Raw genomic sequence first — 56,413 nt, 5'->3', positions numbered from 1 at the left:
CGATCGACCAGCGAGCAATCAGGCGCTCCTGAACTGGGGCGGGCTCCCTGCCCCAATCGGCACTTCCTGTGCCTGATCAGCGGGAGCGCCGCCCTGTGTTCCTCCCAGTTTACCGGCACCCCACGCCGGTGATTGAGGACCAACAGGGCGGGCGGTCCGTTCTGTCTCACGCATCGGGAGGTGCAGCATGTCCAAATTATCCAGCGTCACCATCGATCTGTCCGTACCCAACATTGAATCGCTCCGTGAAGAGCCAGAGCATTTGGAATCGTCGCGGGGGCTGAGTCGGTATCTGATCGCGGATGCGGACCAGGGTGAACACTTCGGCGCTACCGAATGGTTCTGTGATGACTGTGGCGCGTTGGTGGAAGACGAGCATGAAGGCTGTCTAGTCTGCGCTTAGTCGCGGGGGCTTCGGCCCCTTTTTTGGCAGCAGTCGCTGATCGCCCATCGCACGAAGACGGCGCCGGATGATCCCGTCATCAGGCGCCGCGCCTGTTCCAGACAGGCGTTGCCATGACTGAAGATTTGGGTGCCGAGTCGTCGCTGGGCTCCCTGCCCGTTTCGGCACCTCCTGTGCCTGGTTAGTTGGCCCACCTCCCCGCGTGTCTCCAAAGACTAACAGGCAGCGTGCCGGTTCAAGGGTGCCTCCCCAACCACCTGGCTGCTAAAGCCAAGTGCCGTTCGTTAACTCCTCCGTCCCATCAAACCCAGCGCGATGCCAGCGTCCTCAGGCAGCCAGGCGGCCGGGTCCCCTCCCTTGAGCCGACCCGCTACACCTGTTCGGGGTGAGACACACACGGGGCGGGTGGGCCGTCCTGGTGCATCGGAGGGTTGGTCATGTCTGGTCAATACGTCGTTTGGCTTTGCTTGTTCGTTCGTGGCGCGGGGGATGAGCGGTGGGTGTTCGTGACTGATCCGGTTATCGATCAACTCATCACGGCGCTGGGGTATTAGGCGCCGCTGCCCAGGGATGGGCTTCGTATCTCGTCTTCAACCGCTACGCCCGTATAGTCGGATCAGCAGCACGCCAGCCGAGATGACACGGCAGACGCCACAGCGCGCGAATAGCTCCCTGCGGCTGATCAGGCCACCATGAGCATACAAGTGCCGATGAAGAGCGGCAGCGCGCGAATAGCGCGCAGCCGCAGAAGAGACCATGATTAAACCGAGCGCTAGCGCTCTGGTTCGATAACGCATCACATGCGGCTGGAGCGCTATCGAGGGCGAGTTGTGCTGGCTGTTTTGCATCAAGAGATGACTACGGGTTGCTAGCTAGTTGCTGGTTGGCTCGCCCTTCTGTTCGCTGCGACGTCAGCGCTTGATCGCGCGCCATCGCTAGGCCGAAGACCGACCGACCTCGACGCCCACGCTGCTGCTGTTCTGCCGACACTTGCTGCACTGTCGCCGCTCGACGCCCGTCCTGCTGCTCCTGCTGCTGCTGTGTCTCTGACGCTGGCTCACTGTCCTGCTCCTGCTGCTCTGCTGTCTCAGTCTCAGACGCCAACACGCGCATGCTTTCCGCTACAGATCTATGGTTGACGAGGGCAACGTTGCGGCACGCTCGACGCCAGCCAACTCGCGATAGCGCCAGTCGCCCGATGCTGTCGCACTCGGGATTCACGCTCGTCCTGTTCCTGAGACACTGTGCCATCCTGGCAATCGGCGTGCTTCCGGCACGCATGAGGCCGTAGAAGAAAGAGCCCATCCCTGGAGGCTCCGCCCCGTCCATCGCTGACGCTCGGCGGCGCTCCGCTGACCTCGGCTCCTGCCTCGCAGGCTCCCTGCCGAAGATCGCCCGGCATCCTTGCCCGGCTCGATCGCGACTCCTTGCCGGATGCCAAAAGCCTGACGGCTTCTGGCATCCGGCATCGCGCGCGACTCTGGCGAACTTGCCCTCCATGGCGAAACGCACGGCCGCAGCCGCACCTCACTCACTCGCTCCGCCTTCGTTCCGCAAGCTCCACTCTCGGCTCCGGTCGCTCGTTCGGCGACGTCTGCCGCCTTAGCACGCCCGTTCCCGACGGGCAGGCTCCCTGCCGAAGAGCCGCCGGCTCCCTGCCAGCGGGCAGCTGCGCTGGACCGTCGCGGCGTGCTCCCGGCACGCGGCGCCGGGCTCGGCTACTGCCTCGCTGTTGTGGGCCGCTGCCCCAGCGGCCACCGCACAATTGGATGGCGGCGCCTGCAACGCCCTGCCCAACGTTTTCTGGCACTGGTGCGCGGCGCGCCTCGGGCACGGGGTCGGCACCTGCGCGCGGGCGACCAGAGTCCGCCCGCCGCCAAGCGGCTGATCGGCTTGGAGTTGTCAGTCACGCATCCCGGGTCCGAGCGGCCCATCGCACCGAACCCGTACCCCAGCGTTCCGCTGTCGGCTCCTCCCGCGTGCGGACGCACCAACATCCTTCCTCGTGATCCTGTGCCCGTCATGGCCTCGTCGCATGCGCGCACAGCAACCTCTGTGGGCTGGCAGCAAGCCAGCATCCGTTCAGCGAAAACTGAAAAGGATTCAAAATTCAAAACTGTGACCTTGTTATCTGTATATTGTCTACACATGGTAGATACTTTATATCTACACCCTATGGAGTCCGAACATGGCAGCAGATCGCGCCTACCGTCGGGTCAACCTCAATGCCCGGCTGCTCGTCAGGCTCGCGCTCGAGAAGGGCTACAGCTACGCGCAGATCGGGGAACTGACCGGCGTCAGCGAGGGGTCTGTCAAGCGCTGGCACGCGACCGGGCGCGCGGATGCAGACAGGATCAAGGAGCTGGAGGCGTTGATCGGTCCCGTCCGACTGTCGCCCGAAGCGCTCACGGATCAGCTGATTCGCATCTACCGCGAGCGCAGACGGCGCTATCGCCTCGGTCGGGCGCAGCTGAAATCGCTCGCGGGGCGCCGAACGCTCAAGGCAGCGTTCATCGAACAGCTGAGCGAGCTCATGCTGGACAGGGGGTACTACCTGTTGGACGGCTGCCTCGAGCAGGAGGAGGACTTCATCGTCATCAGCCTGCGCCAGCTCAACAAGCTGGTCCCGTACCGGCTGGGACCGCAGGACATCGACGGCTACCTACCACCGATCTCCGAGGCCATTGAGGACAACGAAGAGGGTCTGTGAAGGGGTTTTGCCGCACAGGCTGTGCCGGCTGCGCGGCGGGCACAGCAACTGCGCGGACGAGAACTCGGCCACCTGATACGCACTGCAACGACGTCAACTGAGGACATGTGAAGGATGCCCAATTACCTTTATCCCGGAAGCGCCGACTCCTGGGTCGGCAACCACCCAGCCATCAAACAGCTCCCTAAGGCGATCAAGACTGCTCTGACTCCAAAGCTCGCGCGGTGGTCAAGGCAGCAATCCGAGAATGCCCGCCCGATCGGCACCCTGCCAGAAGGCGCCCCAGACTGGGCCGCTGAGTGCCTGGCCAGCGGTCAGACTGTTGATCACTTCATCGCCTCGCCGACGACGCGGGAGATCGTGCAACGCATCGGCGGCTTTCTCGATATGCTGATTGCGGTGCGGGATGACGGAGCCGATCCACAGCTGAGCCTTCTCATCAACAGGCTCCTTCGCCGCATTGGCAGTGGCCAGGCCGGCGTCCCAGAAGTGCTCGAGAAAGAGCGCGAGTGGATGGCGCAGCCAGCCTATCGCGAAGTGCTCCGTGATCTCGGATACCTTACCGATGAGGAGCTACCGGCGACGGAGAACGGTCAGTGGCGCGAACTCCTCGACCTCAATCAGGCGCAACGGGTTGGCAAGGTGCTCGACAACTGTCTCGCCAACGGGTACTACGACGAGGACCTCCAGGACCGCGAACAGAGCAACGTACGCTTGTTCACTCTGCAGGCTTACGACAACGGCAAGCCTCTCGCTGTGGCCGCGTTCCGTCACGGCCAGCTCGAGGACTTCGAAGCAGCTGGCGCGGACCCGGACGTCCGGCAGCGGAGGGCTCGCAAAGCTTACAAAGGCGATTTGATCGACCTGCTCAAGGCGCTGGACTACGCCGTCAGTCCCGACGATGGCGAGCTGGTTGTGCGCACTGGCATTTGCGGGCGCGACGATCTGGACAGGTTCCAGTCCGCGGAGGCTTTCGGGGTGCGCGTCTGGTCCGATAGGGCCGACACGCTGATCGTGTACCCACCAGGGTGTGGCCATGTGATCCCGATCGACATCGCCCAAGGCGCCGACAGCCGCTATGTGCTCCCGCGTGACGAGGCGACCGAGGTCGACGTCGGCGCTTCTGAAGGCTGCTCGCTGCGTCGCCAGATCGACCTCGCACTGCTCGACCAAACGCAGTTTGACCTGCTTTGCCGAGCGCTCAGTGTGCTGGTGCGCCGGGGCAAGCTCGATCTTGAGCTCTGGCGCTTTCATGAGTTCAGCACCGGCGGTGCTTATTGGGCCACGCGCCGGCAGCATGCGATCAAGACCATGATCGGCCATTTGCTCGCCTACAAAGGCTGTGTCTGGTGGGTGCCTGACCAAGGACGCCGGCTGGCTTATGTCATCTACGACCGCGCCCTCGAGAAGGGGTATGACCCGCTGCTGCGCGAGCACATTGCCGGGCTGGTGGCGGCTCGCTACACGCAGCCGATTCGGTTCTGGAACGCGCTCATCAAGCTGCGCGTGCCGTATCCGGACATGCGCCGCAACGCAATCGGCGCGCCCGTGCTCGAGCCAACCATCTACCGGCGCAAGCGCATCGATGCGAGCGAGGGCTGGTCGCTGCGCCGGCGTTGCACTAAACGCGGCTACGAGGTCCGCTCACGGCCCGTCGACGACCATCAGCGGATGGTCAATACGACCGAGCAGTGGGTCTGCTGGCATCCACAGCACGGTCCGGTAACGGGGCTGCTCGTGCGCCACGTCGGCCCGCGCAAGCGTCGCTTCGACCTCCAGGCGCCAGGGCAGGACCCGCAGGCGCTGGCGCTACTCATGCAAACCCTGAGGGAGGCCGGCCTGGACAACGCCTTCTCGTCACTACACAGCGACCACGACCTCTCGGTGCTGGATCGACCCATCGAGAAACAGCTCCTGCGCGACGATGCTCAGCCTGTTCGTCCCACCACCGCGATCCGGGGAACCGGTCTCTCGTTCCGGCGCAACGGGCCGCGGGTGCTGGTCTTCGACGCCGATGAGCGGCTCGTCCTGGCGCTGAGCACCGATAAGGAGCGCCGGCTGCGCCGGGCCCAGATGCTCAGTGAGCCAGACCGTCTGCGCACTGAGTTTCCGGCACTGATGGCCCATCTGGGCGTGGAACTCACCGATGCCTTGCAGCCGATCGCGCGCCAACTCGGCTATCGCGTCACCGACGGCGTGCTCGAGGTTCTCCCGCCACTGCCCGAATTCGATGATCCGCCGGTTAAGCTGACCGGTAATGAGGATCGGGTCGACATCGACTACACCCAGGCACTGAACGGTTTCGACGCTGATGACATCGACCACCCGAAGGTTCGAATCAGCCTGCAGCGCAGCGGCGCCTTGATCCTCCTCGGCGCCATCGAGCCGGACCGCGATGATGACGACGTTCGGCAGGTCCGCGATGCGCTCTGTCAGGCGGCCAATTATCTCGGCGCGCCCCTCACGGCGGAGATCGGCCGTGGCTTCGGCCTGCAGCGCCTGCCGAACGGTCACTACCGGCTCGACGATACCGATCCGCCACCGCCCGGTTGGTCGCTCATCGGCGACGGCGACCAGGTTTGGTGGCAGCTTGCTGACGACCTCGGCCGGCCGGCAGCCTGGTACCGCGACGGTGCCATCGGCTTTGAACCCGCGCACCTTGAGCGCCTGCTCAAGGCGGGCAACGCCATCCGCGCGTTCCTCGCCTGGCAGGACACGAGATCGGCCGATCGCACCATGGCCGCTTGACGCGTCGACAGAGCTCAGAACGGCCGAATCGGCGTCCTTCATCAACCGGATCAGGTGTCAGCCTATGCACATCAACCGCCAACGCCGGACCTTGCTGCGAGCTTTCGGGTTTGGCCTGACAGCACCTTTGTGGCCGACCGGATTGGCGTTCGCCGATCAACCGGCTGCGCCTGGACCACTTGTTGTCCAAGCACCGCCAGAGACGGCTGTCGCGCCGGGCGCCGCCGCGAACAGCCTGCGGATGTTCCGCCTCAATCCGGCTGAGCACCGTGTCACCCTGGGCCCCGACCTCGAGCCGTTCTGTCTCGCGTTCGGGCCACGCGCTCAGCGGACGCTGCAGATGCTCTGGACGTCGTCCCTGTTCGGCTGCACCCAGCCCAGCGAGATCACCGATGAGACCGTGACAGGCGTCACCGCAACCCCCGGATGCTGCGATTGGCTGGCGCTGATCATCGATGCACAGTCGCCCGGCGCGCTCGCCGCTGCCAGTGCAGCGGCCCGGGATCTGGCTGACCGCGACATCTATCTGCGCTTTGCGCTGATCCTTGAAGACCAAGGGCCGCCCGATCCGACGCAGCTAACGACACTCAGCGACACCCTGGACGGCGTGGTGCTTCTGGAGCACGCCCCGGCGCACGCGGCACCCGCGGAGGTCAGCGCGGCGCTCGTGCTGGAGCACTTCCTGCTGCCACCGGGCCTGGTCGGTATCGATATCTCGGATGTCCGCCACATGCTCCGCCAAGGCTTCGGGATGCACCGCGCGCTGAGCGCGCCCTGCACAGCCAGCGCCACCACGGAAACGTTGCAGGGTTTGGTCGCCGGCGAGCCGATCGCGCAGGCACAGGTTGCGATGGCCTGGGCTGCCGCCGGGTTCGACTATCGGCTCGAGGAGTACTCGGCGATGTACGATGCGCTCGAGGCCCTGGCGCCTCGCGCCTATCGCCTCGCGGGGATGGGGATCTCCGAGGAGATGGACACACAGGCACGCAACCTGCTGGTCTTGTGGGGCTGAGCGCCGCTTAGTTCAGCTCGCGACCTATCATGTATCGCGGAAGTGGCATCCTGTTTGTCGAAGGCATCTCTGCTCCGGACTGCCGTCTATTCCTTGTGTGCAGGAAACGTTCGAAAATCTGGAGCATTCCGGGCGGCGGCTGGAGTTCGCGCGATGCTTCGGCTTGGGATACAGCCGTGCGCGAGACGGACGAAGAACTTGGGATCACCGCGAACGAGCAACGTATCGCGTTCAGCCAGTGCTATCCGTTCGGTATCGCCGGGTTTGATTGGAAGACCTTCGTCGTCGTGCAGAACGATTTCGACGATGGTACGCGCGGCAGGGATTATCACCGCGAATTCTGCGGGTCGCAGTGGTTCCCGTTGAACCGACTGCCCGTTAGAACGCATCTCCTGTTGTATCCCATCCTCGTGCGGTTGCAAGTGGCGCGGCTGACCCGTCGACTGCGCTCGCCTGGCCGACGCTAATGGCTTCCAGCGTTTGAAGCCAGCGATACTCGGTGACATCTCCATCCTTCATGTACTGCAGCCGCGCAATCCTCCCTTGGCAATCCCGCTCCCGTCAGCGCGGCTCCCGGGCAGAAGAACGCCCGTCATCCATGCCCGGCTCGCTTGAGCGGGTTTGCCCTCCATGGCGAAGACGCTCGGCCGCAGCCGCACCTCACTCGCTCCCTCCGCACCCGTTTTTGCAACCCCGTTTCATGGGGTTGCAAAAACTCCCGCTCCGGTCGCTCGCTCGGCGCGTCCGCCGCCTTGGCCTCCCGCTCCCGGCGGGCAGCTCCTGCCGAAGAAGCGCCGACATCCGTGTCAGCGCTGGCCTGCCGGCGACCGGCGCGGCGTGCTCCCGGCAAGCGGCACCGGGCTTCGCTCCTGTTTCGCCGTGGTGGGCCGCTGACCCCAGCGGCCATCGCAGAGTTGATGGTGTTGCCGGCACGCGCATCGTGTACCGCTTGCTCGCGCCGGCGTCGCGCCCGGTTCCGTCCCGGCTCCGGCAGCGGCGCCGGGTCCAGCACTTCGCTCATGTCGTTATTGCCTGAGAGGCCGCGTCGCGGGATGAGAGGAGGGCGCCAGACAACCCCGCTCGCGCCGGACGCTCGGCCCAGCGTGCGTGTTGGCCCAACCCGCACGCTGGTCCGGCGCCGGCACTTCGCTGGTTTGGCCGTTGACTGAAAGGCAGTAGAAGCCGCTCCTCACCCACCCGCCGCTCGGCGCGCGAATAGCGCGCCCAGCTCTGGGCGGGATCGTCGCGGCTGGCTCGGCTTAGAAGCCACAGCGCGCGCTGTCCCAGCGCGCTCTGTGGCTGATCAAAGCGTTGGGTTGCTGAAAGGCCGCAGAAGATCGGCCGTGCTTCGCACCGCCGAACGAGGTCATTGAGGCTCAGCTCACCACATAAGGCTTGGTCTTCGCCGCCTCGAACGCCTGAGCGGCATTCACCAGCACCGGCTTGATCCAGCCCAGGCGTTGCTTACGGCGCTTCTCGCCATAGAGAATCGTACGGAAATGCCCTCGGCGCCAGTGTGCCTTGACGCTGCGCTGAGCCTCGCCCGTGCTGTCGTGGTTCTGAGGCTCTGCCGGGGCTGGGAAGCTCGCTGGTCCGATCACGATTCGGTCGTAGGCAGCTGCCAGCTTGCGCTGCAGCCGCGCCTGCTTCTTGTATCCGAGTCCTTTGCGCTTGCGCGCAAGCTCGCTGCGTGCGTTGACCTTGACTTGCTCTGCATCGCCCAGGTGGAGATACAGCAGCGCTTTGGCCAGCAGTTCCACCACCGGACGCAGCATCGCCACATCATCGGCCCTGACCGGTGCCATGCCGAGGTTCGCGTAGGCTGCCGGGTTGTTGTACCAGGCCATGTGCCGCTCGAGCACTGTCTGCAGGCACTCGTCCTCGTACTGGATCAGCAGCAACGTATCGCGCGAGGCATCATCGAGCACCCCAGACTTGCCGATCGGTGAGCCGGTGATCACGATCTCCACCGCGCGCACTGGCTGACTCGGATCGAGACCGAGCGCGCGGTTGCGTGCCGGGTTGTGAAAGACCTCATGTCCGGCAGGCAGCTCGTAGCTGCCGAGATAGGCGCCTTCGCACTCATGCAGCCCGCTGAGCTGATTGCTGACCCGAAGCGCGTTGGGGCGGCTGAATTCGATGTAGACCAGCGTCGAGGGGGGACGAAAATAGCGGCAGGGCAAGCCAACCACGAGATCCGTTTGCGCGAGCATCGTCTGCAGCGGCGTGCTTAGTTGCAGGATCGGATCACCCTGCGCGCGCAGCCGTGTGCGCGCTACGGTAAGCATGAAGCTGCCCATGTTCTCGCCGCCAAGCAGACCGAAATGGGTCTGCCCGACCGCGAACATGCGGGGCACGTTGTTGATGATCCACTCGGTAGAGGCGTGCGCATCACCCAGGTAGGGCTCGAGCCCAGCCAGCACGCCTAAGTGCTCGAACATCTGCCGATCCACCTGCTCGCCGTTGACCGCGGCCTCCATGCGTACCGGATGCGGTAGCGTCCAGATCTTGGGATCGTCGTTCAAATCCATCGACAGACTCCGTGCGGTCGTTAGTCCGCTGCTTCCTCAGTCAGGGTCACCAGCATGGTCTCGAGCGTCGCCCAGCACTCCTCAATCGCGCGCTGCTGGACCGCTTCAAAGACGTTCAGTTTGATCAGCTGATGCAGCTTGACGACATCGAGATGTGTTTCAACCCCGGGCGCTCCGAACTGTTGCTCCATCAGGCGCAGATTGGCGCTGACCATGGCCGGGGTGTTGGCCTCGATCCAGGTTGCGATGTCGTGCTCGACCGAGAGCTCGACCTCGACGCCACGGCCGTCCAGGTAGTCGATTACACTGGCGTTGAACAGATCCATGCGCAGCTGATCAAGGAGGTTGTCCGGGTGCAGCGTCTCATCGGCCAGGTAGTTTGGCGCAAACTCCTCGAGAAATACCTTCGCCCTCACCATGATCTGATCGACGTCAGCCCACACCACGAGGCCGATGACGTTTTGTAGGCGCTCCTGATTGCTTGTGGCCACCGCCGCACTTAGCGCTTTGGTCCACGGTGGTTCGGCGGTTGTGTGCGGAGTCGGCATCGTCGTTCCCTCCCAGGTTCACGTATGCTCTGCGAGGCCAGGTTGATCCGGTCTCGCTTGATGTGGTCGTGCTCCCCAAGCGGGTAGCCAGCACGGCAGTATAAAGACTTGGCGTCTCTGGCTTCGGCGCTATCGCTGGTCCCGTTTTCGAGCACACCGCTGATGCGGGTCTTGGGGGTCGTCGTTCAGTGCCATGGCAGTCAATGGTCGTCTGAGCCGTAGGCCCAGCCTGATGTGAAACCCTGATTGGTCGCCAGCGTCACCAGTGGCTCGACGGTGCGTGCATAGGCGTTGAAGAGCTCGCCATAGTTCAACAGCGTCTCGGTCGAGGGTAGATGCAGATCGGCGATGTAATCCTCGGTGAAGCGGTCGAACTCGCGGGGGCTGAAGATACGCCGGGCGATCTGTAGGCCGTCATACTGTAAGTCCACCAGGTCGCGCAGGTGGTCTCCGCTTGGGATGTGGTTGGACTTGGAGGCGTTCACCGCTGGTGGCGCCGGGATCAGGTTCCAGAGTTGATCATGGACCACGAACGACCAGGGCAGATAGTGATCGAGTGCGAAGTGTTTCGGACTCAGGGGCTCACCGGTGTAGATGCAGGTCAGCGGCTTGTCGCCGGCGGCGTTTAGGATTTCACGCCAGTAGCGGCTTTGCTTGTTCACCGATTCGCGCTTGCTCGGCGGGAACAGCTTGTTGGGCAGGCCTGGTGTGTTTGGGTTGCGCCGCTGCATATACGCCAGCCAATGCCAGCAGGCCCAGCCGTGGATGATCCCCTGATGCTGCTCCAGGTAGCGGACCCAATCCGGATGCCAGTGGATGGCTGTGCATTCCTTCCAATTGTCGCTGTCGTAGTGGTACAGCGGACGGACGGTCTGGAAATGGCTATTCACGATCGCCGGCATGGCGCGCTCGAAGGTCATCCAGGCGCCTTTGTCGATGTCGCGCAGTTGCGGCTCGAGAAATGGGATCTGCAGCCGGTAGGGGACGAAGTCCATGAGCCGCAGGGCAGATTTCAGATCGCTGTTCGCAATCGCCCGACGCAGCGCCGACTGTTCGCGGGTGGATAGACTCTCAGAGGCCGTGAAGTCGAGCCCGAGGGCATCGAGCTTCTGCGTGATGGTGTCCTGGGCGCCGAACGAGAGCTTGAAGAAGGTATGCGCGAACCAGACCGCGCTCAGCATCTCGATGGTGATCTCGGTGTAAGGGTAGGGGCGCTCAGGGTCGAACTGATGACGCTTGAGCAGTTCCAGCAGAGCGAGGAAGAAGACGAACTTGTAGGAGTTGGTGGTGTTGCGGAACAGGCCGGTCAATGCGGCGATGTTCAACCCATCCTGCTCAGGGAATGGTGCGGGATCATGCTCCAGCATTGCGATCAGTCTAGGACGCCGCTGCGGCCATCACATCCGCCAGGGCCACCTCGATGTCGGCCCAAGTCTTCTCCAGGATGCGCTGCTGAATTGCCTCGTAGATATCGAGATCGATCAGCTGGTGCAGCTTGACCTGATCCCGATGCGTCCCGACCCCCGGCTGCCCGAGCGCCTGCTCCATCTGGCTCAGGTTGGCGCTGACCAGCGCCGGCGCGTTGGCCTCGATCCAAGTAGCGATGTCGTGCTCGACCGACAACTCGATCGCGACATCCTGGCCCTCCAGGTAGGCGAGTACGCTGGCACCGAACACATCCATCCGCAAGTGCGCCTCGAGCCTATCCCGGTCCAGATCCTCGTCAGCGAAGTAGCTCGGCGCAAACTGTTCGATAAAGCGCTTGGCCCGCACACTGATCCGCTCGCAGTCTTGCAACACCAGGTGGCCGAAGACGTTGCCAACATGTTGCACATCGTCCGTCGCCACCGCGTCGCACAGTGCTTCGGTCCAGTCGGCTGCTTGGCTGTTCTGCTTGTGTGGCATCGTCGTTGTCTCCGGATCGATTATGCTCTGTGGAGTCGGCCGTTGCCGCTGTCGCGAACCTGGCCGCGCACCCCTAAGCGCGCGTCCAACGCGTCAGTATAAAAGAGTCGGCGTTTGGCTTGCGGTCAATCGCCTAACCCGTTTCCCAGAGGCCTACAGGTGACCGCCACGCCCTTCTGCTCCGATCCCACCATCGCGCACTACGACACCGAGGCCGCGGCGTTCTTCGCCACCACGGTCGATGTTGATATGTCGCCGCTCTATGCGCCGTTCCTGGACAAGTTGGCGCCAGGTGCAACCATCCTCGATGCCGGTTGCGGCTCCGGGCGTGATGCGCTCGCGTTCCGCGAACGAGGTTTTGCGGTTACGGCGATGGAGCCATCGCCGGTGTTGGCTCGCATGGCCGCGGTTCACTGCGGTTTGCCCGTTGTCATCCGACGCTTCCAGGACCTCGACTGGCACGCCCGCTTCGACGGCATCTGGGCCTGCGCGAGTCTGCTGCATGTGCCGCTGGCCGAATTGCCGGGTGTTTTCCACCGTTTAGCGCAGGCGCTGCGCCCAGACGGCGTGCTCTACGTCTCGTTCAAGTACGGCCGCGGCGAGCGCGAGCATGGCGGGCGTCGGTTCACCGATCTTGATGGGGTGGGCCTGGCCGATCTGCTCGGACTTATGCCACGGCTGGAAATCCTCAAGACTTGGGTGACGGCCGATTGTCGGCAGGGACGATCCGATGAGTGGTGGCTGAATAGTTTGATCAAACACCAGAGCGTCGCAATGCGGCCCAGACGCTCTGCAAGCTGAGGTTTCCAAGGAAACGGCTTGATGCTGCCATGCCGCTCACAGCGTCAGTGCCGGCCCACAGAACACCCCGCCCAACGTCGCTTCCTGATGCCAACGGATGTATTTCAACTTGAACCTAGTCTGCACCCGCAGCCGATCTACGCTATCTGCGAGACGCCCAGCACCTGTGTAGACCCAGTAGCGACTGTTCCCGGTGTGCGGCCTGATCTTCAGCGGTCTCGCTCGGCACTATCACGAGATCACCACTCACGCCGCGCTGGCCAACGAGCATGCTTGGCTATCTGAGATCACACACAGTTCGTTCGACAAAGGGTGATCGAGGTCATTTTTCTGTTGTTCAAGCAGGATAAATCGCCCGTTGATGTTTATTCCTGCTAGTCATAATCGCTAAAATTGGGCAAGGCGCTTCACGCGCTCAGGGTAGTGGATTTGGAGAATGGTAGGGGAATGCCAACAACCGTGGACGTATCGTCATCGCTGATCGGTGGGTACCGGTCGAATTTCTTCATAGCACCAACAACGACACCCGTTCTGCGTCAGCAGTCTGTAACGGGGTGTTTGCGTGCGCGTGTGTTTCTTGCAGGGAGTCCAAGCGGACTAGGCAGTATCTGTCTAGCACACCTGACCCAGATTCTGCCTAATCAACTGTAACGCTCAATCATAGGAAACACACAAAATGATGAAAAGAGAAACAATCCGAAGAACTGCGATCGTACTGACGGTTTTCTTTGTTAGTGCTTGCGCTACTCCACCAGATAAGATATCCGCAAGTTATGTTTCTCCTATGCAATATACCGACTATAGCTGCGATCAAATCAAACAAGAACTGCTGCGGGTAAATCGGCGCGTCGTTTAAGTTACAGGTGCTCAGCAAAAACACGCGGATAATGATGCCGTTGCAATGGGTGTCGGCCTTGTACTGTTTTGGCCAGCACTGTTTTTCCTCGCGGGTGGCGACAAAAAAGACGAGTTGGCCAGGTTAAAAGGCGAATATGATGCTTTGGAACAAGCAGCAATACAAAAGGACTGCATGATCGCGAGCGAATTACGCGATGCTAGACAGCAACGCCAATCGGCGGCAAAGAAGAAAGAACAGCAGACACGGGAACAACAGAACAGTGGATTTAAGCCTTAAGGGAACGCGTTAATTTTAGCCTAACACGCAGTGTTTCACCGGATGCTGCAATTAGTTGCGCCGGTGAGCTTGGCGTTAGGCCTAACTCATCGCCAGATGTACATGTAACGAAAAGGGGAAAAAGATGAAAATTGGAGCAATTGCGGTTCTTATCGCTGCAATTACGATAGCAACATCAGCTCAAGCTAACTCATGCAAGCTACATTATATTTTAAAGAGTGGCGCGAGTGGTGCTCAAGGTGGTTACAGTTCATATTCAGCGTGCATGAAAGCTGGCAACGGATCTGCATCATTTGCTGATAAGATTAAATCGTTTTATTGTGAGTGTACGAACTAATGCCTAAAGATAGGCGTGCGAGGCACGTCCCACGGGGCTGATCGCACTTGAGCCCAATCCATAGGCCGAAGGAAAGAGCCATCTGATATCTCACCCTTCCTTATATATTGGAGGTTTGCTATGTGTGGTGACGGCATTTGCATAGTTATTGACTTTCTAGCTCAAATAGCTTTGGCGGTCGTAGTTTTCTTACTCATACGGAAAGTTGGTTTTAATAGCGCTGCTGCAAAGTGGGCGTACATTATTCCAATGGCCTGGATAGCTGATTTTGCTATCTCAATGATGGAATTTGACAAAGGCGGATTGTTCAGTGGGCCTGAAAGTTTGGGTCTACCATTTGATATCATCGGGCTCCTTGCACCATTCAGCGCTGCAATTGTGCTTCTGGTATTCCTGAAAAGTGATTGGCCCTTGCTGCGCGCTAAGGAGGACGAAGCGAGGTTGCGTAGTCCCCGCTAGGCGTAGGCGTGTACCCGCAGTGGCGAAGGCGCAAAGACCCGAAGCCGCGCAGGGGTATGCAAATTGCATCCCACATGCCGTCAAGCCATTCGCCGTAGGGCTTGTGCGCAGCTCTAACGCGCCCTTTTGCGCTGTTCGAGACGTAGCAGTGTTAATTTGGAGGATCTACCGTGTTTTTTCGGCTCTCTATTAAAATTGGTTTGCTAGTTTTGGCCTGTGTCTCAGCCGGTGTAATATGGCAGCAAGCACAATTATCCGTTTTGGCGATTAGCCGTATCAATCCGGTTCCTGAAGTTGAGGTCTTAGTCTCTGAAGAGCGATATGCAGAGGCAGCCGATTACCTCGAGTTTTTCCTCAACTATGATTATGTTCGCAATGATCCTGCAGCTCAGGCACTATATTCGGAAATTGAAGAGATACGTAACAGTATTTCCTATCAGGCGAGCAAGCTTGGTGAAGGGTTAATAGCAGGCACCAGTGATGAAGGTATCGGAAAAGCAGCTGGCGTAATTACTGACTTTTTTGTCATTGGTGACATTAGAGATCTTACAGCACAAGGCGTCAATTGGGTCAAAGGTGAGGATGTCGATGAGGTCGTTGCCGCGCTCGCTGCCATCGGTGTCGTTGCTACAGCTGCACAGGTTGCCAGTGCAGCGGCGACTGTCGGGAGTGCTGGAGCAGCCGCTCCGGCTGCTGCAGGAAGCACAGCTGTTAAGGGTGGTGTGACTATTCTTAAATCTGCTAAGAAACTCGGGAAACTTCCTCCTTGGCTTGGCAAGACCCTTGTCAATAGCGCAAAGACTGTTAAAAAGACAAAAAGCTTGGATTCTGTTGCAGACCTTTTTAGTGATGTTTATCGGCTCGCTCGAACACCCGGCGGCTTAAATCTTCTGAGTAAAACCACTGATGCTGCTTCATTACGGCGCATGGCAAAGGCTGCCGAAGCTTTTGGTGACTCTACGGCCACCTTATATCGTATCGGTGGCAAGACTTTTGTAACGGCTGCCAGTCGGGCAGGTCAACTTGGAACCGATAGCATCAAACTAGCTTCAACTTATGGCGCAAAAGGGCTGCGCACGCTAGACAAGATTGGGCCGACAAGATTTATTAAGTATTCTGCCCGTGCATCAAAGATTGCGTATAAGGGTGATTTTTTCGACTTAATGGCTCGCTTCTTAGCCATGGTGCCCAAGTGGATACTCTATCTTCTGTGCAGTCTTGGCGTCATTGTTTGGGTTCCTTGGCGATGGTTTAAGAAATGGAGCCTTCCGTTTATTCAGAGTAAACAAACTGTAGCCGGTTAAAATCAGGGAAAAACTGCGACAAGCATGTTAATTTTTCCTAACACGGTGCTCTAGCAGAGCCAGTTTTTCTACCGCTTGACCGGCTCTGCTGAGAACGGAGTTAGGCTTCGGACGTGACCGCAGAAAGCACTCGCATGACCACAGAACCCGCATACTTCCAGATTGCGTTCTACATCATTAGCCCATTTCTTACGTTCCTTGCAGTGGCGATCGCGTATTTGGCGATCTACAGACAATCGAAGCCAAATATTGTTATCCACTATGAACCTAGCGACGATGCTGGCTCAATAATCGATTTGGTAATTCATAATTACGGTGGCGGGACGGCGAAAGATGTCCAGTTCTCCAAAGCCATACCAATCGGATGCTTTGGAATTGACCAAGCACGCCCTGTTGAGAATTCTAACTTCTTGAAGGTGAAGATACCAATTTTGGCACCGGGAAAGACTTTAAGGTACATGGGCGGTCAGTATAGCGGCCTGCTCGTTCATATCGGGGACGGGTATCCCGTTACGGCCACCTACAATTACCGAACGCCTCTGCGGATTAAGAAGAAAGGTAAGGACACATCTATCCTCGATATTCACTACATGGCGGGGATGCACTCGAGTAATAGTGCGGCCTACGACCTAGCGGATGCAATGAAAGGGCGAAATAATACGGTTTTCATTAAAACCAATAAGGCACTTGAAGTGATTAGTAAACAATTAACGCGGATTGCCGCTGTCTTGGAATCTTCCAGAGAATCGTCGTCTGAAAACACCTAACGAGCGCATTCAGCCGATCCAAAAAAACGCGCGTCTAGCTCGCAACAAAATTCAAGTCCGGTGAAAGCGCGCTTTTGGGTCGGATAATTTGCGCCGCTACTGGCAGAACAATCACTCGCACCTAAAACCCGCCCATCCCACAACAACCCCAACCAAACCACCCAAAATCATCTCTCTTTGTCGGTGCCGGGCAGCTACTCAGTCCCCCGGTCAGCACCCCCACCAACTCCCCGATATCAGCCCGAAAAGCCACTCGCGCGCTGCTGACACCGCCAATCTCGTGAGCGCATCGGCCGGTTTAAGGCCATCGCCCGGCTGGCGGCATGATCCAACCAGCGTTTGCCACTCACAGGCGGCATCATCGCCTCACTAAACCCGCCACCACCGGATCACCAACATGAAACACCGATTCACCCAACGCCTGGCAACGCTGCTACAGAACGACACGAACATCGGCATCATCCTCTGCCTGCTCGCCCCGCCGTTGATGCTGATCGATGTCTACGGCGGCGGTTTTGTGCTGTTCCTCGGTGTGGTCCTGATCATCATGGTGCGGTTGGACGGCGGTCTGCGGCCTGCTGATCAGCGACCGGTCAACGCACTGCGGACGTCTAAAGATCGCTAGTCGCTTGCTGATAGGTGCTTCAGGTGGCAGCAATAGCCGGGCCGCCGGCCAAGGTCGTGCCAACGGCGCTCGTCGAGCTGCCGTTGCCACATTGCTGGAGCTGAAACGCCCCGCGCGTGGCATCATAGGGCGCTGTTAAGTCGAGGTATCGCATGACCTTCTTGGACGGCAGTTTGCTTTGGCTAGCCGGTGGCTTGATCAACTATGCGATCAAGCTGATCAAGTATTGGCGTGATTGGTGCGAGGAGCACAATCGTGTCTTTTTTGTGGCCGTGTTGATCAGCGCATTGATCTTCGGGCCAGTGGGCCTGCTCATCACGCTGATTCGCTCACGCGGTAATCCGTTCAAACAGATCTAACACAAGGCGTTGTGATACTACGCCCGCGCTCGACGGCGCAGCTGCATTGCTTGCTCCCCGCCTGTCACTCCCGTGCTTGCCGCTCCCAGCGGCAGCAAGGCGCGCGCCGTCGCTCAGCCGCAACCTGACCGACAGCCATCGCACCCGCCACACTCGCGCCGCGCCCTCCACGGCGCTATGCTCTCCGGTATCTGGACCCTGCAAGGACGCGCTATGGACATACCGCATCGTCGACATTCCCTCGCCACCTGGCGTTATCTCGGTCGCGTCGCCTTCCGCGTCAGCCCCGGCCAGCGCTGCCTGCCACCACCCGACGATCCCGCCGCGCGAGAGGCCTGGTGCGACGGTTTCCGGCTCGCATGGTGTGATTGGTACGCCCGGCTTCCACCCACCGAGCTCGATGACGCGCTGCTCGAGTTCGCCCTGTCCCGTGCTCTGCAGGGCAACGACCTCAGCGGCGATACGGGAGAAAAGACACCCGCTGTCGAGCGTCCAGTATGGCACTCGCATTAAGCCTCTGGCGGGACGCCAACCTGCTGCCGCGCCCGGGGTTCACGCTCGTCTTGTTCCTGAGACGCTGGGCCATCCTAGCCATCGGCGCGCTCCCGGCGCGCACGAGGCCGCAGCAGAAAGCACTCCGTTCAGCCCCCAGCCGCTACTCAGGCGAGATTCAGTCGTCGCATCCACGCAGATTCCGCATCACCTTACCCACGAACAAATCGATACCCGCATCGTCGGCAAAGACGAACGGACCTTGCAGTTCGCCGTGCTGAACCAGCAGATCGCTACGCCCTGATAGACGTTCAAGGAAGGCTTGAAGGTCTGCGGCATTGCGGGCGTGGTTGCTCTCCGACGTCGCCGGCGTGACGAACTCTTGGACGAGCATGATCGCGCGGGTGAGCTGGCGCCGCTGCGCCTCTGCGAGGGCTCCGGCGCAGGCAGTGAGGAGTTGGTAGCGCAAGTCGCGGGCCTTGGGCTGGCCGGCAAGGCGAGGTTTCAGCAGCAAGGCGGCCAAGCCCTCGACCCTGGCGATCCCCTTTGACCTTGGGTTGTCGATCCGCCGCTCGAGGGCCGCTGCGAACGTCTCGCCGATGGTCTCGCCGTAGGGCTCATCCGCCTTCGCCTCGATGGCGAGCAGGTATGTGCCGAACGCATCGGTTGCGATGACTAACAGGTCAGTATTTCGGGGCTCGCCCGCGAACGCATCGAAGCGCAGCCTCGCCTCCGGCTCTGCGTCCCAGTCCAGCACGCTGCCAAAGCTTGGGTGCCGGTGCAGCACTTCATGCACCTCCTGCGGCATCGCATACCCGTCAGGTTCCAGCCAGGCCCGCGCGGTCTCTTTGGCGCTGCGTCCATCGACCCAGTGGTGATGGGACTTTGGTGGCGCGTACCGCTCCCAGTCTTGGAGGGTTTCGATGGCTCTTCCGGCTTTTGCGATGGGCATCTCGCGGCGTCTCTCCTGTCTGCGGCTGTCGACGTCCTGAGCATAGTCTTGTAGTGACATTCCGTCTCGACCTGCACTCCCGATCCCTGATCCGCTGTGCAGATTCGCTTTTAGGGAAGGGTAATGAGGCCTCGCGCGGCTGCGGTCACGGGGCAGCGGTCCATATGTTTCCCGACAGACAGCGTCTTTGCTGGCGTTTGACCAAGTGGCGGCTGGTGACACGACTGTTGGGTCTACCCCTTGTGATCAAGAATCGAAGGTCGGGGCAGTGGGAGCGGCGTGACGGCGAAGACTCGGAGGTTCGGGGCGGGGGACGCTTGCAGAGTGGTCTGTCGACTAGCTGGAGCAAAAGGGGACTCTGAGATCGGCATGGCCACATGCGGGTTATCCACGGCGTCTGTGGATAACCGCCCTCCCCTGCTCGAAAAACGGCTGTTCCGGTAACGCCGTTGTTAGATTGCACCGTTTCTGAGCAGCACCGATGCGCGGTGACCTGGGACTCCCCACCAAAGCGGTCTCCTGGCAGGAGACCGACACAAGCAAGCAGACTCGACGTTCCTAGTGATAGGTCTGTTGCTGAGCGCCAAGCAATACCTGAGAGGGTACGCAGCGCTGGGGTGGTACCCGCCAAGAGGGACGCCACGACCCCTGCAGGGATCTGGTCAACGCCCTGCAAGCCCTCCTGCTCGAGAGCCGCACGCTGCGGGTCCGGCAACGCCGCCCACCGGCTCCGGGTCGGGTCGGGGCGAGTTGACGTAAGCCCCCTTAGGCGCACTTGCCCTGAGGTCAGTGGTTCGTTGTTTGGTTCCGAGGGATGCTGAGGTCCTCGCGGTTGACCGCAAGCGCGAATGTGTCAATCTTGTCGGCGAGCTCGAGGCCTCCCTCATCATTGTCGCTCGCGATGATCAGGCGCGCCGAAGCGCTCTGCCCGACCTTCTCGATCGCGCGCCCGATGAGACTATGCTGGTTCGCGTTCAGGCTTCCAGCTGTGCTGGCATAGCGGGCGTTCTGATCAGGATGTCAGGCGGCAGAGGAGAGCGCATCGATGCCGCTCTCGGCGATCACCAGCGCCGTGTCGGTCTTGTGGACAGTCGCGAACCACAACCCTTTGTCACGCCCTTCGAGAAGTCGGTGAAGTTGCGGTTCTTCAGCTCATAGCGGCAGGGACTTTCTTGGTCCGCATGCGGAAAGACCGCGTTCGCGCGGGCGTCGATCTTCAGTTTTCCTGCAAAGCGTGGACGCTGTAGCAGCGTTCGGGGACCCCCTCCCCTCCTGCAAGTACCGGTGATCGCTCAAGGTCCGCATTCGAGCGGGGTCGATCACCGATAGGGAACAGCATGATTCAGCGCCTGTCGCTGGGTTGGCGTGCCCAAGCCAGGACCAAGAAGCCGGTCGTCGTGCTAAGGCACCCAACTGAAGCCTCTTCTAGATCAGGGTGCGTTGGCGTGATGGCTTCTCCGTGCCGACGCGTGGGTGCACCAACCGAACCCTGCCGCGCCCTCCATGGTCTGTCCGACCTTGATCGCATTCTCTCCGGCAACGTCGCCGATCTTTACGTGGTGCGGCAATATCTGGATGCTCAGTGCGGGATAATCCGCCCTACCCTATCCATCGCCTGGGTCCAGGTTGCTAGGCCGCATCCGGTCCTGGGGTTATACGCAAGCTGCACTTACATTGCGTATAACGGAACAAGCCGCACTGCGATCTGCTGTGGACCTCAGTCGGAGCCTCTAACTAATCTGGGCGGTTCTGCGTTAGTCTCGAGACACTCAGGACGAGACCAAATCGAGATGCCTGAGATCAAGCTATCCCCCGCAGAAATGGAACTCGCGGAGGCCTTGGCTGAAGCCCTTCGTCAGCATACTCACGAGGTCGCCCGCGCGGTCCTCGACGACGGTGAGTGCGATTTGGCGCGGCTTGCCCCTGATTTGCTCGGCACCGTGGCGGTCGCTGCCAACCCCCTAGCCAGCAGTCGTCGGCGTTGTCCTCAGGTATGCAAAACGCCTTCGATCGGAACAACTAGAACAGGTTGGTGATCGCGTGAAGCAGCACCGACAAGCGCTTGTCGACGTCTTTCGGGGATTTGAGGTCGAGAACGCCAAGCTGACCTCACGCGGGTTCGTTGATGATGCGAACCAGTAATAGCGAGAACGATCAGGTCCACACATCGCCACAACCATGGCGCTCAAGGAGCTTGAGGTCGCGCTTCGCGCGGAAAGTGCCGAGCCGACTGCGCCAAGTGTGTTCCCAGGAGCTGCGGGGATGAACCGGGGTCCGCTTGCGTAACCCTGTCGTGATGTCAGGATCGCCGTGCCCAATCTTGGCACCTTTGAAGGACTTGCAACGACCTATGTGTCGTTGATCTGCCGAGCAGATGCCCATTATTGGCACTTTTGGCGCTAAGACATTGCAAAAGCCAGAGATTACTCTGTGATCTGAACCGACCGCACCAGGATAATCAACAAGATAGCGCTGTCATGTGCCAAAATTGGGCGACTGCCGTCTAAACGAGTACCTGTCGGGCAAGTAGGGGCTGGCTCTCATCTTTCTAAAAAGCGTTAAAATAGATATGAAACGACAGCTTGTGTGCTTTTGTGGCAACTGCCACAGTTTGGCACCTTTCAGCCCCGCAATCGAATGGCTCACGCTGTAAGCTGCTTTGTCGCAGACGAGCTGGAGTCACCCGACCGACGCTGGCAACGAACTCAGCGTATTTACAGCACAGCGACAGGGTACTCGACGAAGCAATTGCGGATAGTTGGCACACTGGCGCTCATGAGTTTGATGATCGACGCTGAGAGTTTAGGCGCCGCATGGAGAGTGCTCAGTACACCTTAACGCTCTTGGCTGAATTCAAGTCACCGGCAGCCACTGGCGGTAAGGCGAGCGCCGAAGGTGGTCCGGTTTTCGACGCTAGGCCCCCGGAAGAGACCGAACCGCCTGGACTCAGCCCGCGAAAGCCTATGGAGGCCACCGTCAGACCCTGTCCTGGCAGCATGCCAGCGCACTGGTCGCTGGAGCAGGAACCCCCGCGACAAGCCAACGGCTAGGGGAGTGGGCGAGGTCGTCTAAGCCTCGAAGTACTCATCGATCGCTTTGCGCATGGCTCCGTGAATCTCTTCTTTCGTTGCACCTGACGAGCGTGGCACTTCGAACGTCATACCCTTGGTGGTGCGCTTGATCTTGACCGCTGTTTTTCCCGTTGACTTAGCGCATACAGTTTCTAGCACCTGGGTTCGGTCCCCTCCTCTTCTCTTTTCCTTAAGAGCTGCCAAGAGCAAGGCCGAAGTTTGTGCACCGTCAGTCGGAACATTCTTGCTCTTACTCTGCCTGGCCTGAACAATCGAGCGCGCGCACGCTAGCACTCGTTCGGCCGCCGCTTGCTTCGTACTCTCTTTGCTTGAGAAGTAGGGGGCTAGCTGACGCCAATGGTGTGTTCGGATATCCAGGATTGTCGGATACGATTGAACGATGACCTCTGGCATCTCTGTCAAAGCGAGCAGCCGGGAAAGATTCGATCGGTCCATCTGTATTGCCTCGGCCATCCGTGAGGTATTTTTTTCATACAGCGTCTCAAACGCCCAGCGGTATTCGCGGGCGCGCTCAAAATCCGAGATGTCCTTTTGACCCCGATTCTCCGCATCTGACAGTTCAAACGCTGCTGCGCTATCGAGATCATCTCGCACCAGGACCAGGAAGTAGTACGGCTCTCCCTGAGCATTGACCTCCCCTTGTTTGTTAAACCATGAGACCGTCCAGTGGCGCCGCGCCCCAGAGATAATCTCAAAATCGTAGGTGCGCCCGTCCCGGCCTTGTCGCTCATCACCTTGGAGGCTACGCACAATGGCCGGTCGCTGCTGCTTGCCCAATGAGCGGAAGCCGCTGATGAGATCAGCGCACCGTTGCTCGGTCAGCAAGTCGTACGCGCGATTATGGTGGACCCACGGTCGGCATCGCGCCGGATCAACCCAAGCAAGGCGTTGAAGGGTGTTTTTTAGAATTTTTCCATCTCGCTCACCAGGCGCACGCGGATTTCGAATACCAGCGAGATTCGCAGATAAGGGTCCAGCCGTGGCTGCCGTCTCATTTTCCGCAGCAACTTCTTGCTGATCGACTTGATTGAGACGAGCTGTCACGCCGGAAAATAAACTCTTATTTTTCGCCATAGTGTTCCCCCGACTAAGTGCGCTACATCAACCCCTCCTTGCGGAGGCTTTCGTGGTGGCTAGACCAAGTGCGGCGCACCAAGATTTCAAGCTCACGGTTTAATCCGTCCAGATAGGTGATACAGCGGCGATGCACGTCCCGCGATGTCAGCGGCCCCGGCTGCTCGTAGACTGTTTCGAAGCGCGCCGATGCATTGTCAATCTCGGCTGAATCTTTGATGGGAGTCGCTAGCAGGTAGTGGCCAAAGACGTGTCGCATCATCTCGACGATCGATGCTTGAGTCGACTTGCGTTCATCGTACTTTGACAGCGCGACTTTAAGAAACTTATACGAGGGATTGACGCCGTAACGGCGAAGGCTGGCGAGAGTATCAATCACCATGGCGAAGAAATGACTGGTCGACGCAAAGTCGATGTTCGCCGGAGGGACCGGGATGACTAGCGCATTGGCCGCCACGAGGGCGCTGATCGAGACGAGTCCAAGGGCTGGTGGCGGATCAAGCACGATGAGGTCATAGGCATCAGCGACGCCGTCCAGACCAGCTCGCAGACTGCCGAGCAACTCGACATTTCCTGAAACCTGTGCAGCGAGTTCATACTCGGCACCGTAGAAATGCAATGCGCTAGGAATCAAATCGATTCCTGGCCAGTGGGTCTCTCTGATGGCGTAATCGAGCGTGTGTTGTTCGCCGAGAAGATACGCGGCTAGCGTGTCCCCTTCTTTGATCTGTAAGTCCGGGTTGAAGCCAAATACGGTCGTTGTGCTCGCTTGGCTGTCCAAATCAACGACCAAGACGCGATAACCATGGATAGCAAAATACTGCGCCGTGTGGCAGGCGAACGAGGACTTTCCGACCCCGCCTTTAAAGTTGGAAAAGCTGATAATGACCGGGTCATCGCTTGTCGCTCGCCATGGACGTGTACCAAAGGCATCACGCATCCTGTTGATGTCTTCCAACGCGTAGCCGCGCCGGCGTCCGCTCTCTGAACGCTCTGCTTGTGGCAATTTGCCCTCTTTCTCCGCTAGCCGGATAGTTGCTTGGCTGCGTCCAACCAGACTAGCCGCTTCGGAGATCGACCAAGTCTTACGCAGAGTTTTGATCCCTTCGGGCGCGAAAACGTCATCACGTAGAGCTGAGAGTACGTCTTCTGAACGCTGGCGAAGAAACTCGAGGGGATCAGCGTCGTTGGCGTCAGTTGTATCCTGGTCTGTCACGGACCGTTACCCAAGGCGTTTTCGATAATTTGCGAGTATAGGTGAGTTTTTCGCTTACTGGTAGTCAGTAGTTGTTTTTTTAAAAAAACTACTATTACTACTAGAGGCGACATAGCGCCTTTAAAAACAGTAAGTTAGTGGCGTTAGGCGCCAAGTTTTGGCATTAGGTGCGAAGTTTGGGCGGGAGAAGTTCCAAGAATGGGCGCCCAAACTTGGCGCTTCCTGACTTGTAAACCGCCCAAAATGAGCACTTTCCGCCATTCTTTGGCACTTTTCAGAGTCATATTTCTGTAGAGCGGCAGAGAACGTCATATAGTATTCTGATAAATAAAGAAATTTCCCCTGCTGATTGTCACGAACTCCCCTTGCGCAAACTTGGCACTTTTCAGAATCCAACAGTGCAATGCACGCTAACTGGTCTTCCTAGTCGCCGTTTTCGTCGCAATTGTGCGCCTTCCCTCGACTGAGCGCGTTGTTCCTACTGGTGGACAGGCGTTTTGTTAACAACGGGTTTTGTACGGGGGGCGGTGAAAAGAGCATCCCACTGAGCGCATAAAGGAAGGGATTCGTCACCTGTAGCTAGACAAACGATGCTACTCCTGTCAGCGCGATAACCCTTACTCAACCTGGTCTGCTGTGTCCTACACGTTAGTACGAAAAGTGCCAAGTTTGGGCGCAAGGTTTTGGCTAGCTAATCCACCCGTGGGCATGGCAGCAGTCAGCGGGCTAATGTAGCGGGAGGAACACCGGCCCTCTCTAAAATTGCTCTGAACCCAGTTGGCAACACCGACCCTGATAGCAAGCATCTTGAGCCAAGCCCCTTGTTCGCCGAGGAAAGGCGCATGGTGGAGCAACCAAGCCTTGCTTGAAGGAACTCGTCATGGCGATGAACCACAATCAGTTTAAACTGTGGTGATCGTTGCCGAGGTTCACTGAGCAGTTTGGCACCGAGGCGCTCTGTGAGGCTGAGCTCGAACGGCTGCGCTGGCCCGAGGGATTTCGTTGCCCCAAGTGCGACCATCCGCAGGCCTACATCCTCCATGTCGGCGCCCACAAGACCTTTCAGTGCCGGGCCTGTCGGACACAGAACTCGCTGACTGCCGGCACCCTGTTTCAGAGCACCCACTTGGCGCTGACGGTCTGGTTTCTGGCGATCTACCTGATCAGCCAGGCCAAGACCGGGCTGTCCGCGCTGGCCCTGAAGCGACTGCTGGGCGTGAGCTATCCGACGGCTTGGCTGATCCAGCACAAGCTGATGCAGTCCATGACTGAGCGCGACAGCGCTTATACGCTCAGTGGTGACGTCCAAGTCGATGATGTGTATCTCGGCGGCGAACTGGCCGGCGGCAAGTCCGGACGGGGCTCGGAGAACAAGGTCCCCTTCGTCGCGGCGGTCTCCCTGAGCCCCAAAGGACACCCGCTCTACACCAAAATGGCGGCCGTTCCTGGCTTCACCCGCAAGGCGATTGCCGCGTGGGCGAGCCGCGATCTGGCTCCAGGCTGCGAGGTGACCTTCGATGGCTTGGCCTGCTTTGCCGGAGTCACCGATGCCGAGTGTACGCACCATGTCATCGTCGTTGGCACGCGCAAACCGAAGGACTTGCCGGCGTTCAGCTGGGTCAACACCCTCTTGGGCAATCTCAAGAGCAGCTTCGGCGGTGCCTACCATGCCTTTGACTTCGAGAAGTATCGTGCTCGCTATCTCGGCACCTTTGCCTATCGCTTCAACCGACGCTTCCATCTGGAGACCATTCACAGCCGCCTGCTGCTGGCAGCCACGACGACCGGGCCGCGTCCTGCGCGCGGGCTTCGTCTAGCTGAAGAAGCTTGCAGACTAGGACACCGATCGACAACCCGGCCCCATCCAAGTAGGCGAGCAAGGTGGCTGCTGTGCCGAGAAACCAGTATTGTCTCGAACACAAAGCTTGCGATGCGGCGGCTATCAAGCAGGCCACGGCCAAAGCTCCTGAAACAGGGGCTCTTGCCCAACGCGTGGGCAGGGATTCAAAACAACCCTAAAACGATAGTTTTTTCAGACTATTAAGCCACCCTGTGGCAGTTGCCACAATCAGCCGGAACTCTTGGCTTCTGCGTCAGTCCGGGCGGAGACTTTATCTTGCAGGAAACGCTGGAAGTCTTGATCGGTGGGAGCGATTCCTTGCTCTGCAAGGTAATGTTGGAACAGGCCCATGGCAATCCCAGTCAGTCCGTGCTTCTGGAACCGGGCGAGTATGCTGTGATTGCTTTCGTTTTCAGCCAAGGTTGATTCGAAGCCCGCCTTGAGAGTGGTTAATTCAGTCTTCGACAGTTGTTTGATGTATTGGTCGTACCAGCGGCGGCGAAAAATCCTGCGCAGGTCTTCGAGCCGCTCTGATTGCCGCGCCTCACGCTCTTGTTGCTTCTGCGCTGAATGCTCTTCCAGTACCTCAGTTGGCTGTTCCGCCGGGGGTTGCCACCCTTCAGTAATCGCCTTGTAAGCGACGCCCGCTGGATTGGCGATACTTTCCCGTCGCTGTTCCTTGGCTTCCATCCAAGCGTCCGCTGCATTGAGACCGATAACAATGGCCTCCTCAGAGTGGTTTTGGATAAGTTGTTCCGCACGCTTACCCGTGATTCTGTAGCCGGAAAGTCGCAAAAGTAACCGGCGTTGTTCCTCGGGCAGCGCCGTTCCTGGGATTTGCTTTAGCGATTCGGTAAACAACGCCATTTGGGGATTTTCAGAAATCAGGAACTTGAGTTCGGCAACGGCGCGGTTTCGACGCTTGGTTTTTAGCTGTAACTGGATGTCCGAGCACTCGTTGACCTGCTTCATGGCCGGTTTGATCAGTCGCGCGCTCAGATATTTATATTCGTCATAATAGGGCTTGTCCTGGACACCCATGAGCATACGGAAGGTCTCGATCGGAACCCAAGGCGTTTCACCTTGCACAAGGAATCGCCGGGTATTCTCGTAAAGCGCTAGTGCATGCTCTGAGCGGAACACGCGCTGCATCCGAAGCGCAATCTCAGCGAACTCGGATGGGTTGTAGACCCGTTCCTGAAAGGCCCGCGTGAACTCATAGGTGACTTTGCGCTCGCGGCGGCTGACCTTTACGTAGGGCAGGAGAGTCGCGCTTTCCCACTCTTCGAGCTCGCCTTTATCATCCAGTAGATTCCAAACGACGCGGGCATCCATCATCTTATCGAGATTCTCGATCAATCGATGTACCCGTTGGGAAGCGCGCTCAAGTCCCATACCCCAAGACAATTCCTCGAGGTCGATCTCGTGGCGAGTGGTCCTCGGCATTTCCGGCATGGCCGAAAACAACAGGACGTTGAACGCTCGGCGCTGATATAGGGTCAGGTCAGCTCCAATGTGCACTGCCCCCGCATACTTCTTCAGTATCGGCTCGCCGTCGGCGGTTTGCTCTGCGAGCGCGGTTGGTACGTTGTCTCGGGGTTCAGGTCCTTTCGTCATGCCGCATCAAAAGTGCTCAAAAGTGACTTTCCTTTCTAAGATGCTAGCACTTTATTAATCTTTGTAGTCGCTCGCAAGCCCTGCTCGCAGATCGGCACCGCCGTGGTCGATGGCGAGGTCACCGTCAGGCGGCTCTACAAGCAAGGTCAGGCCTTCGTCACCTCACTACCGGCACTGCTGCTGATGTCGGGTGAGTTTTATCTCGGCCATGCGATCAGGCGCCCTGATCGGGCTACGGCACCTCGATGCCGAGGCACTGGAGCGGTTGATCACGGACTGAGTCTTCGGGATGCAGCGCCGCATCGCTCGCTGAGCGATGCCTAGGCTCCGCGCGTTGAATGAAGTGCCCGACTCGGCATCCTGAGCCTTGGCCTCAGGACCGAGCGACCTTCAGCTGCTCATGCAGCCAGTGCTCCACGGCCGCTTGCGCCTCCGGACTCGGCCTACGGTTGCTGACGCCCTTCAATTGATCCAGGGCGACACCGCCATAGCGCAGACTCAGCCCCAAGGTCAGCCGTTCCGGCTCCAACACCTTGTAGACCGCATACTGACCGTCGTAGACCCGGTCGGTGTAGGAGGCCACGCAATGGCGCATCAACTGGGTCTCCAACTGCAGCGCATCCGGCGTCGTGATCGCCTGAATGGAGGCGGTATCGGCGAATGGGGCTGGTGGAAACGCGAGGATGTGGCCGCTGGCATCGAAGCGTCGGCGGCGGTTACCGTCCTGCTCGATCTGCTCGACGATCAAGCGTTCATGCAGCCGCCGCACTTGTGAAGGCCGGTCGCAGCGGCGCAGCTCAAGCAGCGCTGCCTCGCCACCCATGCGCAGGCTGTCGTTGATCCATTCGCGCAGGGTTCGGTTCGAGGCCTCGCACAGCAACCGCTGCAGCGGCCGACCGGCAACCCAGGGATAGTCCTCGAGGATCTTCACCACCCGGCAGCTCAACTGGCGCTCATGCACGAGCGCATTGCAGGTTGCCTCCTCGCGCAGCACCCGCAGCAGCCGGTCGACCTCATAGGCGTCGAACTCACCGATGCGCAGCTTGGCGATCAGCCTGAGCACACGGCGATAGGGCGGCAGCCCCAAGGCGCTGAGGATCTCAGTCTGCTTGCGGCCCGCGATCTCGACCAGCTGATGCTCGGACCAGCCCTGTGTCTCCGCCCAGTGATGCAGCAGGAAGCAGAGCCTGACGTTCGACAGGATCAGATCCCGCACGGCCTGCGAGCGCTGCGCGAGCGCCGCCAAGGCATAGCGCCGAGCCGGCAGTCTCTCCAAGGCCTGGGCTAGATCCTCAGGCAGGGTCGCAAACCAGTGCCGAAATGCAGCGTCCTCATGGCCACGTTGAAACGGCAGCCATAGATCGCGGATACAGGCGGTTTCAAACAGCCCCTCGGCATAGCGCAGGGTGGCGAAGCCCGAGGCCCAGTCGCTGACGGTGTGCAGGCAGTCGATGCCGAGCAGTGGCGAGTAGTCGACGAGCAGGATATTCGTGCCGGCATCCCATGCATAGTGAAGTCGCGTGCCGCGCCAAGCAGCGCCGCTGCGCTCGTGCCGGCGTTCGGCAAGCCACGCCTGCAACGCAGCTCTCAGCGCAAGCACGGGTGTTGCTGGTTCTCGCATGCGTGTCAAAGGACGATCGGCGTCACGGCTCTCCCGCGTGTTGCCGGGCAGTGTCGGGATCGCGCTGCTCAGGGAGCCTCCCCGAGCTCGGCAGCGGGCAGCGCCCGCCACCCAGCCACCCGCGCATACAACGCATCCCGATCGGCATGCGCATAGGTGCCCAGATCCTTCAGCGAGCGATGCCGCGAGAGCGCCTGCGCCTCCTTCAGCCCGAGGCCCTCATCGATGCGATGCGTGATGCCGGTATGGCGCAGCCAATGCGGCGAGGCCGCGCGCAGATGAGCAGCCCCGTCAGGATCGTCGGCCTCGATGGTGTCGGCCGTCGCCGTGAAGACCTGCTTGACTACCCGCCACAGGGTGCTTCGATTGACCGGCGCCCAGCCCTCGCGCTTCGGATACAGACTCACCACCATCGGCGTAGTCTCCCCCGGCTCTGGCAGCGGACTCAAGCCCAGATGGTTGCGATAGCGACTCAGCTCCTCGATCAACGCCGGTGGGATCGGCACCTGATCCGGCGCATCGGCCTCGGTGCGATGCTTGCCGCGCACCTGCCACCACCATTGCACCCCCGAGGGCCTGCGGATAGCCACAAGATCCCCCATGCGCGCGCTGCAGAACTCCGAGGCCCGGGCGAGCAGCGCATAGAGCGCCATCACCACCCAGCGCGTGCGGTGATAGCGGGCACGCTGGGGCGCCGTCGCCTGCGGCATCGCCTGCACCTGTGCCAGGACCGCCTGCCACAGCCGCGCATCCAGATAGCGTTCCTGCACCGCCGCGGTCCGGGGTGTGCGCAGCCGCACCGCCGAGACCTCGAACGGGTTGTAGCGCAGATAGCCCTGCTTGATCAGCCAGGCATAGCAGCGCTCGACCGTGGTCAGCGCCTCATGGCGCGAGCGCGCACTGAGCTTGCGTGTCCAGGGCCGCCACCGCGGATCAAAGCGTGGGTACCGCTCGCCATACCACTGCGGCCACCGCTCGGGATACTGCAGCAGATCATCGAACAGGCTGATGTCCTCGCCGGTCGCCTCTGACAGCGCCTTGCCCCGCGCGAGCCCAAGCCAAAGCAGGAAGCGCTCGATCTCATGGCGATAGGCCTCGAGCGTGAGCGGATTGTCCTTCTGCCGCGCAAGCCAGCGGCTGACCGCCTGCAGATCGGTGTGACAGTCGGCCAGCTGGCCGCGCTCCGGCACGATCAGCCAGCCGTCGCCACCGGCGGGGATCGGGGGTAGGGCGCCGGGATGTGGCGAGGTCTCTGGGGACTCGCTAAGGCACCAGGGCAGCCAGGCAGTCTCGGTGGGGACGGGGAGGTCCGGCGCGGACATTGGCGGCGTGCGCCGAGAGCGCATCAGTGGAGCATCTCGAGCAACACGGCATGCCAACATGCTGGATCGATCTCGCCGAGCTTGCCCAACAGACGACGCCGATCGACGCAACGGATTTGATCGAGCAGGATGCGCGCCTGCTGACCGCCAAACACCAGTTCAGGACGACAACCCAGTGGCTGCCCTCGACTGGTGAGCGGTGCGATGATCACGCGCGGCAATGCGGCGTTCAGATCATCGGGCGAGACGACCAGCCCAGGTCGGGTCTTGTTGATCTCAGTGCCGATGGTTGGATCGAGGTTGATCCAGTAGACCTCACCGCGACGAATGATCCGGCGCTGGTCTACCATTCCCACTCGCTGGCATCGTCATCCGGTGGCAGCTCCCCCCAGGCGTCGACGTCCTGAACCGGGTTTGCGCCGTTGAACCAGCCTTCCCGCGGTGTTTTCACGGGCTCGATGATGATTCGGTTCCCTTCCAAGCGCAAATCAACGGCGTCGTCGAGTCCGGCTTGAGCCAGCAGGGCTGCCGGGATGATGACGCCTCTCGAGTTGCCGATCTTGCGTAACGTAGTCTGCACCGCCGGCCCCCTGATATGGTAACTTTGTTATTACACTCGATTTTGCTATCCATGGCAACCAGTCTGAGCCTCCGGCCGGAATCGGGGGCAGGACGCCGGGATGCGGCGAGGTCTCCGCTGACTCGCTGAGGCACCAGGGCAGCCAGGCGCTCAGCGCGGGCGCTGGCATGGGAAGACCAGGTTCCGTGGGCGATTTCTCTGTCGACATCGCAGGCTACTCACCGAACGCAAAGGGATTGAGAAACTGTCGGCGCCAGAGCAAGGCGCGCTCACCAACTGGCAGCTGCGCAGCGTCACACACCGACTCCCAATGCGCTTCGATTGTCTCGACCTGCCGCGCAACGACAGCCTCAGCCTCGGCCCGGGTCAAGCCGAACGTGGTGGCGGCCTGCAGACAGAGCGCGATCTGGCTCAGGCGTTGCCCGCCGACGATCGCCATCGCCTGAGAGGCCTCCCGTCCGGTTCGGGCCTGTGGACAGATGTCGAACGCAGGCGTCAGCGACAGCCTCGTGCCATCCCAAAAGGCGGCATGATTGCGCGCATGATCATCGGTATTGCCGCAGAGGATGTTGAACACCAGACGCGCGAACACCTCCTGGAGGGTCGCCGCCGGATCGGTGAAGCGCTGGCGAATCTGTTCAGCCAGATCCGCATAGCTGGCATAGCGCGCCATCATCGCCTCGAGGCCCAACAGCGTCAGCGCCGAGACCACCGCGCGCCGCTGCCAGCCGGCAGGCGTCCAGCGCCGGTCGAAGCGCTCCACCAGCAGGACATCGTTGCCGAATGCCTGGGTCAGTCGGACCGGCGCGACGTCCAAGCCGGCCAGCGCCGCCAGGCGCATCGCGACAAACTCGGCCTTGACCACCGAAAAGCGATCAGTGCTGGAGGAAAACTTCGCGACCCATTTCGTCTGGCCGTCGGTGAGCCCCGCTTTCGGGCGTGCGCCGCCGAGCGAGGTGCCGTGCTGCAAGGCCGCCTGCAGGGCCGGAGTCAATGCTAAGCCTTGGTCGATGCGCGAGCTCGCCTCGGCCAACGCCTCCAGCGAGGCGCTTGCCGGATCACGGGGCACGTAGTCCGTCGCCGACGCCTGCACATCGAGCGCGCCGACCCGATCGGAATCGGAACCCAACAGATAGGTCAACTCATCGAGTCGCTCCGTGTCGGCATCGCGCGCTGCGGCACCCAGTTGTCGATAGAGGATCATCCGCCGGCCCCAGGCGTCAGGGGCGGCATCGCGCAGACAGCCGGCCATGCGTAAGCCGGGCAGGGGCGTGATCGGCCCGGACTGCAGCGGCAGTTCTGGCAGGTACAGAGGAATCGCCTCCGCACGCGCGAGATAGCTGCGGCCATAGACGAACAGCAGCCGATCGCCTTGCGCTACCAGCTTGCCGGCCACCACCGGCTCGATCGCCTCCGGCAGCCAGACCCAGACGAAGGCACTGCCCTCAGAAGTCGTCATCGACGCTCACCGGTGCGCGCACCCGCTTGGGCAGCAGCGCAAGCCGGTCATCAGCACGGGCGATGGCCTGCCCCAAGGTCCTGATCGGCGGGCTCGGCTCGGTATCGGGAAACAACGGCACGCCGACCAGGTGCGCACAGTCGAACACGATCCCGATCGCCACGCTCGGATCGCCGCGCTCGACCTTCTGCAGGGTGCTGCGCGAGATCAGCGCCCGAGCAGCCAACTCGTGCTCGCTCCAGCGCTGCTCCTTGCGCGCGATGCGAATCAACCGCCCAAGCAGCGCGCAGGCAGCGAGCGTTGGTTGTAGGGAGACCCGTTGGCGCTTCATTAGCCGATAAAACAGTCAGTAATCAACATTAAGACCATTTTAACAGTCACTGACTCGGCTAGCCAGCGGCTGACCGCCTGCAGATCGGTGCGACAATCGGCCAGTTGGCCGCGCTCCGGCACGATCAGCCAACCCGCGCCAACGGCGGGGACCAGGGGCAGGGTGCCGGGATGCGGCGATATGCTGAGGCGCCATTGATCTGATCTGTTGTTTCCGTCGGTATAGTGAGTCTCTCCAAATGACGGAAACATAAAATGCACGCGCTTACCCATCAGCAGCGAGTCCACCGGCGCGGTAACGGCAAGCTCCTTGGGCGGCGCAGCCCCGAGACCGAAGCGCGCCTTCGCCAGGTCCGTCACACAATGCCGGTCTGGCTACCTCTGGGAAGGCTGTTTCTGTCACACAATGTCGGTATGACCACCTCCGAGGAGGCTGTTTCTGTCACACAATGCCGGTCTAGCCACCTCCGAGAAGGCTGTTTCCGTCACCAAACTCTTGGCGCAGAAAGCCTGCAAGCTGGTGTCTTCCAAGCCAAGGCTGTTTCCGTCACACCATGGGCTGTTTCCGTCACAGTAAAAGGCTGTTCCTGTCACACTATATCTTGAAAACTACTATACAAACAATCACTTGCGTAGATTAAAAGTATAAAAAACTAAAACCAAAAGGGCCTTGCGGGCCTCGATTAACAACTTGTTTGCTAACAGCAGCACAAGAATGGCTCAGCAAACTTCGACCAAGCGCTCCCTTAACAGCGTCAGCCGTCCACAGCCAGTATTCTTGATCGCCATGTCTAGAGGCCACGCTGGGCATCGAGGTAGCGGCGCACATCGGCGAGATCGATCAGACTTCCGCCCAGCATCCGCTCCAGCGCTGAGTGCCCATGGAACAAAGGCGCGGCATTCGGTTTCTTGACCCACTCATCGGCCGCGCGCGGCGAGGGCAACAGCTCGCCTAAGGCCCGGGCGATGCCCAGCAGATAGCTGATGCGCTCCAGGGTGTCTCGCCCCAGCCGCCGCGCGGTCTTCTCCGACTTCCATTTGAAGAAGGTCGACGCTGGCGGACTGCCAAGCAACACCCGCTCTTGCGCACTACTCAGTGCCCAACGCGCGGTCAGGTTGAAGAAGGCCTGCAAGGCGGTGCTAGAGAGGATCTCCGCGTCGACGCTGGTGTCCGGGTGGGGGGCGGTCATACACGACTCCATGACTGGAGAAATACAGATCGAGGCGGGAGGCGGACAGATGGCCGCGATCGGTGCAGATGATGACTATTATTGTTGGAAGTGGAAAAAAGTCGCGGCAATTGATGCTTTCTCTGGAAAAGCGTCGACTTTAAGCCACACTGACATGCTGGTTTTCTGAGGCTCCCCACGGCTAGCCAGGGGCTTGCGCGGCGTTTTCGGTCAATCATCCTTGCAATCTCGGATGATCACTCCGGATTTGCAAGGATCGACGAGCGCAGACGCGGAGAGCCACGATCGCCAGGCAGCCTTCGGGAGGCCCTGCGGCGGTCGCGGCTCACCGCGGCTCAGCAGCGACATCTTTCGCCAGGGCGTTGCACCACTGCACAGCCTCCGCTTCGCGTTCAGCATCGGCGGCCATCGCCTGATACCCCTCGTCGAGGCTGGAATCCAGCACATGCGGGCGGACCAAATCTTCGATGAACTGGCTGATGCGCCGCTTGCCGATCTGCCGATTCAGCCCCTCATAGACCGGTTCGTCGAGTGTAATCGTCATGCGCTTGTACATGAGCCTCTCCTAAAGACGTTGTGCAGATAGTGCAGTCTAGGCGTTGACGTAGCACGGGCAAGACGATGGCCAATGTGGCGTGGCTCGAATCCAAATGCGCACTCGCCGGTCTCGTGCGCGCTGCAGGCCTGGCCTGAGTACGTCGAGGGCCGCGGTGCCATCGGCCAGTTGGCTGCGCTTAGCCGCGATCAACCAGCCCGCGCACCGACAAGGCTCGGTGGTCTGGCCTTAGAGCGCGTCTCCGACCAGCTGAGAACCTCAGCTTAATCGCCAAACAGATAAATGATCCAAACCGAGATAAAGGCGGATAATTCCGGGAAGTCGCCGACGTGCCGACTTCAGACAGATCATTGCAAAACCAGCATCGTGATGTTGGTTTTGCAAGGTTAAACCCGTTGGCAGGCAGCCGGATCGAGCCTTAGTGACCGGCGCCAAGGTCGGCCAACCAGGGTGCAGCCGGCGCGACCGCGACGGCTCCGCGTTGCTCGCGATGGCGCAGATGGCGAACCAGCAAGGTGGCGCGGGCCTGCGGAAATCGCGCTGCGGTGGCCGCCAGATAACGAGGAACGGCGGCGTCCGACCATTTGCACTCGACCAGTTGGATCGGTTGATCGGCATCGCAGAGGACAAAATCGATCTCCCGGCCTTCCTTGTCACGAATGTAACTGAGCGTCGCCTCTTGGCCCTCGGCATCACGCCGCCGTTGCACCTCGGCCTGCAACATGGTTGCGCAGGCATTCTCAAAGCGGATGCCGTCATCCCCCTTGACCAGCCCCGTGTCGTAGAAATACACCTTCGGCTCTTTCAGTAAGGCGCGTGCGATGTTGCGGTGAAAAGGACGAACGATGAAGACGACATGCAGCGTCTCGAGGATGCCCAGGTAGCGACTGAGGGTCGTGGGTGAGAGCTGAAGATCGCGTGCCATGGAGGCCAACGAGACCGGCGAGCCGACGCGCTCGCGCAGCATCTGCACGAACAGTCGCATCGCCTGCACCTCAGCGATGCGGGAGAACTCCAGGATGTCGTCACGGATCAGTCCGTCCAGATACAACTGCCGCCAGCGCCGTGCATCGGCATCGGCTTCGGCCAACAGCGGCTCTGGGAACCCGCCCCGGTTCAGCAGCCTATTCAGCGCCTCTTCAGGCACCGTGTCCGTTTTCGCGACGAGCTCATGCACGGTCACCGGAAGCAGGTGCCAGGAAAAGTAGCGACCGGCCAGCGACTCCCCCGCTTGGCGGAAGGCGTCTAGCCGCGCGCTGCCCGTGACCAGGATCGATTGGCCTTGCGTGCGCCCGTCGTATACGCCTTTTAACCAGGGGCGCCAGTCCTTCATCTTGTGAAGCTCATCGAACACCAGCAAGGACGCCGTGGGAATCCAGCTTTGTGCCAGCATCACTCGACGGTCGGCGAGGACGTCCCAGTTAAACAGCTGAGCATCGGCAAACTGGTCAGCAATCATCTCGGCCAGCGTGGTCTTGCCGGCCTGCCGGGGACCGGTGAGGAACACCATCTTGCGGACAAGATCGCGCTGCACCAGCGGTTTGATCAGTCGCTCCATGCCGACTATTTTTCTGTTTGCTGGAAAAAAGTCAAGACTTTATGAATTTCCGCTGGAAAATGGTCGGCTTCACGGCGCGTCGGCTTCGGTTGATTCCGCGAGAGCGGTGATCTGGCGGACTTCGATGCCTGGCTCGCGGCGAGTCCGGATCTGGAGGCAGAGGCGGCGGACGCGTTGCGCAACTGAGCGTCGAGCGCTTGATTGCCGTCTGAGGCCGCCGTGGATGCGTCGCTCATGATGCCCTTCTGTGAAGGACAAAACAGCAGTAAACCGTCCTTCTCTGAAGGACAATTGGCCTCGAGCGTTTGACCAATGAGCCTTGCATTTAGGGAGCGAGCCTCCCGATTTGCAAGGATCGACGGGAGCAATGGTCACCGCGTCGATCTCAGCGACGTAGGGCGATCTGCAGCGCGGATATCTCTGACACCCGCTCTCATGCAAACTCCAACAAGAGGATCAAGCCTGATGGCCAATCACGCACTGCGTGTACCCGAATCGCTGTACGCCGATGCCCGCCAGGTCGCTGAAGAAGAAACGTGTCCATGAACCAATTCTTCGTGACGGCCATCGCTGAGAAGGTCTCGGCGCTCAAGACCGCGGCGTACTTCCGCGAGCGGCGCGAGCGCGGTGATCTGGCGGACTTCGATACGTGGCTCGCGGCGAGTCCGGACCTGGAGCCAGAAGCGGCGGACGCATTGCGTAACAACTGAGAGGAGAGCGGCATCAACAGCCGGGATGCGGCGTCCTCGCTGTCCCGGCGACGAGCTTCGCAAGCAGGTTATACGGAAAGTGTTTTAGGATTGCGTGTAATCGAGGCAATGCAACCCCGCCACCTGTCCCTCACCGCGCGGACGCTCTACGCCTAGTTGCTCGACTTGGCCATGATCGAGGCCGCCGAGGATGGGCTCGCACGCTGTCCTGGATCGGTCGTGCGCAAACACATCCGCAACGGCGTCTACGTCTACTTCCAATACCGTTCGCTCGAAGGACGAACCCGGCAGCTGTACCTCGGCCCCGACAACGAGGCCACCGAAGCGCGTACCCAACGACTGCGTGAGCTCGCCGCAGCCCGGGCCGAACAGCGCGACTCGACGCAAGCGATCGCGGCCGCCTTTCTCGCCGCTGGCGGATTTCGCACCGAGCATGCCCCGATGCGTGTTCTGCGCGCCTTCTCGGATGCGGGCGTGTTGCGGCCGGGATCGGCGCGACCGGTGCTGATCGGAACCCACGCGTTCCATGCACTGGGCAATCTGCTCGGCGTGCGCTGGGACAGCCCGATGCAAACCCAGGACATGGATTTGGCCGCCGATGCCGATGTCGATGTCGATCTCGCGATCCCCCCCGACATGCCCGGGATCAGCTCCACACTGGAGCAGCTCGAGATGGGGTTTCTTCCGGTGCCGGCACTCGATCTGCGCGCACCCTCGACGTCGTTCAAGGTGCGCGGCCAAAGCCTGAGAGTCAATCTACTGACGCCACTGGTGGGTCCCGCCCGCGCCCAGAGTGACTTCGTCCTCGCGCTCGGTGGGACTGCCCAACCGCTGCGTTTTCTCGATTATCTCATCGAAGCCCCCGTGCCGGCGCTGCTGCTCAGCCATCGCGATCTCGTCCTGACCAACGTTCCCGACCCGGCACGCTTTGCCTGGCACAAACTGCTGGTGTCCGAAGAACGTCCGCTCGCACAAGCCGCAAAGCGCGCCAAGGACCGCATGCAGGTTGCGCAGCTGCTCGCGGTCTTGCGCGAAGAGGCTCCCGCACAGCTTGCCGCGGCGCGCGCTGAGCTCGAGGCCCGTGGACGCGGTTGGGCACAACGCCTCGAGCGGGCGCTCGCTCAGGCTCAGTCGGTCTGATCCTGGCGATTTGCGCTCTGAGCAGCGCCCGCCTTCCCCAGGCCCGCTCGCGCTGCAAGCGGGTTTTTATCTTTACACCCCTCGACGCCCGAGGAACCATCGTTCCCATCACACGAGCCCCCAGCCTTGCTCATCCAGGATGTCAACGATGCCGTTGCCGGTCTCCGAGCGCCATGACCACAGCGAGCCGAGGTTTTCCTCACACAAGGCCTCTGCGCAGCGACTGAATACCGCGAGATTCGTGGCCCCAGGCAACGCACGCGACGGATACAGGATGCCATCGGGGGCTTGCGGCGCCTCGAAGATCCAGCGCGACCAGGTTTGTGGCAGCGCGTAATCGACCACGGCCAGCAATTGCGCATCGAGGTTGAGCGCGGCCAAGCCGGAGCCGGTCAGCTGTGCCAGCAGGAGATCGCGCGCGCTGTGGATGCGGTAGAGCGCGCGCTCATCAAGCTCGCCTATGCTAACGAACTTGTCGACCGCAGGCGGGTAGCGGTCCATCAGGTTGTGACCAAAGGTCTCAGCGAACGCGGTTGCCGGCGCATCAGCGACGTACAGCACACCATAGTCGCCTCGCAGGTCGTTCCAGCGCGCCAGGTGAGTGGTCGAGAAGTGCAATGCTGTGGCGTGACGGCGATGCGTGATCCGAGACCAAACCTGGCCAGCCGGCACCGTGAGCAGACGCAGCTTGGCATGGCCACCGACGGGTGGATCAGGAAGCGCCATGGCGACAGCGGTTGGGGTCTGGACCGGGCTCGGTCTAAGCCGCCAACTGCTGATCGAATTGCTGCGCCTTGCGCTTGAGCAAAGCGCGCACCGCCGGCTCATCCGCGCGCAAAGCCGCGATCGGCGTGGTGCCCAAGTCGCGATCCGGCGTGAGGAAGAACCGCAGCTTGGCCGGCGCACTGTCGGTCTCCAGCACGGCGAGCAGCGCGTCGAACCCCGGCACGACCCGACCGGCCGCGACCTCGAACTGAAACACCGGAAACACCTGGCGGGCACCACGCGGCAGCGCGAGCAGTCCGCCACGACGCACGCGCTTGCGCACCGCATCGGCGCTGATATCGAGCAGCTGCCCGACCTCAGCGGCGCTCAGGGTACCGCCGTGCTGAGCGAGCAGACGACGCAGCGCGAGCTGCCCCTGCAGGCGCAGACGCAGGGTCTTCGGCGTCAATGGATCATCGCTAAGCGCCTGAATGAGCAATTCGGCGACCAGCGCCTTGTCATCCAACGCCAGGAGTTGGGCCTCGCGCCCAGGATGGCCGAGCCCATCGCGCATCCCGATGAGCTCGCGCACGAACGCGGTGGTCGCGCGATCGAAGACACCCGCGGCATCCGGTTGATCGGCCAGCTGTGCCCGGGCCTGCTCGAGGACTTCAGCCAGAGCGCTCCCGTCAGGGCGCGACGAGGCGACAGCGTGCCTATCGATGGTCTCGTTGGTCCACATGGTTGAAGCTTAGTGGACAAACGCGACCCACGCCAGTGGCGGTTTTTTTTTGTCTCTGCGCAACGCGGCGCCCGTGGAACCAGGGCGTCATCGCTGACAAGTGTTCCACGGTGCGTTCCACGCTGCTGCGGTGAGCGCTTAAGCGCTTGTCTCGCCAACGCTTTCTCTCTCCCCAGCCGGGGTTGCACCGGGCATGTTCCACGCCCTACCGGGTCTGCTCACGGTCAAAACCGCCCCAAACACCAAAGATTGCAACAGAGGGGGGGTTCTGTTGCAATCTTGGGTTTTGAGATACCGTTAAAGTACATACCTGATACCGATGTACGGTATGATTTGCGGCCTCGGTCACGCCAGTACAGGCGTTTTAGCGCAGGGCACCGACACGCGCCCCCACGCGATCAGACCACCGCTCGCGTTGAGAAGTGGCCATCAAAAAGCGTTCCGCGCTGTGTTTGTGACCCACAATGGAGACCGCAGGCGACACTCGAGACCCAAACACGCTCAGGGGTAACCACGATGCAGGTAGCCGTCCGCGATCTGAAAGCCCATCTCTCGCGCTTCTTGACCCGCGCCCAGGCCGGGGAGGCCATCGAGGTGACCTCACACAACCGGCTGATCGCCCGGATTGTTGGCGTACCAGCTGAGGCCGCCGTCGCGCTGCGCGCGCCGATCGCGCAAGGTGCCTTGACCTGGACCGCGCGCAAGCCCCGATTACAGCCCCCGCTCGCCCTGGCCGAGCAGGGCACTGCGGTGAGCCAGATGGTGCTGGAGGATCGCGGTTGACGCTGTTTTGCGACACCTCGGCGTTGATCAAGCGCTATGTGCGTGAGCCGTACACCGAGGAGATGCTCGCTGCCGCCGATGCGGCCCCGGCGCTCGCGGTCTGTCGGATCGCCTGGGCTGAGGCCATGGCGGCGCTGGCCAGATGCCTGCGTGAATCACCGGCGGATGGCGCAGCCATTGACCGCATCCGCGAGCGCCTGTGCACCGACGGGTCTGATGACCTCATCGTCGAAGTCACCCAAGCGCTGGTCGAGGTGGCCGGTGACGATGCTGATACCTTTGCCCTGCATGGGGATGACAGCGTTCAGCTTGCCGCCGCCCAAACGCTGTCGGTGTCACTGCAAGCGCCCGTGCGGTTCGCCTGCTTTGATCGTCGATTGGAGAACGCCGCCCGGGTGCTGGGTATGAAGCCGGCCTTTGAGGCCAATGCTGACGTTTGATCGTCCGCACCGGTGCCATGACCCGCCAAGCCCCGATCACCCTGGATGACGTGCGCCAGGCCATCTACGACTGCCTCACCGCCTGTGAAGCCCCGAGCGCCGATCGGCTGCTCGCTCATCTCAAGCGCGGCTCCAAGACTACGGTCCTCAAGTACCGTGACCAGGTGATCGAGGAGATCCGCGGACAACTGCAGGGCCACGCCTTACCGGCGGGGATGCCGGAGGCGTTACAGGCGCCGATTGCGGCCTTCTGGCAAGCGGCGCAGGAGGTGGCCTTTGCCCGCCTGGCCGAGGAACGCGCGGCGCTGCAGCAGCAGATGGACTCAGCCGTTCAGGACCGGGAGGCGGCATTGGCGCAGGCTGCGGCTTCGGATCAGGAGCGCGAGCGCATCCGAGCACTGGCCGAGGAGCGTCAGGCGCTGATCGAGAGGCTGCGCGCCGAGCGCGACCAGGCCCGCGAGGAGGGCAGGGCGACACAGCGCGCCCATGAGCAGGCAGTGCAGACGCTTCAGGCCAAGCATGAGGCGGAGCGCGACGGGCTGAGCCAGCAGGTCGAGCAGAGCCGGGTGCTGATCGAGGAGCTGCGCATCGAGCAGGCGCGCGAGCGCGAGGTCATGGCCGGTCAGGAACAGCATTATGTGCGGGTGATCGAGGAGGTGCGCGCCGAGCGCGATGGGCTCAACAAGAAGCTGGAGGCACAGACGCGCCAGAGCGAGCAGCGGGTGCAAGAGTTGAGTAAAGCACTGGCCTCACAGCAGCGCCAAGCGATGCAGGCCGAGGTCGAGCTCGGTGTGGCGAACGCGGAGGTGGAGCGTCTGCGTGAGGAGGTTGCAGACGGCGCACGGGCCTTGGCTGAAGTGCGGGTCAGGGAGCAGGTGGCTGTGGCGCAGCGGGATCAGGCGCGGGAGGCCGAGCGGGTGGCTCGGGAGGCGGAGGAGGAGTTACGGCGCGAGGTGGATGCGCTGCGGGTTCAAGTTGAGCCTGTTAAGGAGGCTTAATCGTCTTTAATTCGGGTCTAGGTTCGGATATAAAATCTCCATCATGCCGGAGAAAAGATCCCGGTCTTAATCCCCTTCATAGCGGAGCAGCGTTCAGGCCGGGCGGTGGAAAGGGGAAGTCGGCGTCTTGCATTCGCGGTTGGGATGGCCATATTGTTTTTCGTCAATCCAGCCAGTCCTCAACATGCTTCGTTTGTTCGGTCTCTCATGCCGAGCCAGCCTTGAAAGTGTCGTTTCGTGCTGGGAGTTTTACGAGTTCGGACGATACTTCCGGGAGAAGTCATGGTGAGTCAGGTTGATCAAAATCCGAAAGGGGGCGTCAAACGCCGTGACTTCCTGGCGATGGTGGGCGCGGCGGCAGGGCTTGCCGGGGCTGGATTTCCGTTTCTGCCGAAACTCTCGGTAGCGGCGACGCCGGCATTGGAGGCGGCGCCCGCCGGCGCGGTGATCGCGCGGGTGGGGATTTATCCGGCGATTGGCATCTGCCGGGTCGGCGGCAGCCAAAAATGGTTTCTGGCCCCTGAACTGCCGGGCGTTCCTCCTCGTCCCGAAGGTGGGTTCAAGGACGGGACCAGCAAGCTGAAAAAGCAGGTCCAGCGCTTTCGGGTCTATGCGTTCGACAGCGAGGGGCGAGTGATCAGCGAAGTGACCGACGCTGAGGCCAAGATCGAATGGCGGGTACACCTCGCTAACAGCAAGGCTGCTTGGTACGGATTCAACAATCCTTTGGACAATGCCGACGCCCCGGGTTTGCCGGGTCAGCAGCGAAATCAGTACTTCCATACTCGCGAGCAGCGCGAGCGCATGCTGGTGATTGATCCCGGCGCGGTGTCCATCAGCGGCGTCAAGGTCAATTGGGACGGCGACAGTGCGGACCACGCCATGACCGGCCGTTTCTGGGACAGTGTGGACGTCAGTTTAGGGCAGGTGCGAACGGACGAGGCGGGGCGGCTCCTAGTGGTGCCGGCGGACGGTATTGCTGACAGTCCGAGAGGCGCCCCGATCACCAGCTTCGCCGACAATGACGGCTGGTATGACGATTGGTGTGATGGCCCGGTGGACGCGACTGTCACGCTACCCGATGGCCGGGTTCTGCAGGCGGACGGCGCCTGGTTGGCCAGTGTCGGACCTAATTTCGCACCGGAAATCCCGCCGATCAGCACGCTCTATGATGTCATCAACAGTATGAACTGGGAGGAAGGTTGGACCGACCTGCCCGAGGGACCGCTCTCTTTCCGTCGGGATATCTATCCGACCTTCCGCCGCACCGCGCTGATGGAGTGGGTTTCGGCCGCCGCCAATCTCCGCAAGGGCTGGCTTGATATCGGTGATTTCTCTGATCCCGGCTATCTGAAGCGTTTGGCTGATTCGAGCGCGGACAACAAGGCGTTCCGTCTGGAGGTACTCTCCAACTTCCGCGACCCGAATGCAATGTCGCAGACCGCGTTCATCGAGCAGCATCTTAAGATCCCGATGATGCCGGGTGACGGCGTCAATCACAACAGCAGCCCGTTAACCTGGTTCCAGTTTCCTAAGCTGCAATACAAGATGTTGGAATTATGGGCGGAAGGACAGTTCGTCGATGATTTCTCCGACGCAACCCTGGACCAGGTGACGACGATTGATCAATTGCCGGTGGCGGTCCAGCCCTTCGCACTGACTGAGGCAGCACTTGAGCCCTGTTCTGGCGGGGCGTTTCATCCCGGCGTTGAGCTTTCCTATTATCTGCGTCTGGCGCCGCTCTATCAGCGCCATGCCAATGCCGATGCGGAGCCTTTTCGGATTGCCCGCGGCAATCGTGCTTCCCTCGTGCAGAATGTCGGCATGATCATCGATTTCGACGCGGTAACGACCGCCAAAAATGGCGAGACGCCGCCGATCGGCCCGCAAATGCCCGGTGATCTGACCCGCTGGATGGGTCTACCCTGGCAGCCCGACGCATTTAGCTGTCAGCGTGTCGTCATGCAGGATGATTTCCCGACGCCGGTCTGGTGGCCGGCGCTGCTGCCGGTGGATGTGCTGCCCGAGGTCTATTATGAGCAGATGATGCGCGAAGACCTCTCTGCCGAAGAGCGAGTCAAATTCTTTGAGAACCGGGTCTGGTGGGCGCGTGGCGTCCCGGGCATCGGCTATCACGCCAATGCCAGTTACTGGGACGGCATTCGCAACATGATCAACCTGTGGCAGGAGATGGGCTTTGTCATGGCCCGTCCCGGCCCGGCGGACGGCCAGCGGCCTGCCGGTATTCCAAAGACGGTCTATGTCGAGGTTGGGCGTGGCAGCGTTGAAAACCGATTTGATTGGCAGCCTGATCACGGGCAGTTGCCGTAAGGGGTAGGCAGGGTAGGCCCGCTCATGGCGGCACCGATGATTGTCGCCGGGGCAGGCATTGCCGGAATGGCTGCCTGCCTTGCGTTGGCCAAGGAAGACCAGCCCGTGCTCTGGATCGCCCCCGGCCTGTCCGACGAAGCCATCTCCTCGGACAAGGGTCGGGCTTTGAAGGACAAGCCGGGCGAAAGTCTGGCGGCGGCGGCGGAGCCGTTACTGCAATCTCTGGGCCTTGGCGGTTGTCTGGACGATCCGGCCCATCGGCGGGTTGAGGTCACCTACAGCAGCTGGGGTGGGGATGCCTTGCTTGAACGAAACCGCCTCGGCATGACAGGTCGCCTCGGCTATGTGGTGCATCGCGGAATGCTGGAGTGCAACCTGGCGAGGGCTGTGGCGCACTGTCGAATGGTGGAGTGTCTCGGCGGCAGCGTGGTGGCGGCGAGTCGAGAGGCTGACCTCTGGCGCATCAGGGTCGCCCTGGATCAAGGGGGCGAAGAGGAGGTCAGTGGCGGGTTCATCATTGACGCCACTGGCCGCCAAGCCGCCGTCAGCCGCCGTTTTGCCGCCATGAAGCGACAAGATACACTGATCGCCGCCTACGATTTCCTGGTGCAGCAAGATGAGGATGTCGAGCCGACGCAAGCCACCTTGATCGAAGCGGTTGCCGAGGGTTGGTGGTATGGCTCGCTGCTTGCCGACGGCCGGCTTGCGCTCAACTTTTATTCGGACCCTGACTTACTGCCGAAGGGGCTGCGCCATCGCATTGAGCCGTGGCAAGCGTTGGCACGGCGGAGCCGCTATGTCGGGCGATGGATCGAGAGTGCGGGCTTTGCCCTGAGCGCTCCGCCGAGTCTTACCAGCGCCGGCACGACCTGGTTAGAACCTACGGTTGGCGTTGGCTGGGCGGCGGTAGGAGATGCGGCAGCGGCATTTGACCCCCTGTCCGCCCATGGGATGACGACCGCCCTATGGACCGGTATCGAAGCGGCGCGGGCAGCAGCCCAAGCGGTGGACGGATCGGATGCGGCGCTGGCAACCTATGGCGATCGGGTGCAATCCGGCATCACGCGGTTTTTGGTCAGCAGAGGGCAGGTTTATGGAAGGGAGCGGCGCTTTGCTGACCAGCCCTTCTGGCGCCGTCGTTTGCTCGCTTGAGGGCGGACTCCGGTGCGTCTAATGATCGTGAGACAGAACTATCAACTTCAAAGGAGATGACCCATGAGACCCTCCAAAAGCTTTGCGAAATTTTGCTTGACGGCTTTGGCCTTTAGCTCGTTCCTGGCCGTCAACGCCCAAGCGCGCGACGACATCACCGCCTATCCGTCGACGGCGGTTGAAGGATTGCCTTATTCCGGCGCTGTCAAGGCTGGGGATACGGTGTATGTCGGCGGTGTGCTCGGCACCGCGCCTGGCACCAAGGAGCTTGTGCCCGGCGGCATCGGCCCGGAGACCCGGCAGTCGCTCAATCATGTGAAGGATATGCTGGAACTGGCCGGAGCCTCGCTGGATGACACCGTAAAATGCGTCGTACTGCTTGCCGATATCGATGATTTTCCGGCGATGAACGACGTCTATCGTGAGTTTTTCCCGAAAAACCCGCCGACCCGGTCGACCATTATCGTTCCGGCCATCCCGCTTGGGGCTGCCGTTGAGGTGGAATGCAACGCGTATCTCGGCGACTGAGGGGGCGGTCTGAGCCCAGGCTGAAGATTCCCGCGACTGGATTGAATTTGTTCTCGCTCTTGCCTCGCCCCGACGGAAGGGTCGTTCCAGCAAGCGTGGGGGGTCTTTAGCGACCTCGCCATCTCCTCAGCGCTGACTGCGCCAAAGCGAACCCGTAGCTGTAGCGACCTGCAAACATCCGCTGATCCGAACAAAGACCCTCGCGCAGAACAGCCCATCGCGCTCCGGCTTGAAGGTCCGCATGTTGATGGTCTCCGGTTTTCTGACCTCACTGTGGGACTATAGTGGACCCCGATATTGGCAGTTAATCTGGGCTGAAATCTGGGATGTTTGCAGGCCGAGCACCGGATGTTTGCAGGTTGCTACAGGTAGTCGTCTGGAGCAACCACCGCGAGGGCCAATAAGGTTGTTTAGCGTTCGGTGAGTTTACAGGAATACACACCGCAAATAGTTCGCATTACTTCAAGGGTTGCGCTTCTTCTGATTTATGACCCTAGGTGCCAGGCCGGCGTGATCGTGACGCCAATGCCACTGTGACCAGGAATAAACGCGTGCAATGTTGATGCTCGAAGCCCTTCATGGGTCATCCCTTAGACGTCCCAGAGTGCATCCATCGCAAGCAGGTAACGCCCCTTTGTGTCTGGCGCCGGTGAGCGATGAATCGCCCCTCGCTTTGCGTTACCGGGCCAGGCCGAGCCCTTCAGTAGGACGATGTCGAACGCTTCGGCGCATCCGCTGGCCGGGCACGACTGAGTCGCCTCCTCGCGCAAGTTCAGCCCATCCAGCCTTCTATCCTCGATCCATTCCGTGCCTGGGCCGCGGTAGGTGCAGAGTAAGCGAACACCGGTACGATCCCGGTGCCAGCGTGGGCACATGGCCTGATCGAGTCGCTCCATACGCACGCCAAGCGCTGGACAGCCAAGCAGGTCTGCATAGAGCTCGGCGAGGAAGGCAAGATCGTTTGCTAATGCGGCGCGATCATTGTCATCGCCCTCACAAATGGGCAGCGGCCAAGTCGACGAAGGCATCTGCGCCGTCGGCGCCGAGGTCACGAGACGGAAGCCGCGCCATGATCGCTGATCCAGGTTGGCCAGATAGCGCTCGATCTCGGGTGTCGGGGAACGCTCGAAGAGACAGACCTGCGTGGTTTCGGTAAAGACGTCGACTAGGTCGGCGAGTTCAGGCACAACCCGCGTGTGCGGAGGCTCGGCCCCAATGTCGTGCGTCGGCTGGAACAGCTGAGCGTTGAGTGGCAGCGTGACAACGGTTTCAGGCATGGCAGGGAGCACTCGCGTCCGCGGGTGAATGGTCGATGCGCGCGAGGGCCTCGTCGTTCTTACGCACCAGCTTGCGATACCGATCGCGGGGCAACTTTTGGCGAAAGTACGCCCGTTGGCGTGGGCTCATAGAGTCCTCATCAGCGATCGACTGCGCGTCGTTTGGTGCAATGTTTTGGGTATCTGCGACTCGGGTTTCAGCGTTCATAAGCGGGGACTGTTGGCTTTTCGAAAAGTTATGTTATAGCATTATTGGCCATTGGTTGACTGGAGAGTAAACAGCATGACTGCCATGGCGCTCAACGACCTCGTGACGCCGCACGGCGCCGTCGCATCGGGTTCCTTTGGCGACTCCGCTGCGCCACGACGACTGCCGACGCTCACGAGCGTGATCCTAGTCGACGACGCTCAGCAGCTTCACAACATCGGCCATCCGAGGGTCAGCCTTGTGCTCTGGCGGCGGCGGGCTGATCCCAAGATCGCACGGGAAGTCGCCGGTTTGACGACCAAACGGCTTCTGAACGGGCGCATTGCGTTGAGCGCCGCCGAAACGCAAGCGCAGTGCATGGCGCGGTTGCAAGGGCTGTTGCAGGAGTCTGGAATCGAGTCGGCAGGGTTTGGCTGGTGGCTCGCGGATATGGCCATGCTCGCCGAACGATTCGCGGATCTGGTCACGCGCACCCTGGGGCCGAGCCCCATCACAGCCCGGGTCGAGACGCTCGATGATGTCGCCTGCCCGCGCTTCCACGTTGATCGCACGCGCCTGCGCCTGCTCTGCACCTATCGCGGGCCTGCAACCGAGTGGCTGCCCGATGAGGAGGTCGATCGCGTCGCACTCGAAGGTCGGCAGCCAAACGATCAGATCCAACGCGGCGCCCAACCGCGCGCCTTGGAGCCGTTCTGGGTCGGCTTGTTCAAGGGCGAGTGCTTCCCGGGCAATGCCGGCCGCGGCCAGGTGCATCGCTCGCCAGCGGTGCCGCCGGACGGCCTGCGCGTGCTCTTCTGTCTCGATGCTTGATGCCTTGGCAAGGACCGCTGATCGCGCCGTCTTTTCCATCCTCTCTCTCGAGCCCAGGCGGAGCCAAGGTCGATATCCGAGCATCCCGCTGCGCCCGACGGGTGAACCCCGCCTTTGATCGTAGGACCCCTGAATGAATGCTGAACTCATCCCCATGCAAGAGGCCGATGCGCGGCTTCCCGTGACGGTCTTGTCCGGCTTCCTCGGCGCGGGCAAGACCACCCTGCTCAACCACATCCTCAACAATCGCGAAGGGCGTCGCGTCGCCGTGATCGTCAATGACATGTCGGAGGTCAACATCGACGCCGATCTGGTGGGCAAGGAGGTCACCCTGAACCACGCCGAGGAGAAGCTGGTCGAGATGAGCAACGGCTGCATCTGCTGCACCCTGCGCGAAGATCTGCTGCTCGAGGTCGCGGATCTGGCGCGGGCGGGACGCTTCGATTATCTGGTGATCGAATCGACCGGTATTTCGGAACCGTTACCGGTCGCCGAGACCTTCACCTTCCGCGACGATCAGGGTGTCAGTCTGTCCGACCTGGCGCGCTTGGATACCCTGGTCACCGTTGTCGATGCGGTCCATTTCCCGGTCGATCTGGAGCGCGCCGATGAGCTGGCCGAGCGTGGCGAATCGCTCGGTGAGGAAGATCAGCGCAACCTCGCCGAGCTGTTGGTGGATCAGGTCGAGTTCGCCGACGTGATCGTGATCAACAAGACCGACCTGATTAGCCCGCATGAGCGCGAGCGGTTGCGTCATGCCCTGCGCCAACTCAACCGCCATGCCGAGATCCTGGACGCGCACTTCGGTCAGGTATCACTGGCCGAGGTCGTTGGCACTGGGCGCTTCGACTTCGAGCGCGCGGCGAGCGCACCGGGCTGGCTTGCTGAGTTGCGCGGTAGCCACACGCCGGAGACCGAGGAGTATGGCATCACCAGTTTCGTCTACGAGGCGCGTCGCCCCTTTCACCCGCAGCGTTTCTTCGACGCCATGCAACAGGACTGGCCGGGAAACCTGCTGCGCTCGAAAGGTTTCTTCTGGCTCGCCAGTCGTCACGATTTGGCCGGACATTGGTCGCAAGCGGGCGGGGTGGTGCGCCACGGGGCGGCGGGTTGGTGGTGGTCGGCGGTCTCAGCGCCGAACTGGCCGGATGATCCGGAGCAACGTGCCCGGATTCTGTCGGACTTCGAGGGCGACTTTGGCGACCGGCGCCAACAGCTCGTATTCATCGGGCAGCATCTGGAAGTCGAGGCGATGCGGGCTCGGCTCGATGCCTGTCTGCTGACTGAGGACGAGTTGGCGGCGGGGCCTTCCGAATGGTGTTCGTTTACGGACCCGTTTCCGGTCTGGATGCGCGATGCTGAGGACTGAGTTTACCTTTCGATTTCAGCGCACTTCCTAGCAAACCTGCACACGACGCATGCGAGTCGCTTATTGATGACTGAAGAACCCAAACTCGACCCCGCCACTCGTGCGCGTTACGAGGAAGAGCGCTTTCCGCAAAACTACGAGAGCTGGCGTTATTGCATCGAGCACAAGTGCGGTCTGCGTCTGACTCCCGACTACATCCAGCAGCGAATTGGCATCTTGACCGATCCGCGGCAGGAGGAAACCCAGCGTTTTGCGCGGACTTACGGGAATGCCTATCTCGCCCAGGTTGTGGCTTGGTTTGAGCGCGCGGCCGCTGCCAGTTGATCACGAGCAGCTGGGTCATTGGCTGTTGCCGATCGTTCAGCAAGACAGCGCTGCATTCAGAACGCTGCCGCGAGCGAGAGCACAAGGCTGCGCGGAGGCCCTGGATAGAAGCCAACCGTTCCCGAGCCATCATCCTGGGCGTCGATCGCGCCGATGTACGCCTCATTGAAGAGGTTGCTGAGCTCAAGGCCGACGCGCACGCCTTGAAGCGAGCCAAAATCACCACTGGGTCAGCGGGACGCTGGGCAGCGTCCCGCAAAAAAGGCCTCCAGCCCGCAACGCGTACCCTCTGCGCTCTGACAACTACCAGCCTGCATATCAACCTCGCCACCCGTGATGGCGCAGTAGATCTCGGCCTCGGTGTCGTAGCCGGTCACCTTGAGGCCACCTGCAGGGCAGTCGCCTCGCAACAAGGCCCACTCCTCGCACTGGCGATTGTCCTCGAAGACACAGACGCCATACTGGCCGGCATTGGGGCGCGTGCGCATGTCCAGCGTCCCTCCAAGCTTGATGCAGTTCACCGATGCCGGGTTCGCCAAGCCCTGCTTGGTCGGGGCTTTGGGTGGATCAGCCGCGAAGACGAGCGTCGAACCGATGAGGCCAAGCACTGCGAGTAGCGTCAGGCGACCTTGTCGAGCATGAAACAGGGGCATGGGTGAGCAGGTCATCCAACGGCAAAAGGGATTCGTATCCTGAGTGACTGCCGGGCGCAAATCAACCCTGCCGGCGTTGCCATGGAAGCACGGCAGCAAGAGCGATGTGCGCTTGGCGAGCCTCAGTGGTGAGGATCACAGGCGAGCGCATCGCGCTGCCGCCGCAACGGTGGCGGTTCACTGCCGCAAGAGCCGACTCACCGCGCATCACCCGAGGCTTCTGGCACAGTGAGGTAGGTCTTCGGCAGATCGGTCCCGTCGACCTCGATCACGCTGCTCTCGAAGAAGCTGCCGATCATGGCCGTTTGGCCCGCTGCATACTCGCCGATCGGGAAGGCATCCCCGCGCAGTCCATAGGTTCCCTCTCCAGGCGGCATCTTGAAGAACACACGGCAGGGATTGGAGTGACACAGGCCGGTATCTCCGGGCGCGAGGGTGATCTCGCCCCAGTCGCTGACAAAGTGGCCAGTCGTGGCACAACCCGCGAGCAGGAGCGGAAGGAGCGCCAGGACAGCCCTCTGAGACGGTTTGGTGTTCAGTGTCATCGACCTTTAGACAACGGCCGCTCAGTCCCGCTCAAACGAACAGATCGATCAGCGTTCCGAGCGTCTCATCGGCCGCCTTGACCACCTGGGCGGAGGCCTCCGTCTGCCGTTGGCCGATGCGCTGGCTCACCAGTTCCTGCGCGAGATCCGCCTCCGCGCCTCGTGCGCCATTGGCCTCAAAGTCGCTCGTGTGCCGCGCGATGTTGCCGGCGGCATGGCTCACCGTTTGGAAACCGCGCTGCAGGCCAAGCAGGCCAGCGTCGAATGCGTTGATCGCCATATGATCTCCACCCTAAAGCAGAACAAGCTTGCCAGGACACACACCGAGCTTAGCTTCTCCGTCGGCCAAAAACCCTTTCACCTATCCGCTCATGTGTCCATGCCCGTTCAGGTTGGTGCAACATTGGGCGCTGATCTTTGCACCCAGCGTGGCAGATGCCGCGTCAGGCTCAGCTTAGGGGATTCGCCAAACATGGACCACGGCAGCGTTGATGTTGTCGTAACCACCCAGGCCGCGCTCGACCAAGAACAGGCGCTGACCATCGGTATCGAAGGCAACGCCACCGGCGCCGGCGCAGACGTTGCCATCGACTGGCTGGAGCAGCAGCTCGTTGGGCTCCCAGGTGGCATAGGGCAGCACCGACCAGGGCTCGCGGCTGCCGGCGGCCACTGCGGCCAGCTCATCGATGTCGTAGAACAGGACCTGGCGGCGATAGGGACCGCCGTGGTAGCCACGGCTTTCGTTGCACCAACGCCGACATTCTTCAGGCGCTGGACTCACCGGGCACTCTGGATCGGGCTCGGTAGGATCGCAGTAGTAGCAGTTGGTGCTGGCCTTCAGACCGAGGATCAAAATCGCATGCCGGCTGCCATCGCCGACGAAGCCGGCGCCGGTCCAGTCATCCGACATGCTATAGCCGGGGAAGTCGCAGCTGACGACTTGCCCGCCGAGGCCGATGTCCGGTCCGGCGCAGTCCGGATAGCGGGCGCGATAGTAGAGCAAGGGCAGGGCGTCGAGTTCGGCCCCAGCAGGCGCGCTCGCCTCGGCTGGGAAGGCGAACAGGGTAGGGCCTTGCGAGCCACCAGCCGCCGGATTGGCGGCTGGGTCGGCTTGCAGCGGTGTGCCGCGTGCGCGGCCGGTGATCAGCCTTCGGCCGCCGAGCGCGGCATCGGCATACCACTGCGGAACCGCGAACAGATACTCGCCCATCTTGCGTCCGTTATAGATCGGGTCGGCGCTTGGGCCAACGTGGAACAGTCCCTCGGCATTGGCGCCGTTCTCGTCGCTGCGCCAGAGGGTCGGGAAACTGGCGTCGCCAAACACGCCCTCGGGATACCACTGATTCAGGCTGCCGTAGAGCATCCGATCGCTCAAGCCCGGCACGGCGATCTGCTCGATGCCAGCGACGAAGACATAATGTTCATCGTCCGCCCTGCCCACGAGTCCACCATCGAAGGCGGTTGGGCCAAATAGCAGGCTCGCAACGGGCAGCGTTTCCCAGGTCGACGCACTCGCTCCCCGCTCGGGCGCCGGGATCGCGACCTCACCGAAGCGCGCCTCGCAGCCGGTCATGCCCTCCCAGCAGGGCTCACCCGTCGCGTTCACCAGACCCTGGAAAGCGGTCACCAGCAAGGAGCCGCTGCCGCTGTCGCCTGCGGGGGTGTAGCTCATGCCACGCGCACCCCAATCGAAGCTGTCCGGCAGCCTGAACGCACCCTGATAGACCAGATCCTCAGGCTGCAGTCTGGCGCTGGTCGGCGGGGCTAAGGCGTCGACGGCAGCAATGGCGCGCTCGACCGAGCTGCTCTCGGCATCGACATCGGCCATGATCGCAACCGCCGTATCGATGGGTGGGTAGACGACATGGCCTTGCTCGAGACAAGAGACGACATAGTTGGCCACCTGTAGCCGATGATCCCGCACCGGCACGTCATCGCCTTGCGTGCCGTCGAGGATGTTCAGCGCGATGGTTTGCAAACCCATGCGACCAGCAACGAGCTCACCGGTGTAGAAGGCAAGCCCGGCGGGGTCTGGATCACGCCCGAAGAGCTGCTGATAGAGGTTGGTGACCAACTGGGTATGATCGAGGCGGCCAAAGCGGTCGTCGAATTCCGCCGAGACGCCAAAGGCGTCGATAATGCTCGCCAAATCGCCGCCGTCGGCCCCCAGCCGATCCGCCCAATAGGCCAGTCCCGCCGCATCCGCGGGGCGCCCATAATAGGCGACATAGGCCTCGGTGACGCGCTGCTCGGCGGCGGAGAAATCGCGCGTCGTGCAGAGAGCCGCCGATCCCGCTGCAGGCATGAATGACAGCAGGATGGCAGGTAACATCCAGATCAGGGCCACCGGCTTCAGGTCAGTGTGGACGGCCATCTATCGACTCCTAGATGAGTTCGATGCAAGCCCCCTCGAACCTTTTGGCATTGCTGAAAGGGCTGACTTACAGGATAGTCGTTCGGATGGAAACCGCGAGTGGGCGAGGCTAGAACCGACGTCAACGCCTGAGCTCATCCATCCAGGAAGACAGAGGAAACAACCGATGCGGCACCTGACCCGACCAACCCGTTGGCCGATGCTGCTGGCGGTGACGATCATCGCCATCGTCGCAGCGCCAGCAGCGGCATTCGCCAACGCCTGCACGAAGTTGGACAAAGCGGCCTGCGATCGACAGGCGACCTGTACCTGGGTAGCCGCCTACAAGCGGATGGACGGGGTCAAGGTCAGCGGCTTTTGTCATCCACGAGACCGGCGTGATAAGCCCCAGCAATGACTGAGGATCAGCGTTGTTGGTCAAGCCCACCGACGATGCTGCTGTGCCCCCAGTATCCGATCCACCCATAATCATCCACCCCATCGGGAGTGTCGCACCCGCTCAGTCGCCAAATTCCAAGGCGATCTTCGCCGATGCCGCGCCATAGGCGCACAGGGCGTTCGTGACATCCGCTGCGGCAGCCAGTCCTAGGCTTTGCTCCAGATCGTTCTTGATGGCTGCGATCACCGCATCGACTTCTACGAGCACGCCTTGCCATCGCGGGTCCTCGTCAGTTGGATGACCACTTGCCGATCCCGGATAGCCATCAGCGATCAGCGTCGCGAGCCCGACTGACCGCGTCTGCAATCGCTGGGCAATTCGCTGAGCCCCAGGGTCGCCGTCGAGCAGTGTCGTGCTGAAGTGATAGCAGGCGTCGATCAGTTGCTGAATATCGCGCCAGAAGAGGATCGACTGGTGTCGCGGGATGTCGTCCGTTTGCTGCACGACCGCTGCAGTCCGTGCCGTCGGTTGCGACAGCGCCTGCGGCTCCTGCCACGCTGAGTGGTCGCTCGGCGTTTTGGTGCGCACGTTCACTTCGCCCAGTAGCCGGTTCACCAGCTGGTTGGTTTCCTTGCATGCATGCTCCAATTGGATGAGTCGATCCTGCTCAGCACGGTGACGCCGTTCTTCTGGATCGCCACCGAGAACCCGCTCAATGAGTCTCGCGGATACGATCAGATCGTCTTCAGGATCTAGGTCCGTAGCGGTCTGACACCGCGGCCATGTTTGAGATGCGCCACGTGATCGATTTCTGAAGTGCGTCGTTTTCTTGACGGTCGGTCGCTCGGACGCGTTCATGAAAGCACTCGCTATGATGAGCGCGAAGACTAAAGGAGCTGTCACGACCAACGAGAGGTGCGTGATTGCGCTTATCAGGGTTGCAATAACGAGCGTGAGCAGACAAGCCAAGACGATAGCTAAGGTCATCCCCGTCTCCCATATTGCGTTGCCGCGCTATTCCTCCACCTGTCTCACAGATCAGCGACCACCGAAGATCGCGGAAATGCTGTGCTGAAAGGCCCTGAGGCATCGCTCGATAAACCCGAACTGCTGCGGCCAATCGTACTCATCCTCAGCATCAGCGTTGATCTCGGCCGTGATCCAGTAATTCATCCCTGGCTCACGTTCGCTCCAACGCAGCAGAGTCGCGATCGCCGCCTCGAGAGCGGCTTCCTGGGCTTGCAATTGCCGGTACTGCATGGCCGCGTCTGGGCCGTGGATACGAAGAAAGACGCCAATACGATCAGCGGCTCGAAACGGCTTGAGCGTCAGCCCGGCATGGCCAGTCGCGATGCTCAACGTTGCCCCGGCGTGCGGTCCTGGCAGTGTCAGCGGACTGCCACGCGCTTCGAGCCAGTGCGCAAAGCCTTCCCAGTAAGCCCGCCGACGCGCGCCTAACTCGGTCTGCTCTCCGGAGGCGACTGCGCGGGCGGCGTGCGCCGCGCGGTTGCTCCAGTCATTGGGTTTCGCCACGACATCAAAGCGCGGTGCGGGCGGCGAATCGCCAATGCGCCAGAGTTCGACGACCACACCGAAAAAGCGGTATCGGGGCTCTGTCGCCTGGTTCAGCCAATCCAGCGCCGCGCGGTGCTCCTCGGTGAACTGAGCTGCGATCCAAATGACAGTATCCGCGTCGAGTCCTGCCTGGTACGTCAAGGTTTGGCCAGGGTGTCCGTGATCCGTGCGCTCGAGTTGGTTCTCGATCAGCACCAAGCGATCTGTTGCTACATCGCGGCACAGCACATCGGCGCGGAACGGTCCGACGTTCACCTCAACCCCCTCAAGTTCCAGTTCGAGCCCGAGGGTGGCACCCAACAGCTGAAGGTTGTCGTGCTCGGCTAACCAGGGGGTGAACACGCTGGCTTCATTGGCCCACCCCACACGCAAATCCACAGCGGTTAGGGTTGCTAAGGGTGCGGCCTCAACATACTGTGCTCAACAGCAGCACGCCGCCCCAAACTGATCGATCTTCTGCCAGAACTGCGCCCAGCGTCCGACGGTCTGTGTGAGCGCGCGCAGGCTGAGCACGATGCCGGCGCCCTTGGTCTTCCAGCGCATGCCTGAGGCGCAGAGGCGCTGCTTGACGAGGGTCTTGCAGGCCGCCTCGATGACCCCTGAGCCGATCGGCAGTCCCTCGGCAACGAAGCGCGGATAATCCATCTGATGGCGGTGGTTGTCGAAATAGGTCCGCGCTGCACGGACCTCACCGCGCAGCGTCTGCGAGAGCCCGCGGCGATCCGTGAGGCGGGTGGCCTCGGCGATCAACTGATCGAGGGCGTTGGGGTCGTGCTTGAGGTGGTGGCAGTGGTCGTGCTGCCAGTCCTCGCGTCGCTGCGTGTCGC

Annotated in this window: 56 protein-coding genes and 2 pseudogenes; 26 read left to right on the top strand and 32 right to left on the bottom strand. The window is 61.2% G+C overall.

All coding sequences use genetic code 11. The annotated features are described in order from the left end of the window. Window positions 1–187: 187 nt before the first annotated feature. From CKO42_RS08345 to CKO42_RS08325, 5 genes are all read left to right on the top strand, one after another. On the top strand, window positions 188–403 hold the full coding sequence (locus CKO42_RS08345; protein ID WP_200241947.1) for a hypothetical protein: 216 nt from the start codon (window positions 188–190) through the stop codon (window positions 401–403). A gap of 2,188 nt (window positions 404–2,591) precedes the next feature. After that, on the top strand, window positions 2,592–3,113 hold the full coding sequence (locus CKO42_RS08340) for a sigma-70 family RNA polymerase sigma factor (protein WP_200241944.1): 522 nt from the start codon (window positions 2,592–2,594) through the stop codon (window positions 3,111–3,113). A 114-nt stretch (window positions 3,114–3,227) separates the two neighbouring features. Further along, window positions 3,228–5,861, top strand: coding sequence for a hypothetical protein (locus CKO42_RS08335; RefSeq protein ID WP_200241941.1), 2,634 nt, complete (start codon window positions 3,228–3,230; stop codon window positions 5,859–5,861). A 64-nt stretch (window positions 5,862–5,925) separates the two neighbouring features. Next, entirely contained in the window at window positions 5,926–6,873 is a 948-nt protein-coding gene (locus CKO42_RS08330; RefSeq protein WP_200241938.1) for a hypothetical protein, read from the top strand. A 29-nt stretch (window positions 6,874–6,902) separates the two neighbouring features. Continuing rightward, window positions 6,903–7,340: an NUDIX hydrolase gene (locus CKO42_RS08325; protein ID WP_200241934.1), complete on the top strand. Its 438-nt coding sequence runs from the start codon at window positions 6,903–6,905 to the stop codon at window positions 7,338–7,340. A gap of 909 nt (window positions 7,341–8,249) precedes the next feature. On the opposite strand, the gene CKO42_RS08320 is transcribed toward CKO42_RS08325, so the two are convergent. The 4 genes from CKO42_RS08320 to CKO42_RS08305 form a co-directional block, all read right to left on the bottom strand. After that, window positions 8,250–9,404, bottom strand: coding sequence for an AcrVA2 family anti-CRISPR protein (locus CKO42_RS08320; RefSeq protein WP_200241931.1), 1,155 nt, complete (start codon window positions 9,402–9,404; stop codon window positions 8,250–8,252). A gap of 20 nt (window positions 9,405–9,424) precedes the next feature. Next, entirely contained in the window at window positions 9,425–9,895 is a 471-nt protein-coding gene (locus CKO42_RS08315; RefSeq protein WP_200241928.1) for a hypothetical protein, read from the bottom strand. 257 nt (window positions 9,896–10,152) lie between these two features. Then, the gene (locus tag CKO42_RS08310; protein ID WP_200241925.1) at window positions 10,153–11,319 is read right to left on the bottom strand and encodes an HNH endonuclease domain-containing protein; all 1,167 of its coding nucleotides are present in this window, start codon (window positions 11,317–11,319) and stop codon (window positions 10,153–10,155) included. Between the two features lie 10 nt (window positions 11,320–11,329). Beyond that, entirely contained in the window at window positions 11,330–11,857 is a 528-nt protein-coding gene (locus CKO42_RS08305) for a hypothetical protein (RefSeq protein ID WP_200241922.1), read from the bottom strand. Window positions 11,858–12,016: 159 nt separating this feature from the next. On the opposite strand from CKO42_RS08305, the gene CKO42_RS08300 reads away from it, so the two are divergent. The 8 genes from CKO42_RS08300 to CKO42_RS08265 all read left to right on the top strand — a co-directional run bounded on the left by CKO42_RS08300 (window position 12,017) and on the right by CKO42_RS08265 (window position 18,157). After that, on the top strand, window positions 12,017–12,658 hold the full coding sequence (locus CKO42_RS08300; RefSeq protein ID WP_338034876.1) for a class I SAM-dependent methyltransferase: 642 nt from the start codon (window positions 12,017–12,019) through the stop codon (window positions 12,656–12,658). A gap of 901 nt (window positions 12,659–13,559) precedes the next feature. Continuing rightward, window positions 13,560–13,793: a hypothetical protein gene (locus CKO42_RS08295; protein WP_200241917.1), complete on the top strand. Its 234-nt coding sequence runs from the start codon at window positions 13,560–13,562 to the stop codon at window positions 13,791–13,793. Window positions 13,794–14,250: 457 nt separating this feature from the next. Next, on the top strand, window positions 14,251–14,589 hold the full coding sequence (locus tag CKO42_RS08290; protein ID WP_200241914.1) for a hypothetical protein: 339 nt from the start codon (window positions 14,251–14,253) through the stop codon (window positions 14,587–14,589). A gap of 170 nt (window positions 14,590–14,759) precedes the next feature. Continuing rightward, window positions 14,760–15,893, top strand: a complete 1,134-nt coding sequence (locus tag CKO42_RS08285; RefSeq protein ID WP_200241911.1) for a hypothetical protein — start codon at window positions 14,760–14,762, stop codon at window positions 15,891–15,893. A gap of 134 nt (window positions 15,894–16,027) precedes the next feature. After that, window positions 16,028–16,660, top strand: coding sequence for a hypothetical protein (locus CKO42_RS08280; RefSeq protein ID WP_200241908.1), 633 nt, complete (start codon window positions 16,028–16,030; stop codon window positions 16,658–16,660). Between the two features lie 397 nt (window positions 16,661–17,057). Next, on the top strand, window positions 17,058–17,285 hold the full coding sequence (locus tag CKO42_RS08275) for a hypothetical protein (RefSeq protein WP_200241906.1): 228 nt from the start codon (window positions 17,058–17,060) through the stop codon (window positions 17,283–17,285). A gap of 152 nt (window positions 17,286–17,437) precedes the next feature. Then, the gene (locus CKO42_RS08270; RefSeq protein ID WP_200241904.1) at window positions 17,438–17,644 is read left to right on the top strand and encodes a hypothetical protein; all 207 of its coding nucleotides are present in this window, start codon (window positions 17,438–17,440) and stop codon (window positions 17,642–17,644) included. A gap of 213 nt (window positions 17,645–17,857) precedes the next feature. Continuing rightward, on the top strand, window positions 17,858–18,157 hold the full coding sequence (locus CKO42_RS08265; protein ID WP_200241903.1) for a hypothetical protein: 300 nt from the start codon (window positions 17,858–17,860) through the stop codon (window positions 18,155–18,157). Window positions 18,158–18,314: 157 nt separating this feature from the next. On the opposite strand, the gene CKO42_RS08260 is transcribed toward CKO42_RS08265, so the two are convergent. The 4 genes from CKO42_RS08260 to CKO42_RS08245 form a co-directional block, all read right to left on the bottom strand. Further along, window positions 18,315–19,088, bottom strand: a complete 774-nt coding sequence (locus CKO42_RS08260; RefSeq protein WP_200241902.1) for a DUF6946 family protein — start codon at window positions 19,086–19,088, stop codon at window positions 18,315–18,317. A 1,061-nt stretch (window positions 19,089–20,149) separates the two neighbouring features. Next, window positions 20,150–20,338 (bottom strand): DUF3991 domain-containing protein, encoded by a 189-nt coding sequence (locus CKO42_RS28475; RefSeq protein WP_207148688.1) that lies wholly within the window; start codon window positions 20,336–20,338, stop codon window positions 20,150–20,152. 1,818 nt (window positions 20,339–22,156) lie between these two features. Then, the gene (locus CKO42_RS08250) at window positions 22,157–23,254 is read right to left on the bottom strand and encodes a ParB/RepB/Spo0J family partition protein (RefSeq protein WP_200241900.1); all 1,098 of its coding nucleotides are present in this window, start codon (window positions 23,252–23,254) and stop codon (window positions 22,157–22,159) included. A 22-nt stretch (window positions 23,255–23,276) separates the two neighbouring features. Continuing rightward, entirely contained in the window at window positions 23,277–24,470 is a 1,194-nt protein-coding gene (locus tag CKO42_RS08245; protein WP_200241898.1) for an AAA family ATPase, read from the bottom strand. A gap of 919 nt (window positions 24,471–25,389) precedes the next feature. On the opposite strand from CKO42_RS08245, the pseudogene CKO42_RS08240 reads away from it, so the two are divergent. Then, a pseudogene (locus CKO42_RS08240) lies at window positions 25,390–26,301 on the top strand (IS1595 family transposase); the annotation flags it as partial. A gap of 237 nt (window positions 26,302–26,538) precedes the next feature. Here the strand turns inward: CKO42_RS08240 and CKO42_RS08235 are convergent. From CKO42_RS08235 to CKO42_RS08180, 12 genes are all read right to left on the bottom strand, one after another. Continuing rightward, entirely contained in the window at window positions 26,539–27,927 is a 1,389-nt protein-coding gene (locus CKO42_RS08235) for a replication initiation protein (protein WP_200241896.1), read from the bottom strand. Between the two features lie 373 nt (window positions 27,928–28,300). Beyond that, complete coding sequence (locus CKO42_RS08230) at window positions 28,301–29,527, bottom strand: PcfJ domain-containing protein (protein WP_200241893.1); 1,227 nt, start codon at window positions 29,525–29,527, stop codon at window positions 28,301–28,303. 89 nt (window positions 29,528–29,616) lie between these two features. Further along, the gene (locus CKO42_RS08225; RefSeq protein ID WP_200241888.1) at window positions 29,617–30,870 is read right to left on the bottom strand and encodes a tyrosine-type recombinase/integrase; all 1,254 of its coding nucleotides are present in this window, start codon (window positions 30,868–30,870) and stop codon (window positions 29,617–29,619) included. Between the two features lie 23 nt (window positions 30,871–30,893). After that, the gene (locus tag CKO42_RS08220; RefSeq protein ID WP_200241885.1) at window positions 30,894–31,220 is read right to left on the bottom strand and encodes a type II toxin-antitoxin system PemK/MazF family toxin; all 327 of its coding nucleotides are present in this window, start codon (window positions 31,218–31,220) and stop codon (window positions 30,894–30,896) included. Next, complete coding sequence (locus CKO42_RS08215) at window positions 31,214–31,450, bottom strand: AbrB/MazE/SpoVT family DNA-binding domain-containing protein (RefSeq protein ID WP_200241882.1); 237 nt, start codon at window positions 31,448–31,450, stop codon at window positions 31,214–31,216. The genes CKO42_RS08220 and CKO42_RS08215 overlap by 7 nt, the downstream gene beginning before the upstream one ends. A gap of 214 nt (window positions 31,451–31,664) precedes the next feature. Beyond that, complete coding sequence (locus CKO42_RS08210) at window positions 31,665–32,909, bottom strand: type II toxin-antitoxin system HipA family toxin (RefSeq protein ID WP_200241879.1); 1,245 nt, start codon at window positions 32,907–32,909, stop codon at window positions 31,665–31,667. Continuing rightward, complete coding sequence (locus CKO42_RS08205; RefSeq protein WP_200241876.1) at window positions 32,896–33,240, bottom strand: helix-turn-helix domain-containing protein; 345 nt, start codon at window positions 33,238–33,240, stop codon at window positions 32,896–32,898. The genes CKO42_RS08210 and CKO42_RS08205 overlap by 14 nt, the downstream gene beginning before the upstream one ends. After that, window positions 33,240–33,599 carry a hypothetical protein gene (locus tag CKO42_RS08200; protein ID WP_200241874.1) on the bottom strand — a complete coding sequence of 120 codons (360 nt, stop codon included), beginning with the start codon at window positions 33,597–33,599 and terminating at the stop codon, window positions 33,240–33,242. The genes CKO42_RS08205 and CKO42_RS08200 overlap by 1 nt, the downstream gene beginning before the upstream one ends. A gap of 431 nt (window positions 33,600–34,030) precedes the next feature. Then, the gene (locus CKO42_RS08195) at window positions 34,031–34,429 is read right to left on the bottom strand and encodes an MbcA/ParS/Xre antitoxin family protein (RefSeq protein WP_200241872.1); all 399 of its coding nucleotides are present in this window, start codon (window positions 34,427–34,429) and stop codon (window positions 34,031–34,033) included. Window positions 34,430–34,754: 325 nt separating this feature from the next. Continuing rightward, window positions 34,755–34,985 (bottom strand): addiction module antitoxin, encoded by a 231-nt coding sequence (locus tag CKO42_RS08190; protein ID WP_242479227.1) that lies wholly within the window; start codon window positions 34,983–34,985, stop codon window positions 34,755–34,757. Between the two features lie 418 nt (window positions 34,986–35,403). Further along, complete coding sequence (locus tag CKO42_RS08185) at window positions 35,404–36,543, bottom strand: ATP-binding protein (RefSeq protein WP_200241870.1); 1,140 nt, start codon at window positions 36,541–36,543, stop codon at window positions 35,404–35,406. A 5-nt stretch (window positions 36,544–36,548) separates the two neighbouring features. Beyond that, on the bottom strand, window positions 36,549–36,779 hold the full coding sequence (locus CKO42_RS08180; protein WP_200241868.1) for a hypothetical protein: 231 nt from the start codon (window positions 36,777–36,779) through the stop codon (window positions 36,549–36,551). A 306-nt stretch (window positions 36,780–37,085) separates the two neighbouring features. Between CKO42_RS08180 and CKO42_RS08175 the strand changes: the two genes are divergently transcribed. Together CKO42_RS08175 and CKO42_RS08170 are read left to right on the top strand one after the other, a co-directional pair. Beyond that, the gene (locus tag CKO42_RS08175; RefSeq protein ID WP_242479226.1) at window positions 37,086–37,253 is read left to right on the top strand and encodes a hypothetical protein; all 168 of its coding nucleotides are present in this window, start codon (window positions 37,086–37,088) and stop codon (window positions 37,251–37,253) included. 171 nt (window positions 37,254–37,424) lie between these two features. Then, a complete protein-coding gene (locus tag CKO42_RS08170) occupies window positions 37,425–38,393 on the top strand; it encodes a GSU2403 family nucleotidyltransferase fold protein (protein ID WP_200241866.1) in 969 nt (322 codons plus the stop codon). Window positions 38,394–38,501: 108 nt separating this feature from the next. Here the strand turns inward: CKO42_RS08170 and CKO42_RS08165 are convergent, their stop codons facing one another. Both CKO42_RS08165 and CKO42_RS08160 read right to left on the bottom strand, forming a co-directional pair. Further along, a complete protein-coding gene (locus CKO42_RS08165; protein WP_200241865.1) occupies window positions 38,502–39,119 on the bottom strand; it encodes an RES family NAD+ phosphorylase in 618 nt (205 codons plus the stop codon). A gap of 34 nt (window positions 39,120–39,153) precedes the next feature. Further along, window positions 39,154–39,840, bottom strand: a complete 687-nt coding sequence (locus tag CKO42_RS08160; protein WP_200241862.1) for a hypothetical protein — start codon at window positions 39,838–39,840, stop codon at window positions 39,154–39,156. Window positions 39,841–40,356: 516 nt separating this feature from the next. Between CKO42_RS08160 and CKO42_RS08155 the strand changes: the two genes are divergently transcribed. The 6 genes from CKO42_RS08155 (at window position 40,357) to CKO42_RS08130 (ending at window position 46,072) form a co-directional block, all read left to right on the top strand. Next, a complete protein-coding gene (locus CKO42_RS08155; RefSeq protein WP_200241859.1) occupies window positions 40,357–40,623 on the top strand; it encodes a type II toxin-antitoxin system Phd/YefM family antitoxin in 267 nt (88 codons plus the stop codon). Continuing rightward, entirely contained in the window at window positions 40,620–41,063 is a 444-nt protein-coding gene (locus CKO42_RS08150) for a type II toxin-antitoxin system VapC family toxin (RefSeq protein ID WP_200241857.1), read from the top strand. Before CKO42_RS08155 ends, CKO42_RS08150 begins: the two co-directional genes overlap by 4 nt. A gap of 17 nt (window positions 41,064–41,080) precedes the next feature. After that, a complete protein-coding gene (locus CKO42_RS08145; RefSeq protein WP_200241852.1) occupies window positions 41,081–42,061 on the top strand; it encodes a DNA-binding protein in 981 nt (326 codons plus the stop codon). A gap of 285 nt (window positions 42,062–42,346) precedes the next feature. Then, complete coding sequence (gene goxA / locus CKO42_RS08140) at window positions 42,347–44,392, top strand: CTQ-dependent glycine oxidase GoxA (RefSeq protein WP_200241848.1); 2,046 nt, start codon at window positions 42,347–42,349, stop codon at window positions 44,390–44,392. Window positions 44,393–44,416: 24 nt separating this feature from the next. Further along, entirely contained in the window at window positions 44,417–45,544 is a 1,128-nt protein-coding gene (gene goxB, locus CKO42_RS08135; RefSeq protein ID WP_200241845.1) for a glycine oxidase maturase GoxB, read from the top strand. Window positions 45,545–45,607: 63 nt separating this feature from the next. Further along, window positions 45,608–46,072, top strand: a complete 465-nt coding sequence (locus tag CKO42_RS08130) for a RidA family protein (protein WP_200241842.1) — start codon at window positions 45,608–45,610, stop codon at window positions 46,070–46,072. Window positions 46,073–46,662: 590 nt separating this feature from the next. On the opposite strand, the gene CKO42_RS08125 is transcribed toward CKO42_RS08130, so the two are convergent. Together CKO42_RS08125 and CKO42_RS08120 are read right to left on the bottom strand one after the other, a co-directional pair. Continuing rightward, entirely contained in the window at window positions 46,663–47,349 is a 687-nt protein-coding gene (locus tag CKO42_RS08125; RefSeq protein WP_200241840.1) for a DUF1826 domain-containing protein, read from the bottom strand. Then, window positions 47,342–47,479 (bottom strand): hypothetical protein, encoded by a 138-nt coding sequence (locus tag CKO42_RS08120; RefSeq protein WP_200241838.1) that lies wholly within the window; start codon window positions 47,477–47,479, stop codon window positions 47,342–47,344. The genes CKO42_RS08125 and CKO42_RS08120 overlap by 8 nt, the downstream gene beginning before the upstream one ends. A gap of 153 nt (window positions 47,480–47,632) precedes the next feature. On the opposite strand from CKO42_RS08120, the gene CKO42_RS08115 reads away from it, so the two are divergent. From CKO42_RS08115 to CKO42_RS08105, 3 genes are all read left to right on the top strand, one after another. Further along, window positions 47,633–48,367, top strand: coding sequence for a DUF1826 domain-containing protein (locus CKO42_RS08115; RefSeq protein ID WP_200241836.1), 735 nt, complete (start codon window positions 47,633–47,635; stop codon window positions 48,365–48,367). Window positions 48,368–48,500: 133 nt separating this feature from the next. After that, on the top strand, window positions 48,501–49,736 hold the full coding sequence (gene zigA / locus CKO42_RS08110; protein WP_242479225.1) for a zinc metallochaperone GTPase ZigA: 1,236 nt from the start codon (window positions 48,501–48,503) through the stop codon (window positions 49,734–49,736). A 66-nt stretch (window positions 49,737–49,802) separates the two neighbouring features. Further along, on the top strand, window positions 49,803–50,060 hold the full coding sequence (locus tag CKO42_RS08105) for a hypothetical protein (RefSeq protein ID WP_200241834.1): 258 nt from the start codon (window positions 49,803–49,805) through the stop codon (window positions 50,058–50,060). 56 nt (window positions 50,061–50,116) lie between these two features. On the opposite strand, the gene CKO42_RS08100 is transcribed toward CKO42_RS08105, so the two are convergent. The 5 genes from CKO42_RS08100 to CKO42_RS08080 form a co-directional block, all read right to left on the bottom strand. Further along, a complete protein-coding gene (locus CKO42_RS08100; protein ID WP_200241831.1) occupies window positions 50,117–50,260 on the bottom strand; it encodes a hypothetical protein in 144 nt (47 codons plus the stop codon). Window positions 50,261–50,290: 30 nt separating this feature from the next. Continuing rightward, window positions 50,291–50,713 (bottom strand): putative hemolysin, encoded by a 423-nt coding sequence (locus CKO42_RS08095; protein WP_200241829.1) that lies wholly within the window; start codon window positions 50,711–50,713, stop codon window positions 50,291–50,293. A gap of 197 nt (window positions 50,714–50,910) precedes the next feature. Next, on the bottom strand, window positions 50,911–51,258 hold the full coding sequence (locus CKO42_RS08090; protein ID WP_200241827.1) for a hypothetical protein: 348 nt from the start codon (window positions 51,256–51,258) through the stop codon (window positions 50,911–50,913). A 31-nt stretch (window positions 51,259–51,289) separates the two neighbouring features. Then, window positions 51,290–51,538, bottom strand: a complete 249-nt coding sequence (locus CKO42_RS08085) for a flagellar basal body rod C-terminal domain-containing protein (protein WP_200241825.1) — start codon at window positions 51,536–51,538, stop codon at window positions 51,290–51,292. 174 nt (window positions 51,539–51,712) lie between these two features. Beyond that, on the bottom strand, window positions 51,713–53,632 hold the full coding sequence (locus CKO42_RS08080; RefSeq protein WP_200241823.1) for a DUF4214 domain-containing protein: 1,920 nt from the start codon (window positions 53,630–53,632) through the stop codon (window positions 51,713–51,715). A gap of 166 nt (window positions 53,633–53,798) precedes the next feature. Between CKO42_RS08080 and CKO42_RS08075 the strand changes: the two genes are divergently transcribed. Continuing rightward, window positions 53,799–54,029, top strand: coding sequence for a hypothetical protein (locus CKO42_RS08075; protein ID WP_200241821.1), 231 nt, complete (start codon window positions 53,799–53,801; stop codon window positions 54,027–54,029). Window positions 54,030–54,131: 102 nt separating this feature from the next. Here the strand turns inward: CKO42_RS08075 and CKO42_RS08070 are convergent, their stop codons facing one another. The 3 genes and pseudogenes from CKO42_RS08070 to CKO42_RS08060 all read right to left on the bottom strand — a co-directional run. Then, window positions 54,132–54,998, bottom strand: a complete 867-nt coding sequence (locus CKO42_RS08070) for a hypothetical protein (RefSeq protein ID WP_200241819.1) — start codon at window positions 54,996–54,998, stop codon at window positions 54,132–54,134. Between the two features lie 51 nt (window positions 54,999–55,049). Then, window positions 55,050–55,928: a DUF4268 domain-containing protein gene (locus CKO42_RS08065; protein ID WP_200241817.1), complete on the bottom strand. Its 879-nt coding sequence runs from the start codon at window positions 55,926–55,928 to the stop codon at window positions 55,050–55,052. Window positions 55,929–56,006: 78 nt separating this feature from the next. Continuing rightward, window positions 56,007–56,413, bottom strand: a pseudogene (locus CKO42_RS08060) (ISKra4 family transposase); the annotation flags it as partial.

It is taken from the genome of Lamprobacter modestohalophilus (assembly GCF_016583905.1).
Lineage (GTDB): Bacteria > Pseudomonadota > Gammaproteobacteria > Chromatiales > Chromatiaceae > Lamprobacter > Lamprobacter modestohalophilus.
The sequence above is the reverse complement of the archived record's forward strand: the minus strand, read 5'-3'. Positions and strand labels throughout refer to the sequence as shown.

Bases quoted from the DNA above. Each gene is read 5' to 3' on its own strand.
- CKO42_RS08345 (WP_200241947.1), top strand. From the start codon at position 188: ATGTCCAAATTATCCAGCGTCACCATCGATCTGTCCGTACCCAACATT.
- CKO42_RS08340 (WP_200241944.1), top strand. From the start codon at position 2,592: ATGGCAGCAGATCGCGCCTACCGTCGGGTCAACCTCAATGCCCGGCTG.
- CKO42_RS08335 (WP_200241941.1), top strand. From the start codon at position 3,228: ATGCCCAATTACCTTTATCCCGGAAGCGCCGACTCCTGGGTCGGCAAC.
- CKO42_RS08330 (WP_200241938.1), top strand. From the start codon at position 5,926: ATGCACATCAACCGCCAACGCCGGACCTTGCTGCGAGCTTTCGGGTTT.
- CKO42_RS08325 (WP_200241934.1), top strand. From the start codon at position 6,903: ATGTATCGCGGAAGTGGCATCCTGTTTGTCGAAGGCATCTCTGCTCCG.
- CKO42_RS08320 (WP_200241931.1), bottom strand. From the start codon at position 9,404: ATGGATTTGAACGACGATCCCAAGATCTGGACGCTACCGCATCCGGTA.
- CKO42_RS08310 (WP_200241925.1), bottom strand. From the start codon at position 11,319: ATGCTGGAGCATGATCCCGCACCATTCCCTGAGCAGGATGGGTTGAAC.
- CKO42_RS08305 (WP_200241922.1), bottom strand. From the start codon at position 11,857: ATGCCACACAAGCAGAACAGCCAAGCAGCCGACTGGACCGAAGCACTG.
- CKO42_RS08295 (WP_200241917.1), top strand. From the start codon at position 13,560: ATGGGTGTCGGCCTTGTACTGTTTTGGCCAGCACTGTTTTTCCTCGCG.
- CKO42_RS08290 (WP_200241914.1), top strand. From the start codon at position 14,251: ATGTGTGGTGACGGCATTTGCATAGTTATTGACTTTCTAGCTCAAATA.
- CKO42_RS08280 (WP_200241908.1), top strand. From the start codon at position 16,028: ATGACCACAGAACCCGCATACTTCCAGATTGCGTTCTACATCATTAGC.
- CKO42_RS08275 (WP_200241906.1), top strand. From the start codon at position 17,058: ATGAAACACCGATTCACCCAACGCCTGGCAACGCTGCTACAGAACGAC.
- CKO42_RS08270 (WP_200241904.1), top strand. From the start codon at position 17,438: ATGACCTTCTTGGACGGCAGTTTGCTTTGGCTAGCCGGTGGCTTGATC.
- CKO42_RS08265 (WP_200241903.1), top strand. From the start codon at position 17,858: ATGGACATACCGCATCGTCGACATTCCCTCGCCACCTGGCGTTATCTC.
- CKO42_RS08260 (WP_200241902.1), bottom strand. From the start codon at position 19,088: ATGCCCATCGCAAAAGCCGGAAGAGCCATCGAAACCCTCCAAGACTGG.
- CKO42_RS08250 (WP_200241900.1), bottom strand. From the start codon at position 23,254: ATGGCGAAAAATAAGAGTTTATTTTCCGGCGTGACAGCTCGTCTCAAT.
- CKO42_RS08235 (WP_200241896.1), bottom strand. From the start codon at position 27,927: ATGACGAAAGGACCTGAACCCCGAGACAACGTACCAACCGCGCTCGCA.
- CKO42_RS08225 (WP_200241888.1), bottom strand. From the start codon at position 30,870: ATGTCCGCGCCGGACCTCCCCGTCCCCACCGAGACTGCCTGGCTGCCC.
- CKO42_RS08220 (WP_200241885.1), bottom strand. From the start codon at position 31,220: ATGGTAGACCAGCGCCGGATCATTCGTCGCGGTGAGGTCTACTGGATC.
- CKO42_RS08210 (WP_200241879.1), bottom strand. From the start codon at position 32,909: ATGACGACTTCTGAGGGCAGTGCCTTCGTCTGGGTCTGGCTGCCGGAG.
- CKO42_RS08205 (WP_200241876.1), bottom strand. From the start codon at position 33,240: ATGAAGCGCCAACGGGTCTCCCTACAACCAACGCTCGCTGCCTGCGCG.
- CKO42_RS08195 (WP_200241872.1), bottom strand. From the start codon at position 34,429: ATGACCGCCCCCCACCCGGACACCAGCGTCGACGCGGAGATCCTCTCT.
- CKO42_RS08190 (WP_242479227.1), bottom strand. From the start codon at position 34,985: ATGTACAAGCGCATGACGATTACACTCGACGAACCGGTCTATGAGGGG.
- CKO42_RS08185 (WP_200241870.1), bottom strand. From the start codon at position 36,543: ATGGAGCGACTGATCAAACCGCTGGTGCAGCGCGATCTTGTCCGCAAG.
- CKO42_RS08180 (WP_200241868.1), bottom strand. From the start codon at position 36,779: ATGAGCGACGCATCCACGGCGGCCTCAGACGGCAATCAAGCGCTCGAC.
- CKO42_RS08175 (WP_242479226.1), top strand. From the start codon at position 37,086: ATGAACCAATTCTTCGTGACGGCCATCGCTGAGAAGGTCTCGGCGCTC.
- CKO42_RS08170 (WP_200241866.1), top strand. From the start codon at position 37,425: ATGATCGAGGCCGCCGAGGATGGGCTCGCACGCTGTCCTGGATCGGTC.
- CKO42_RS08165 (WP_200241865.1), bottom strand. From the start codon at position 39,119: ATGGCGCTTCCTGATCCACCCGTCGGTGGCCATGCCAAGCTGCGTCTG.
- CKO42_RS08160 (WP_200241862.1), bottom strand. From the start codon at position 39,840: ATGTGGACCAACGAGACCATCGATAGGCACGCTGTCGCCTCGTCGCGC.
- CKO42_RS08155 (WP_200241859.1), top strand. From the start codon at position 40,357: ATGCAGGTAGCCGTCCGCGATCTGAAAGCCCATCTCTCGCGCTTCTTG.
- CKO42_RS08145 (WP_200241852.1), top strand. From the start codon at position 41,081: ATGACCCGCCAAGCCCCGATCACCCTGGATGACGTGCGCCAGGCCATC.
- goxB (WP_200241845.1), top strand. From the start codon at position 44,417: ATGGCGGCACCGATGATTGTCGCCGGGGCAGGCATTGCCGGAATGGCT.
- CKO42_RS08130 (WP_200241842.1), top strand. From the start codon at position 45,608: ATGAGACCCTCCAAAAGCTTTGCGAAATTTTGCTTGACGGCTTTGGCC.
- CKO42_RS08125 (WP_200241840.1), bottom strand. From the start codon at position 47,349: ATGCCTGAAACCGTTGTCACGCTGCCACTCAACGCTCAGCTGTTCCAG.
- CKO42_RS08120 (WP_200241838.1), bottom strand. From the start codon at position 47,479: ATGAGCCCACGCCAACGGGCGTACTTTCGCCAAAAGTTGCCCCGCGAT.
- CKO42_RS08115 (WP_200241836.1), top strand. From the start codon at position 47,633: ATGACTGCCATGGCGCTCAACGACCTCGTGACGCCGCACGGCGCCGTC.
- zigA (WP_242479225.1), top strand. From the start codon at position 48,501: ATGAATGCTGAACTCATCCCCATGCAAGAGGCCGATGCGCGGCTTCCC.
- CKO42_RS08105 (WP_200241834.1), top strand. From the start codon at position 49,803: ATGACTGAAGAACCCAAACTCGACCCCGCCACTCGTGCGCGTTACGAG.
- CKO42_RS08095 (WP_200241829.1), bottom strand. From the start codon at position 50,713: ATGCCCCTGTTTCATGCTCGACAAGGTCGCCTGACGCTACTCGCAGTG.
- CKO42_RS08090 (WP_200241827.1), bottom strand. From the start codon at position 51,258: ATGACACTGAACACCAAACCGTCTCAGAGGGCTGTCCTGGCGCTCCTT.
- CKO42_RS08085 (WP_200241825.1), bottom strand. From the start codon at position 51,538: ATGGCGATCAACGCATTCGACGCTGGCCTGCTTGGCCTGCAGCGCGGT.
- CKO42_RS08080 (WP_200241823.1), bottom strand. From the start codon at position 53,632: ATGGCCGTCCACACTGACCTGAAGCCGGTGGCCCTGATCTGGATGTTA.
- CKO42_RS08075 (WP_200241821.1), top strand. From the start codon at position 53,799: ATGCGGCACCTGACCCGACCAACCCGTTGGCCGATGCTGCTGGCGGTG.
- CKO42_RS08070 (WP_200241819.1), bottom strand. From the start codon at position 54,998: ATGACCTTAGCTATCGTCTTGGCTTGTCTGCTCACGCTCGTTATTGCA.